This window comes from Streptomyces sp. NPDC050535 (assembly GCF_044457665.1).
Classification (GTDB): Bacteria; Actinomycetota; Actinomycetes; order Streptomycetales; family Streptomycetaceae; genus Streptomyces.
In genome coordinates, this window is record NZ_JBITHE010000009.1 from 285869 (window position 1) to 337586 (window position 51718).

A 51718-nucleotide genomic window follows, 5' to 3' on the forward strand; every position below is an offset into this window, starting at 1 on the left:
GCGCTCGCCCTGGTCGGCGCGGCTCGCAGGCTCCAGATCGCGAGCAAGGCCCGCGAGGTCCGCGGCGTGGACCGGGTGGTCGTACGGGACGGCGACGCGATCGGGGCGCTGCTCACCCGCCTCGGTGCCCACGAGTCGGTGCTGGCCTGGGAGGAGCGGCGGATGCGCCGCGAGGTCCGCGCCACGGCCAACCGGCTCGCCAACTTCGACGACGCCAACCTGCGCCGCTCGGCCCGCGCCGCGGTCGCCGCGGGGGCCCGGGTGCAGCGAGCGCTGGAGATCCTCGCCGACGAGGTGCCGGAGCATCTCGCGGCAGCCGGCCGGCTGCGGATGGACCACAAGCAGGCCTCCCTGGAGGAGCTGGGCGCGCTCGCCGACCCGCCGCTGACCAAGGACGCCGTGGCGGGCCGTATCCGCCGACTGCTGGCGATGGCCGACAAGCGGGCCCAGGACCTCGGCATCCCCGGGACGGAGTCGAACCTCACCGAGGAGATGGCCGACAACATGGCCGTCTGAGCCGCGCGGACAACGTGGCTGGTCGGAGCCGCGTGGACGGTACGGGTGCTCCGAGTCCCCTCGGAGTCGGCGGGACGTCCGAGCACGCGAGGACAACTCGTCGGCTCGGGCGCGTAGTTCATGCAGGGAGCCGCTGGTGCCGAATTCGGCGCCGGCGGCTTTTTGCCCGCACTTGATGCCGTCTTGACATGATCATGGAGCGTGACCAGCCTGGCGTCTGCGCACAGATGTGCCGGACAAACGCAAGGGGGGCTCATGAGACGAAGAGCGAGATCGATCCTCGCTGTAGCCGCACTCATGCTGGGCGGGGCGAGCCTGGCGCCCGTCGCTCAGGCGGAGGGCGGCCGAACGGCCGACCCGGGTGCGGACGCCGTCAAGGTGTTCCACGCCGACGTCACCCAGCAGCAGGTACCCCTGCTGCTGGCGGCCGGTCAGGACGCCCACGAACTCGGCGAGCGGGTGCCGGCGAAGGGCACCGCCGAGGTCGAGGTCTACCTCACCGACAAGCAGGCGGAACAGCTGGAGGACAAGGGCGTCGACCTCACCGAGTACAAGACCTCGGCGAAGGCGCGGGCGCGGGTGGCGGCCGCTGGGGACGGTGTGTACCGCCCGTACAGCGGAGCGGGCAATCTCCAGGAGGAGATCGTCAGGACCGGCCAGGCCCACCCCGGTCTCACCAAGGTCGTCTCCATCGGGAAGACCCTCAAGGGGCAGGACATCCTGGCGCTCAAGCTCACCAAGGGCGCCAGGAAGACCAAGGACGGCGCCAAGCCGTCCGTGCTGTACATGTCCAACCAGCACGCCCGTGAGTGGATCACGCCCGAGATGACGCGGCGTCTGATGCACTATTACCTGGACAACTATTCGACGGACAAGCGTGTCAAGAAGATCGTCGACTCGACCGAGCTGTGGTTCGTCATCTCGGCGAACCCCGACGGCTACGACTGGACGTTCGACCCCGCCGGTGACCGCCAGTGGCGCAAGAACATGCGTGACGTGAACGGCGACGGCGCCATCACCACCGGCGACGGCGTCGACCTCAACCGCAACTTCGCCTACAAGTGGGGCTACGACAACGAGGGTTCGTCCCCCAACCCCACCAGCGAGACCTATCGCGGCGCGAGCCCCGGCTCCGAGCCCGAGACCAAGGCGATCGACGCCTTCGAGAAGCGCATCGGCTTCACGTACGGCATCAACTACCACTCCGCGGCCGAGCTGATCCTCTACGGAGTCGGCTGGCAGGTGGCGACCCCGAGCCCGGACGACGTGCTGTACGAGGCTCTCGCCGGTACGCCCGAGAACCCCGCGATCCCCGGTTACCGCCCGCAGGTCTCCTCCGAGCTGTACACGACGAACGGTGAGGCCGACGGCCACGCCTCCAACGTCAACGGCCTGGCGATGTACACCCCCGAGATGTCGACCTGCCAGACCGCGTCGAACCTCGACCCGAACGACGCCTGGAACGCGGCGGACTGCGCGTCCGTCTTCACCTTCCCGGACGACGAGAAGCTGATCCAGCAGGAGTTCGCGAAGAACGTCCCGTTCGCGCTCTCCGTCGCCGAGACCGCCGTCCACCCCGACAAGCCCTCCTCCTCGCTCGGTCTCGAAGCCGCCGACTTCACCCCGGCCGCCTTCGCCACCTCGTACTCCCGCGGCGCCGACCAGGAGATCTCCGTGGTCGTACGGAGGTCCGTCCGCGACAAGGAGCTCAAGTACCGCGTCAACGGCGGCCGTACGTGGGACCAGGCGCTCAAGCCGTGGAAGGGCGGCGAGACCTTCGGAGGCGAGGACAACCTCTACTTCGACGAGTACCGCGCCCCCGTCCAGGACGGCGTCCCGGGCGACAAGGTCGAGGTCTGGTTCACCGGAGAGACGAAGAGCGGAAAGCCCACCTCCAGCGAGCACTTCACGTACACCATCGCCGAACGGCCCCGCGCCGACACCCTCGTGGTCGCCGAGGAGACCACCACGGCCGCCCAGACGCAGACGTACGTCGACGCGCTCAAGGCCAACGGCCGCAAGCCCCTCGTCTGGGACGTCGCGACGCAGGGCGCGCCCGACGCGCTCGGTGTGCTCGGCCACTTCGGGACGGTCGTCCACTACACCGGCGCCGACCGCCCCGGCTACACCACCCAGCTCCAGTTGCGCGCCTACCTCAACGAGGGCGGCAAGCTGATCGAGGCGGGCGAGCAGGCCGGCGGCAGCGTCGCCCTGCCCGGTGCCGTGACGAACGACTTCAGCCAGTACTACCTGGGCGCCTACTCCCGTACGACCACTCCCGCCGCCACCGCCTTCACCGGCTCGGGCAAGCTCGCCGGCGCCGGCGGAGCGCTCAGCGGCGCGCCCGGCAACCCGCTCAACGCGGCGGGGGCGTACAGCGTCACCTCGGACAACCTGCCGGCCACCACGTTCCCGCAGTTCGCGAGCGCGGGCGCGGGACAGTACCCGGGCACCGTCAATCCGTACGGTCCCTACGAAGGCACGTCCATGGCGGCCGTCACGCACTCCGACTACGCCTGGAACCGGCTCACCCGCACCATCGACCTCACCGGGGTGAGCGCGGCCGACGCGCCCACCCTGCGCACGCAGCTGCTGTGGGACACCGAGGAGGCCTACGACCACGCCGTGCTCGAGGCCCACACGGCCGGGGCCGACGACTGGACGACGCTCCCCGACAAGGGCGGCGCCACCAGCACCGCCGTACCCGTCGAATGCGAAGCGGGGTACTTCATCAAGGCGCACCCCGCCCTCACCCGGTACCTCACCCGTGGCGACGACGCCTGCACGCCCACCGGCACCAGCGGGTCCTGGAACAGCTTCACCGGAGCCTCCGACGGATGGCAGGAGGTCAACTTCGACCTCTCCGCCTACGCCGGAAAGACGGTGGAGGTGTCGCTGAGCTACATCACCGACCCGGGCTCGGGCGGCCACGGTGTCCTCGCCGACAACGCCTCCGTCGTCATCGGCGGCACGGCGGGCGCGGTCGAGGGCTTCGAGACCTCGCTCGGCGCCTGGAGCGTCCCCGGACCGCCCGCGGGCAGCCCCGCGGTCACCAAGGACTGGGGGCTCTCGGGTGAGCTCTTCAAGACGTACGGAGCGGTCACCACGGACGACACCGTGCTGCTGGGCTTCGGCCTGGAGCACGTCACCGCGGCGGCCGACCGAACGGCCCTCATCGGGAAGGCGCTGGCCGCACTGCGCGGCTGAATCGACGTGACGATCACGTGAACACGGCGGGCGGTCCGTACCCCTACTGGCGGGTACGGACCGCCCTGCCGTGTATGGGGCATCTCGATGTCACCCCGGGAGCCTCAGGGAGGTAGGGTCGTAACCGGTCGGGGACATCCCATACAACTCGCCGGCATCTGAGCCGGCGTACCAACGAGGAGATCGGTTCGTGACGATCCGCGTAGGCATCAACGGCTTTGGCCGCATCGGTCGTAACTACTTCCGCGCGCTGCTGGAGCAGGGTGCTGACATCGAGATCGTGGCTGTCAACGACCTGGGTGACACCGCGACCACTGCTCATCTTCTGAAGTACGACACCATCCTGGGCCGACTCAAGGCCGAGGTGTCGCACACCGCCGACACGATCACCGTCGACGGCCGCACCATCAAGGTGCTCTCCGAGCGCAACCCCGCCGACATCCCGTGGGGCGACCTCGGCGTCGACATCGTCATCGAGTCGACCGGCATCTTCACCAAGAAGGCCGACGCCGAGAAGCACATCGCGGGCGGCGCCAAGAAGGTCCTCATCTCGGCTCCGGCCAAGGACGAGGACATCACCATCGTGATGGGCGTCAACCAGGACAAGTACGACGCGGCCAACCACCACATCATCTCCAACGCCTCCTGCACCACCAACTGTGTGGCGCCGATGGCGAAGGTTCTCGACGAGAACTTCGGCATCGTCAAGGGCCTGATGACGACGGTCCACGCGTACACGAACGACCAGCGCATCCTGGACTTCCCGCACTCGGACCTGCGCCGCGCCCGTGCCGCCGCCGAGAACATCATCCCGACCACGACGGGTGCCGCCAAGGCCACCGCCCTGGTCCTCCCGCAGCTCAAGGGCAAGCTCGACGGCATCGCGATGCGCGTCCCGGTCCCGACCGGTTCCGCCACCGACCTCGTCGTGACGCTCCAGCGCGAGGTCACCAAGGACGAGGTCAACGCGGCGTTCAAGAAGGCCTCCGAGGACGGCGACCTCAAGGGCTACCTGACGTACACCGAGGACCCGATCGTCTCCTCGGACATCGTCGGCGACCCGGCCTCCTGCACCTTCGACTCCTCCCTGACCATGGTCCAGGAGGGCACCTCGGTGAAGATCCTCGGCTGGTACGACAACGAGTGGGGCTACTCCAACCGCCTCGTCGACCTCACGGTCTTCGTCGGCGGCCAGCTCTGATTCCCAGAGCAGGCACCTCGATGTGAGGACAGGGCCCGGGCAGCGCACAGCATCGCTGCCCGGGCCCTGTCCCACGTCGTGATCGATCAGCCCTCTCCGGATTGAAAGAGCCTCCCTAGGAGTCCAGTTATGAAGACGATCGACGAACTTCTCGCCGAAGGCGTGGACGGCAAGCGGGTCTTCGTCCGCGCCGACCTGAACGTGCCGCTGGCCGACGGCCTCATCACCGACGACGGCCGCATCCGGGCCGTCCTGCCGACCGTCAAGGCGCTGGCCGAGGCGGGCGCCAAGGTGATCGTCGCCTCGCACCTCGGCCGCCCCAAGGGCGCCCCGGACCCGGCGTTCTCGCTGCTGCAGCCCGCCGAACGGCTCGCCGAACTCCTCGGCACCCCGGTCGCGTTCGCCCAGGACACCGTCGGCCCCGCCGCCCACGACGCGGTGAACGGCCTCCAGCCCGGCCAGGTCGCGGTCATCGAGAACCTGCGCTTCAACGCCGGCGAGACGGCCAAGGACGACACCGAGCGCGGCGAGTTCGCGGACCAGCTGGCCGCCCTGGCCGACGTCTACGTGGGCGACGGTTTCGGCGCGGTGCACCGCAAGCACGCCTCCGTGTACGACCTCCCGGCGCGCCTTCCGCACTACGCGGGCTACCTCATCGCCACCGAGGTCGGTGTCCTGAAGAAGCTCACCGACGACGTCGAGCGCCCCTACGTGGTCGCGCTCGGCGGCTCCAAGGTCTCCGACAAGCTGGCGGTCATCGACCAGCTGCTCGGCAAGGCCGACAAGCTGCTCGTCGGCGGCGGCATGGTGTTCACCTTCCTGAAGGCCAAGGGGTACGAGGTCGGCACCTCCCTTCTCCAGGAGGACCAGATCCCGGTCGTCAAGGAGTACATCGAGCGCGCCGAGAAGAACGGCGTCGAGCTGATCCTCCCGGTCGACGTGGTGGTGGCTCCGCAGTTCCCGGACCTGAAGACGAAGGCCCCCTCCAACCCCACCACCGTCGCCGCGGACGCCATCCCGGCAGACCAGCTCGGTCTCGACATCGGTCCCGAGTCCCGCAAGCTCTACGCCTCGAAGCTCGCCGACGCGGCCACCGTCTTCTGGAACGGTCCGATGGGCGTCTTCGAGCACCCCGACTACGCCGAGGGCACCAAGGCGGTCGCCCAGGCCCTTCTCGACTCCCCGGCCTTCACGGTCGTCGGCGGTGGCGACTCCGCCGCGGCCGTCCGCATCCTGGGCTTCGACGAGACGGCATTCGGCCACATTTCGACCGGCGGCGGCGCCTCCCTCGAATACCTCGAGGGCAAGACGCTCCCCGGCCTTGCCGCACTGGAGGACTGACCTACATGAGTACGCGCACGCCGCTGATGGCGGGCAACTGGAAGATGAACCTCAACCACCTCGAGGCCATCGCGCACGTCCAGAAGCTCGCTTTCGCCCTGGCCGACAAGGACTACGAGGCCTGTGAGGTCGCCGTCCTGCCGCCCTTCACCGATCTGCGCTCCGTACAGACCCTGGTCGACGGCGACAAGCTCAAGATCAAGTACGGCGCACAGGACGTCTCGGCGCAGGACTCCGGTGCCTACACCGGCGAGATCTCCGGTCCGATGCTGGCCAAGCTCAAGTGCACGTACGTGGCGATCGGCCACTCCGAGCGCCGCCAGTACCACTACGAGACCGACGAGATCGTCAACGCCAAGGTGAAGGCCGCCCACAAGTACGGCCTGACCCCGATCCTGTGCGTCGGCGAGGAGCTCGACGTCCGCGAGGCGGGCAACCACGTCACGCACACGCTCAGCCAGGTCGAGGGCGGTCTCAAGGACGTCCCCGCCGAGCAGGCCGAGTCGATCGTGATCGCGTACGAGCCCGTCTGGGCCATCGGCACCGGCAAGGTCTGTGGCGCCGACGACGCGCAGGAGGTCTGCGCGGCGATCCGCGGCAAGCTCGCCGAGCTGTACTCGCAGGAAGTGGCCGACGCCGTCCGCATCCAGTACGGCGGCTCGGTGAAGTCCGGGAACGTCGCGGAGATCATGGCGAAGCCCGACATCGACGGCGCGCTGGTCGGCGGTGCCTCCCTGGACGCCGACGAGTTCGTCAAGATCGTCCGCTTCCGCGACCAGTGAGCCGAAGGCTCGCGGCCGCGAGTATGCGGTAGCGACGATCCGTCGTACCCTAGCGGGGGCCAGGTGGGCGACCACCCGGCCCCCGTCGTCCGTCCAGTTCCGAGGAAGTTGGTCCAGCCGTGGTTATGGGGTTCTCGATCGCCCTGATCGTCTTCAGCGGCCTGTTGATGCTGCTGGTGCTGATGCACAAGGGCAAGGGCGGCGGCCTCTCCGACATGTTCGGTGGCGGCATGCAGTCGTCCGTCGGTGGCTCCTCGGTCGCCGAGCGCAACCTCGACCGCATCACTGTCGTGGTCGGTCTGCTCTGGTTCGCGTGCATCGTCACGCTCGGCATCCTGATGAAGGTCAACAACTGACCGCTGGCCCACATCGGCCGGTACACATCGGCACAACTGCATACTACGCACGCACTTTGCGCACGTAAGGCCCCATGTTCGGTACGCGACGGAAATCGCGGCCTATCATGGGGCTTGCGTCTAGGGGCGGGGGTGTAACTCCAATCACTGGACGCGCGTTGGGCCTTACGTAGACTGAGGCGCTCGCGGCGAAGCGTCACGCCGACTCGTTTCGCGGCACCATCACGCAGGGAGTTACGACCGTGGCAAGTGGCAACGCGATCCGAGGAAGCCGGGTCGGGGCGGGGCCGATGGGCGAGGCCGAGCGTGGCGAGTCCGCGCCGCGGCTGCGCATCTCCTTCTGGTGCTCCAACGGGCACGAGACGGTGCCCAGCTTCGCCAGCGACGCGCAGGTTCCCGAGACCTGGGACTGCCCGCGCTGCGGCTTTCCCGCCGGACAGGACCAGGAGAACCCGCCGGACCCACCACGCACCGAGCCGTACAAGACGCACCTCGCGTACGTACGGGAGCGGCGCAGCGACGCGGACGGCGAGGCGATCCTCGCCGAGGCCCTCGCCAAACTGCGGGGCGAGATCTAGGAGTTGAGACCGGCCGGGTGCCTTCGGGCGTCCGGCCGGAGCTGTATCGCACGCGGGCCCGACGCGACTGACGCGCGGCTCGCTCCTCCTTCGCGGCTGCTGTGACGCGCCCGGCTGCCGCGAGCGGGTCGGCATCTCCGCGGCCGCGTTGTCCGCACTCGCCGTCGCCTCGCTGATACCTGGGTGTCTGCCGGACGTATCTGTTGTTGAGCCGGATGACGGTGCTACGGCAGCTCACGTCAGGCCCTGATCAATTAGGTTGGGACCGGCAGCGGGGCAAGGTACGCAGCAGCACAGGCAGGAAGAAGGCGGAAGTCCGAGATGAACGCAGAAAGCCGTACCAGGCTCAATCAGACGCCTGAGTGGACCGCACTGGGCACGCACCGCGAGGAGCTCGCGGAGACCCGTCTGCGTGACCTGTTCACGGCGGATCCCGGGCGCGGAAGCGGATACACGCTGGAGGTCGGCGATCTGCATGTCGACTACTCCAAGCACCTGGTCAACGACGAGACACTGAGGCTGCTGCGCGAGTTGGCCGCGGCGACCGACGTCTTCGGGCTGCGGGACGCCATGTTCCGCGGCGACAGGATCAACACCACCGAGGACCGCGCGGTGCTGCACACCGCGCTGCGCGCCCCGCGCGAGGCGGTCGTCGAGGTCGACGGGGAGAACGTCGTCCCCGCCGTGCACGCGGTCCTCGACAGGATGACCGACTTCGCCGGGCAGGTCCGCTCGGGCAAGTGGACCGGGCACACCGGCGAGCGCATCAGGAATGTCGTCAACATCGGCATCGGCGGTTCCGACCTCGGTCCGGCGATGGCGTACGAGGTGCTGCGTTCCTTCACCGACCGCGGTCTCACGGTCCGCTTCGTGTCGAACGTGGACGGTGCCGACCTCCACGAGGCCGTGCGGGACCTGGACGCCGCGGAGACGCTGTTCGTCATCGCCTCGAAGACGTTCACCACGATCGAGACGATCACCAACGCGACCTCGGCCAGGAACTGGCTGCTGACCGAGCTGAAGGCCGATCAGGAAGCCGTCGCCAAGCACTTCGTGGCGCTGTCGACCAACGCGGAGAAGGTGTCGGACTTCGGTATCGACACGGCGAACATGTTCGGGTTCTGGGACTGGGTCGGCGGGCGGTACTCGTTCGACTCGGCGATCGGTCTGTCGCTGATGATCGCGATCGGTCCGGACCGGTTCCGCGAGCTGCTCGACGGTTTCCATCTGGTCGACGAGCACTTCCGTACCGCGCCCGCCGAGTCCAACGCACCTCTGCTGCTGGGCCTGTTGGGCGTCTGGTACGGCAACTTCTTCGACGCCCAGTCGCACGCGGTGCTGCCGTACTCGCACTACCTGTCCAGGTTCACCGCCTACCTGCAGCAGCTGGACATGGAGTCCAACGGCAAGTCCGTGGACCGGGACGGTCATCCCGTGGAGTGGCAGACCGGTCCGGTGGTGTGGGGCACGCCCGGCACCAACGGGCAGCACGCCTACTACCAGCTCATCCACCAGGGCACGAAGCTGATCCCGGCCGACTTCATCGGCTTCGCGGAGCCTGTCGGCGAGCTGAGCGACGAACTCAAGGCCCAGCACGACCTGTTGATGGCGAACTTCTTCGCGCAGACGCAGGCACTGGCCTTCGGCAAGACGCCGGAGGAGGTGCGGGCGGAGGGTGTGCCCGAGGAACTGGTGCCGCACAAGACGTTCAAGGGTGACCACCCGACGACGACGATCCTCGCGCGTGAGCTGACGCCGTCGGTTCTGGGTCAGCTGATCGCCCTCTACGAGCACAAGGTGTTCGTCCAGGGCGCGATCTGGAACATCGACTCCTTCGACCAGTGGGGGGTCGAGCTCGGCAAGGTGCTGGCCAAGCGGATCGAGCCGGCGTTGGCCGACGGGGCGGATGTGCCGGGGCTGGACGCGTCGACCACGGCGCTCGTGGCCAAGTACCGGGAGCTGCGGGGGCGGTAGCGGGGGTGTTATTTCGCCCCCTCCGCCCCTGCCCGTCCCGTCCCTGGAGGCTGCGTCCCCAGACCCCCCTGTCGCGCTTCGCGCTCGTCCTCAAACGCCGGACGGGCTAGAGATCTCTAGCCCGTCCGGCGTTTCTCGCTGAGTCGGATCCCTACGCCGAAGCCGGCGGGTACAGCTCTCGCGGCAGCTGTGACGCCGCTGCCGCGTCCAGGAGCCACAGGGTGCGGGAGCGGCCCTGGGCGCCTGCGGCCGGGGCCTGTACCTCGCCCGCGCCCGACAGGGCGATCGCGGCGGCCTCGGCCTTGTCCTCGCCCGCCGCGAGCAGCCACACCTCACGTGCGGAGCGGATCGCGGGGAGGGTGAGGGAGATGCGGGTCGGCGGAGGCTTGGGGGCGCCGTGGACGCCGACCACCGTGCGTTCGGTCTCCCGTACCGCGGGCAGCTCGGGGAAGAGCGAGGCCACGTGGGTGTCGGGGCCGACGCCCAGCATCAGGACGTCGAAAGCCGGGACGGGGCTGTGGTTCTCCGGGAGGGCGGCCTTCGCGAGTTCCGCCGCGTACGCCTCCGCGGCGGCGTCCACGTCGGAGCCGTACGGGCCGTCCGAGGCGGGCATCGCGTGCACGCGGGCGGGATCCAGCGGCACGGAGTCCAGGAGTGCCGCACGGGCCTGCGTGTCGTTGCGGTCCGGGTCGCCCTCGGGCAGGAACCGCTCGTCGCCCCACCACAGGTCCAGCCGCGCCCAGTCGACGGCGTCCCGGGCGGGAGCCGAACTCAGCGCCGCCAGGAGGCCGTTGCCGTTGCGGCCGCCCGTGAGCACGATCGAGGCGTGGCCGCGCGAGGCCTGCGCGTCCACGATCTTCGTGATCAGCCGGGCCGCGGCGGCCTGGGCCATCAGCTCCTTGTCGCGGTGGACGACCAGTTGCGGAGTGTTCACTTGGCCGCCGTCCCCTTCGCCGGGGGCATCTGCGCCGGAGTCGGACGGTTGCCGGCCGCCGCCGCGGACGGCGTCCTCGAAGCCGAGTCCGCCACGGCGGACGCCGGAGTCCGGGTGGGCAGTGGAGACCTGTCCCCGGTCGAATGGGCGCCGCCCAGCCGGTCCACCCCGAACCGCAGCGCCGACGCGTACGTGTCGTCCGGGTCGAGCCGCCGCAGTTCCTCGGCCATCAGCTCGGACGTCTCGCGGCGCTTGAGCGCCACCGCGCGGTCCGGCTGGCCGTCCAGCGTCAGGGTGGCCATCGTGCCGTCCGGCCGCTGAAGCGCCACGGGACCGCCGGTCGTCTCCATGCGCACCTGGGTCAGCCCGGGACCGGCGGAGACCCCGCGCCGTACGTGCACATGCAGCCGGTCGGCGAGCCACATGGCCAGCAGTTCGACGCTCGGGTTGAACTCCTCGCCCGTCACCTCCGCGGAGATGACCTCGCAGTCCACCTGGTCGAGGGCGGCGGCCAGCATGGAGCGCCAGGGGGTGATCCGGGCCCACGCCAGGTCGGTGTCGCCCGGCTCGTAGTTCTCGGCGCGGGAGCGCAGCTCCTCGACGGGCCTGACCGCGGAGTAGCTGTCGGTGACCCGGCGCTGGCCGAGCGCCCCCAGCGGGTCCTTGGCCGGGTCGCGCGGGGAGCCCACCGGCCACCAGACCACGACCGGGGCGTCCGGCAGCAGCAGGGGGAGCGCGACGGACTGGGAGTGGTCCGCGACCTCGCCGTAGAGCCGCAGTACGACCGTCTCGCCGGTGCCCGCGTCCGCACCGACCCGTACCTCGGCGTCGAGGCGGGACTTCGTGCGGTCGCGGGGCGAGCGGGAGACGCGCTTGACGACCACGAGTTTGCGCGAGGGGTGCTCGCGCGAGGCGTCGTTTGCGGCCCTCAGGGCGTCGTAGGCGTTCTCCTCGTCCGTGACGATGACGAGGGTGAGCACCATGCCGACGGCTGGGGTGCCGATGGCACGGCGGGCCTGCACGAGCGCCTTGTTGATCTTGCTGGCCGTGGTGTCCGTGAGGTCTATTTTCATGGGCGCCGCCAGCTCCGTCCGTCTCGCTCGAGCATTTCGTCCGCCTCGACGGGGCCCCAGGTGCCCGAGGGGTACTGGGCGGGCTTGCCGTGCTTGTCCCAGTACTGCTCGATCGGGTCGAGGATCTTCCAGGAGAGCTCGACCTCCTCCGTGCGCGGGAAGAGGTTGGAGTCGCCCAGCAGGACGTCCAGGATCAGGCGCTCGTACGCCTCGGGGCTCGACTCCGTGAAGGACTCGCCGTACGCGAAGTCCATCGAGACGTCCCGGATCTCCATGGAGGTGCCGGGGACCTTGGAGCCGAAGCGGACCGTGATGCCCTCGTCGGGCTGGACGCGGATGACGATCGCGTTCTGGCCCAGCTCCTCCGTCGCCGTGTGGTCGAAGGGGGAGTGCGGGGCGCGCTGGAACACGACGGCGATCTCGGTGACACGCCGGCCGAGACGCTTGCCGGTGCGGAGGTAGAAGGGGACCCCGGCCCAGCGGCGGTTGTCCACCTCGACCTTGACCGCTGCGTAGGTGTCGGTCTTCGACTTGGGGTCGATACCGTCTTCCTGGAGGTAGCCGACGGCCTTCTCGCCGCCCTGCCAGCCTTCCGCGTACTGACCGCGGACCGTGTCCCTGCCCAGGTCCTTCGGCAGTTTCACGGCGCCGAGCACCTTGGTCTTCTCGGCGGCGAGCGCGTCCGCGTCGAAGGCGGCGGGCTCCTCCATCGCGGTCAGCGCCAGCAGCTGGAGCAGGTGGTTCTGGATGACGTCACGGGCGGCGCCGATACCGTCGTAGTACCCGGCCCGGCCGCCGATCCCGATGTCCTCGGCCATCGTGATCTGCACGTGGTCGACGTACGACCGGTTCCAGATCGGCTCGAACATCTGGTTGGCGAAGCGGAGCGCCAGGATGTTCTGGACGGTCTCCTTGCCGAGGTAGTGGTCGATACGGAAGACCTGGTCCGGGGCGAAGACGTCCTCGACGGTCGAGTTGAGCTCCTCGGCCGACTTGAGGTCGTGCCCGAAGGGCTTCTCGATGACCGCGCGGCGCCAGGAGCCCTTGGGCTGGTCGGCGAGGTGGTGCTTCTTCAGCTGCTTGATGACCACCGGGAAGGCGGACGGCGGCACGGACAGGTAGAAGGCGAAGTTGCCGCCCGTGCCCTGCGCCTTGTCCAGCTCGTCGATGGTGGTACGCAGCCGCTCGAAGGAGTCGTCGTCGTCGAAGGTGCCCTGCACGAAGCGCATGCCCTGGACGAGCTGCTGCCAGACCTCCTCGCGGAAGGGCGTACGGGCGTGTTCCTTGACCGCGTCGTGGACCTCCTGTGCGAAGTCCTCGTCGGCCCATTCGCGCCGGGCGAAGCCGACGAGCGAGAAGCCCGGTGGCAGCAGACCCCGATTGGCGAGGTCGTACACGGCGGGCATCAGCTTTTTACGTGACAAATCGCCCGTGACGCCGAAGATGACCAGGCCCGACGGCCCCGCGATACGCGGGAGCCGTCGGTCTGCGGGGTCACGCAGCGGGTTGCTGCTTGACAAGATTTCAGCCCTCCGAGGGGGCGAGGCGCTTGAGCTCCGCCTCTGTCGACTTGAGCAGGTCGTTCCAGGCCGCCGCGAACTTCTCGACGCCCTCGTCCTCCAGGAGCTGGACCACGTCGTCGTAGGCGATCCCGAGCTTCTCGACGGCGTCGAGTTCGGCGCGGGACTGCTCGTACGTACCGGCGATGGTGTTGCCGGTGATCCGGCCGTGGTCCTCGGTGGCCTCGAGAGTGGCCTCCGGCATGGTGTTCACCGTGTTCGGCGCGACCAGGTCGTCGACGTACAGGGTGTCCTTGTAGGCCTTGTCCTTGACGCCGGTCGAGGCCCACAGCGGGCGCTGCTTGTTGGCCTGCGCCTTGTCGAGGGCGTTCCAGCGGTCGGAGGAGAAGACCTCCTCGTACGCCTCGTAGGCGAGCCGCGCGTTGGCGAGACCGGCCTTGCCGCGGGCGGCCTTGGCCTCGTCCGTGCCCAGGGCGTCGATCCGCTTGTCGATCTCGGTGTCCACGCGCGACACGAAGAAGGACGCGACCGAGTGGATCTTGGAGAGGTCGAGGCCGGCGGCCTTGGCCTTCTCCAGGCCCGCGAGGTAGGCGTCCATGACCTCGCGGTAGCGGGCCAGCGAGAAGATCAGCGTCACGTTCACGCTGATGCCCTTGCCGATGACCTCGGTGATCGCGGGCAGGCCCGCCGGGGTCGCCGGGATCTTGATGAGGGTGTTGGGGCGGTCCACCAGCCAGGCGAGCTGCTTGGCCTCGGCGACGGTCGCCAGCGTGTTGTTGGCCAGCCGCGGGTCGACCTCGATCGAGACCCGGCCGTCCTGGCCCTGCGTCGCGTCGAAGACCGGGCGCAGGATGTCGGCGGCGTCACGGACGTCCGCCGTCGTGATCATGCGGATGGCCTCTTCGACGGTGACCCTGCGGGCGGCGAGCTCGGTGAGCTGCTGGTCGTAACCGTCGCCCTGCGAGATGGCCTTCTGGAAGATCGACGGGTTGGTGGTGACGCCCACGACGTGCTGCTGGTCGATCAGTTCGGCGAGATTGCCGGACGTGATCCGCTTGCGCGACAGGTCGTCCAGCCAGATCGCGACGCCTTCTTCGGAGAGGCGCTTGAGTGCGTCTGTCATGGAAATTGCATCTCCTACGTGTCGTGTTTCAGCGTCAGCGCTGGGCTGCGGCGATCGATTCCCGGGCGGCGGAGGCGACGTTCTCGGCAGTGAAACCGAATTCGCGGAAGAGGACCTTGCCATCGGCGGAAGCACCGAAGTGCTCCAGCGAAACAATGCGTCCCGCGTCCCCGACGAACCGGTGCCAGGTGAGACCGATACCGGCCTCCACCGAGACCCGCGCCCTCACCGAGGGCGGCAGGACGCTGTCCCGGTACCCCTGGTCCTGCTCGTCGAACCACTCCACGGACGGCATCGACACGACCCGCGTCGGGACACCGTCGGCCTGGAGCCGCTCACGCGCCTCGACGGCGACGTGCACCTCGGAGCCGGTGCCGATGAGGATGACCTCGGGTGAACCGCCCTCGGCCTCGAACAGCACGTAACCGCCCTTGGCGGCGTCCTCGTTGGCCTCGTACGTCGGTACGCCCTGGCGGGTCAGCGCGAGGCCGTGCGGGGCGCCCTCGCCGAACACCTTGGTGTAGCGCCTGAGGATCTCACGCCAGGCGATCACGGTCTCGTTGGCGTCCGCGGGGCGGACGACGTTCAGGCCGGGGATCGCGCGCAGCGAGGCCAGGTGCTCGACCGGCTGGTGGGTCGGTCCGTCCTCGCCGAGGCCGATGGAGTCGTGCGTCCAGACGTACGTGACCGGCGCGTGCATCAGAGCGGACAGGCGGACGGCGTTGCGCATGTAGTCGGAGAACACCAGGAAGGTGCCGCCGTAGACGCGGGTGTTGCCGTGCAGCGCGATGCCGTTCATCTCGGCGGCCATCGAGTGCTCGCGGATACCGAAGTGGACCGTTCGGCCGTACGGGTCCGCCTCCGGCAGCGGGTTGTCCGCAGGCAGGAAGGAGCTCGTCTTGTCGATGGTCGTGTTGTTCGAGCCGGCCAGGTCGGCGGAACCGCCCCACAGCTCGGGGATGACGGGGCCGAGGGCCTGGAGCACCTTGCCGGAGGCGGCACGGGTGGCGACAGCCTTGCCGGTCTCGAAGGCCGGAAGCTTCGACTCCCAGCCCTTGGGCAGCTCGCCCGCGGCGATGCGGTCGAACTCGGCGGCGCGCTCGGGGTTCGAGGTGCGCCAGGCGGCGAAGCCCTTCTCCCACTCGGCCTTGGCCTCGCGGCCGCGGTCATGGGCCTGCCGGGTGTGCGCGAGGACCTCGTCGGCGACCTCGAAGGTCTTCTCCGGGTCGAAGCCCAGGACGCGCTTGGTGGCCGCGACCTCGTCGTCGCCGAGCGCCGAGCCGTGCGCGGCCTCGGTGTTCTGCGCGTTCGGGGCGGGCCAGGCGATGATCGAGCGCATCGCGATGAACGACGGCTTGTCCGTGACCGCCTTGGCGGCCTCGATCGCGTCGTAGATGGCGTGCGGGTCGAGGTCGCCGTCCGGCTTCGGAGCGATCCGCTGCACGTGCCAGCCGTACGCCTCGTACCTCTTGACGGTGTCCTCGGAGACCGCGGTCTCCGTGTCGCCCTCGATCGAGATGTGGTTGTCGTCCCACAGCAGGATCAGGTTGCCGAGCTGCTGGTGACCCGCCATCGAGGACGCCTCGGCGGAGATGCCCTCCTGGAGGCAGCCGTCACCGGCGATCGCGAAGATGAAGTGGTCGAACGGGGACTCGCCCTGCGGGGCGTCCGGGTCGAACAGGCCGCGCTCGTAGCGGGTGGCCATCGCCATGCCCACCGCGTTGGCGACGCCCTGGCCCAGCGGGCCGGTCGTCGTCTCCACGCCGGGGGTGTGCCCGTACTCGGGGTGTCCGGGCGTCCTGCTGCCCCACGTCCTGAAGGCCTTCAGATCGTCCAGCTCCAGGCCGAAACCGGCGAGGTAGAGCTGGGTGTAGAGGGTCAGGGACGAGTGGCCCGCGGACAGCACGAAGCGGTCGCGTCCGGTCCAGTCGGGGTCCGCCGGGTCGTGCCGCATCACCTTCTGGAAGAGGGTGTACGCGGCAGGCGCCAGGCTCATGGCCGTACCGGGATGGCCGTTACCGACCTTCTGTACGGCATCGGCGGCCAGGACGCGGGCGGTGTCAACGGCCCGCTGGTCCAACTCGGTCCACTCGAGGTCTGCGGTGGTCGGCTTGGTGCTCACCCTGGGTCAGGGCTCCTCTCCACATGGTCCACATGTTGCATTGCCGGCGCGCGTGCGCCCGCCGGCCGTTGTCGAGCCTACCCCCGGGAGTACGTGCGTTTTTTCGAGTCATTCCAGACTGCCGGGAGTCTCAGGGATCCGCCTCCCGGCCGGTCCGTTCCGTATTCGGCAAGTGAATACGGAGCCGCTCGTCCGAGTGCTCAATCGAGCTCTGTCACGTCCGTCACGAGCGCGTCGGTACGCCCCGGGTGCGATGCCTTCCAACACGACCCACCCCCGCGAATGTCGGGGTATGGGCAACGTCTACAGTGGCGTGGTACGCGCGAGCCTTTACGGGGAGTTCACACCCCGGGGCTTGCTGGGATGTCTCTGTCAGGGGTGTGCGTGACGGCCGTCGAATCCCGTCCAGCGGGTGGGGGCACCGCCCGTGCCCGCAAGGCCATCGGGGAGCTCGGGACGAGCAGCGGCCCGAGCCACCGACCGTTCGGGGCCCGTGTCATGGCGTTCGTGGCGCTGACCAAGCCACGAATTATCGAACTACTGCTGATCACCACCGTCCCGGTGATGTTCCTGGCCCAGCAGGGGGTGCCCGACCTCAAGCTGGTGCTTCTCACCTGCCTCGGTGGTTACCTCTCGGCGGGCGGCGCGAACGCGCTCAACATGTACATCGACCGGGACATCGACGCGCTGATGGACCGGACCTCCCAGCGGCCCCTGGTCACCGGCATGGTCAGCCCGGGCGAGTGCCTGGCCTTCGGGCTCTCGCTCGCCGCGGCCTCCACGCTGCTCTTCGGCCTGACGGTCAACTGGCTCTCGGCCTGGCTCTCCCTGGGCGCGCTCCTCTTCTACGTCGTCGTCTACACGATGATCCTCAAGCGCCGTACCTCGCAGAACATCGTGTGGGGAGGCATCGCGGGCTGCATGCCCGTCCTCATCGGCTGGTCGGCGGTGACCAACTCGATGTCCCTGGCCCCGGTCGTCCTCTTCCTCGTGATGTTCTTCTGGACGCCGCCGCACTACTGGCCGCTGTCGATGAAGGTGCGGGACGACTACGCGCGCGTGGGCGTGCCGATGCTGCCGGTCGTCGCCTCCAACAAGGTGGTCGCCCGCCAGATCGTCCTCTACAGCTGGGTGATGGTCGCCGTCTCGCTGATGCTCACCCCGCTCGGCTACACCGGCTGGTTCTACACGTCGGTCGCCCTGCTGGCCGGCGGCTGGTGGCTGTGGGAGGCGCACGGGCTGCAGAACCGCGCCAAGGACGAGGCCGCGGGCGGCAAGCTCAAGGAGATGCGGCTGTTCCACTGGTCCATCACCTATGTGTCGCTGCTGTTCGTGGCGGTCGCGGTGGATCCCTTCCTCCGCTGAGCCTTTCGAGGGCCCCGACGGGCGGGGTGCGTGGTCAACGCCACGCACCCCGCCCGTCGCCGTTCGATCTACCCGTCGGTAGCATCCTGGTCATGGCAGACACCCAGCAGGTTGACGAGGTTGACGAGTCCCCCGGCGCCGTCAAGGACGCCAAGGCCGAGCGCAGGACCGCCAAGTTCGCCAAGCAGATCTCCGCGTTCGCCAAGGAGCACGGCGGGGCCGAGGGCCATCTGGAGTACATCGGGCAGCGCGGCGCCCGGATCGTGCTGGTCGGCGAGGACGGCGGCTGGGGCGACCTGGTGGTGCCCACGTACGCGATCGCCGAGCAGGCGGTGAAGCAGGCCGGGATCACTGTTCATGAGGAGTTCGACGGGGAGTTCGCCGCGAAGGTGAGGACTGGGCCGTACGAGTGGAAGCGGATGGCCGGCATCCAGCTGGGAGCTCCGAGCAACGGTTGAACCAGGCCTCAGGTGCAGTGCCCCGCCAGGGGCGCGGGGAACTGCGCGGCCGGCCACGGGCGGTCCGCGGCTTCGAAAACCACAGGCACTCCCCAACGGCAGAAACAGCGGAGCGTCTTCGCACGGGGTGTGTGCAAGCAACACCTGACACCCGGTTCACCCGTTAGGACCTGAGAAGGCACGGTCCAGTCACGGGGAGTCCGGATGATCGAAACGCCGTCCCTGGTGGACCAGTACTGCCACGGCGTCCTGAGAACGGAGCTGGGCCTCGGCACCTTCGAGGCCCACCTCGCCAGGACCGAGGGGCCGCCAGCCCCGGGCACCACCTTCTTCGACACCCAGACCGGGTTCGCCGTACGCCGCTGGTGTCCGCCCCTGCTCGGTCTGGAGCCGCACTGCCCGCCGGCCCGCTATCTCGCCCGGCGCCGTGAACTGGGCGTACTGGAATCGGGGCGCAGGCTGCTGCGCGGGAGCGGCATCACGACGTATCTGGTGGACACCGGGCTGCCGGGCGATCTGACCGGCCCCGGCGAAATGGCCTCCACCGGCGGCGCCGACGCGCATGAGATCGTCCGCCTCGAACTGCTGGCCGAACAGGTCGCGGACACCTCCGGAACGGTCGAGTCCTTTCTCGCCAATCTCGCCGAGTCCATCCACGGCGCCGCGGCGAACGCCGTGGCCTTCACCTCCGTGGCGGGTGTACGGAGCGGCCTGGCGCTCGCTCCGGAGCCGCCCGGCCCCGGAGAGGTGCGGGGCGCGGCGGGGCGCTGGCTCGCACGTCGCCCGGTGGGCGGCGCGCTGAGCGACCCGGTGCTGCTCCGGCATCTGCTGTGGATCGCGGTCGCCTCAGGACTGCCGCTCCAGCTCCATGCCGGGCTCGGCGAACCGGGCCTGCGCATCGACCGCACCGACCCCGTCCTGCTCACCGACTTCGCCCGCGCCACGGCCGGACTCGGCACCGACCTGGTCCTGCTGCACGGCTACCCCTACCACCGGCACGCGGCGCACCTCGCCGGCGTCTTCCCGCATGTGTACGCCGATCTGGGCGCCGCGCTGGTGCGCACCGGCGCGCGGGCCGCGGCCGTGTTCTCGGAGATCCTCGAACTGGCGCCCTTCGGCAAGCTCCTCTTCTCCAGCGGGGCACACGGGCTGCCCGAACTCCACGTGGTCGGGGCCCGGCTGTTCCGGGAGGCGCTCGCCCGGGTGCTGGGCACCTGGGTCGCCGAGGGAGCCTGGTCGCTGGCCGACGCGCAACGGGTGGCGGCGCTCATCGCGGCGGGGAACGCACGCCGGGTGTACGGGGTGGAGTGAGCGCACCACACTCTGATCCCATGACTGACGCCGACGACGCCACGGCCCGCCTGCTGAACCGTTTCCTCACCGACCTGCGCGCCTTCGCCCCTGTCGCCCTGTGGGCGCACGGCTCGCTCGCCGGCGGCGACTACCAGGAGGGGCGCAGCGACCTGGACCTGATCGCCGTCCTGGACGCTCCGCCTTCGCTCGCCACGGTGCGCGGGCTGGTCCGGCTGCACCGGCGACTACGCGTCGACGAGCCGCTCGCCGTGAAACTGCACTGCGGTTACCTGCCGCCCGGCGGGCAGGCCGACGCCGAGCGGTCGTACGTCACCTGGGCACAGAACGTCCTGATGAAGCGCCCGGTCACCCCGGTCACCCGGCGCGAACTGCACGCCTTCGGGCTGGTCCTGCACGGCGAACCGCCCGAGGACCTGCTGCCGCCCGTCCGGGACCGGGAGCTCAACGCCTTCGTCGTACGGGACCAGAAGGAGTTCTGGCGGCCCGCGGTGGACAAGGCCCGGCTCTGGAAGCAGGACGTCTGGGTGGACCTCGGGCCGGTCACCTTCGCCCGGGCGACCGTCACCCTGCGCGAGGGGCGGCTGATCTCCAAGAGGGAGGCACTGGACCTGCTGACGGAACTCGGCGCGCCCCGCGAGGTGGTCGAGGACATCAGGCTGCGGCGGTACGGCGATCCGGTGCCGCCGACCGACGCGTGGCTCTCGCGCCGGGCGGAGCTGACCAGGGACTACCTCGGCCCCGCGATCGACGGCCTGGTCGCGACGTACGAGGGCTTCATGCGCGCGTGAGGGTCGATTCCGTGGCGGGACCCGGCACTTCCGCCAGGATCTCCGGCCGCTCGCGCAACGACAGCAGGACCCGCAGGACCCCGATCCACACCAGGCAGGAGCCGAACATGTGGAGGCCGACGAGGACTTCGGGGAGGTCCGTGAAGTACTGGACGTAACCGATGACGCCCTGCCCGAGGAGGACGAGGAACAGGTCACGGGTGCGGTCGAGAGGGCCCCTGGGAGCGTCGACGGCCTTGAGGACGAACCACAGCGCGAAGGCCAGCGTCACGACGATCCAGGCCAGCACGGCGTGCACCTTGGTGACGTTCTCCCAGTCCAGCGGGATGCGCTCGACCTCGCTCGAGTCACCCGCGTGCGGGCCCGCGCCGGTGACGACCGTGCCGACCGCGATCAGCAGGACGGTCGCGGCGACCAGGACCCACACCATCTGTTGCACCGGCTTGCCGACGAGCGGGCGCGGCGGGCCGTCGCCCTCGCCGGTGCGCCGCCACATCAGGGTGGCGACGGCGATGAGCGCGGTGGAGAGGAGGAAGTGGGCCGCGACCGTATACGGGTTGAGGCCGACCAGCACCACGACACCGCCGAGCACCGCGTTGCTCATGACGATCCAGAACTGCGCCCAGCCCAGCCGGGTCAGGCTCCGCCGGAACGGCTTCCGCGAGCGGGCCGCGACGATCGCCCAGCCGACCGCGGCGCACAGCACGTACGTCAGCATGCGGTTGCCGAACTCGATGACGCCGTGGACGCCCATCGCGCTCGTCGTGGTGAGCGAGTCGTCGGTGCACTTGGGCCAGGTCGGGCAGCCGAGCCCGGAGCCGGTGAGCCGTACGGCACCGCCGGTGACCACGATCGCCACCGCCATCACGAGCGCGGCGAGAGCCGCCCGGCGCACCGTCCGGGAGGTCGGGGTCCAGCGCTCGGCGATGAAGGCGAGCGGGTTGCGCACGGCGGCTACGGCGTCGGCTCGGGTCACGTTTGGCACGCGCACCATCGTAGGGGGCCGCTTGTGCATGTCTTCACGAGGGCCCCATACCTACTCCCAGCGGAAGAATTTCCCCGCGGCCGCCAGCGCCGCGACCGCCCACACGGCCAGGATCCCGAGGTTCACCCACGGCATCCCCGCCCCGTCCCGCAGCACGTCACGCAGGCCGTCCGACAGCGCGGAGATCGGCAGCAGGGCGAGGACGTCCTGGGCGCCCGGGGGGAACTTGTCGAGCGGGACGATCACGCCGCCGCCGACCAGCAGCAGCAGGAAGACCAGGTTCGCGGCGGCCAGGGTCGCCTCCGCCTTCAGGGTGCCGGCCATCAGCAGGCCCAGGCCGGAGAAGGCGGCGGTGCCCAGGACCAGCAGGAGCAGTACGGCGAACGGGTTGCCGTGCGGTGACCAGCCGAGCGCCAGGGCGATCACCGTCACCAGGAGCACCTGGAGGATCTCGGTGACCAGCACCGACGCCGTCTTCGCCGTCATCAGGCCCCAGCGGGGGAGCGGGGAGGCGGCGAGCCGCTTCAGGACGCCGTAGCGGCGCTCGAAGCCCGTCGCGATCGCCTGGCCCGTGAACGCCGTCGACATCACGGCGAGCGCCAGGATGCCGGGGGTGAGGAAGTCGACCGACCTGCCGGAACCCGTGTCGACGATGTCGACCGTGCTGAACAGCACCAGCAGCAGCGTGGGGATGACGACGGTGAGCAGGAGCTGCTCGCCGTTGCGGAGCAGCATCCGCGTCTCCAGGACGGCCTGCGCGGCGATCATCCGGGGGAGCGGGGCCGCCCCGGGCCTCGGGGTGTACGTACCCGCGGTGGTCACGAACGCAGCTCCTTGCCGGTCAGTTCCAGGAAGACGTCTTCGAGGGTGTGGCGTTCGACGGCGATCTTCTCCGGCATCACCCCGTGCTGTGCGCACCAGGACGTGACCGTGGCGAGCAATTGCGGGTCGACCTTGCCGCCGACCCGGTAGGCGCCGGGGGTCAGTTCCACCGCTGTGCTGTCCGCCGGGAGGGCCTTGAGGAGGGACGCCACGTCCAGTCCGGGACGGCCGCTGAAGCGCAGGGTGTTCTCGGCGCCGCCGCGGCACAGCTCGTCGGGCGAGCCCTTGGCGATGACCCGGCCCGCGTCGATGATCGCGACGTCGTCCGCGAGCTGCTCGGCCTCGTCCATGTGGTGCGTGGTGAGGATGACCGAGACACCGTCGGCGCGCAGGTCGCGCACGAGGCCCCAGGTGGCCAGGCGGGCCTGCGGGTCGAGGCCCGCCGTCGGCTCGTCGAGGAAGACCAGCTCGGGGCGGCCGACCACGGCCATCGCCAGCGCGAGCCGCTGCTGCTGGCCGCCCGAGAGACGCCGGTAGGTGGTACGGCCGCAGCTTTCGAGGCCGAGCCGTTCGACGAGCGCGTCCACGTCCAGCGGGTGCGCGTGGAGTCTCGCCACGTGGCGGAGCATCTCGTCGGCCCGCGCGCCCGAGTAGACGCCGCCGGACTGGAGCATGACGCCGATCCGCGGGCGCAGCTCCCCGGCCTGCCGGACCGGGTCGAGGCCCAGGACGCGCACCGTGCCGGAGTCCGGCTTCCGGTAGCCCTCGCAGGTCTCGACCGTGGTCGTCTTTCCCGCTCCGTTGGGCCCGAGCACGGCGGTGATGCCCGCCCCGGCCACCAGATCGAGGCCGTCCACCGCGGTCTTCCTGCCGTACCTCTTCACCAAGGCCTGGACCTGGACCACGGGCTCGCTTCGCATGGGGACCAAGTCTAGGTAGGCGGCCGGGGCTCCCGGCCGCGGGGGGCCGCATCCGGGTACGGCTCCGGCGGCCGGTGCAGCGCGAGCCACCGCTCCGCGTACGCCACGGCGTCGGCCACCGGGAACAGCCGGGTGTCGGCGGCGCCCACCCTGCCTCGTACGACGGGACGGTCGCGCTCGAAGTCGGAGCCGAGCTCGTCGAAGCGCTCGGAGGTGATCGACACCTCCGTCACCTCCTCCCAGCCGCCGGGGGTGGGCCGCCCCAACTGGACGAGGGACGACGGTATCCGGTATTCGGCCAGATGGAAGGTGGTGCATGTGTCGTATCCCGTGCCCAGCAGCAGCACCCGTGCGTCCAGCTGCTCCAGACGGGCCAGCGGGCTCCGCTCGCCGAGGCGGCAGTCGGTCGCGTGGCCCTCGGTGATCTCCGCCGCGCGCGGGCCGATCGCCGCGAACGAGGTCTGCGGGTGCGCGCTGCGCAGGGCGCCGGGCCAGGTACGGACGGTCTCCGGGATGACGCCGACCCCGCCTGAGGGGGTGACGAGGGGGTCGTAGCAGGGCATCGTCGCGCGGATGACCGACCACCACTCCTCGGGCACCGGCGGGTTGCGCCACAGCGCGGGGTCGGAGAGGTCGCCGGACTGGGTGGGGACCACCAGGGTTCCGTCGGGTCCGAGTGCGTCGAGCAGGCCCAGGACCGCGCCGATCGCGCCGCCGCAGACCCACCCGAGGGAGCTGAGGGAGGAGTGCGTGAGGAGGGTCTCGCCGGGGCGGACGCCCAGCGCCAGAAGCTGTGCGCGGACTGTGTCGCGGGTGACGAGTGGCCCGGTGGGAGGGGGTGTCGACATGCTTCGGCAGTGTCCCCGAGTGGCAGGCCCGTGGCTACCGAATTGATCGATCAAAGATCGTTTCCGCAGGTCAGCTTAGGTATACCTAAGTGATGCACGGCACCATCCGCCCCGTGGGCTCGGCTTGTCAGGCTCAGGGGAATTACGCAACAATGGCGTTGTGAAAAACGTTGGCGAGGCTCCGCAGGAGGAACTCGCGGCCGGACTGCGTGCGGACCGTTCCACACGCAACCGGGTCGCGCGCTCCATCCTGGACCACGGCCCGTCGACCGTGACCGACCTGGCCGGACGGCTGGGACTCACCTCCGCCGCCGTCCGCCGCCATCTCGACGCACTGGTCTCCGACGATGTCGTGGAAGCACGTGAGCAGCGGGTCTACGGCGCGCGTACGCGCGGCCGTCCCGCCAAGGTCTTCGCCCTGACCGAGTGCGGCCGGGACGCCTTCGACCAGTCCTACGACAAACTCGCCGCCGACGCCCTGCGCTGGATCGCCGAGCGCGAGGGCGGGGGCGAGGCGGTCGTCGCCTTCGCCCGGGCCAGGATCGCCGCCCAGGCGGACGCGTACCGCACGGCCATGGAGGCCGCCGCGCCCGAGGAGCGCACCGAAGCGCTGGCCAAGGCCCTGAGCGCGGACGGGTACGCTGCTACGGCGCGTAGCGCACCGGTCGGCGAGCAGCTCTGCCAGCACCACTGCCCGGTCGCCCATGTCGCCGAGCAGTTCCCGCAGCTGTGCGAGGCGGAGACCGAGATCTTCTCGCAGCTGCTCGGCACCCATGTGCAGCGGCTGGCGACCATCGCCCACGGCGACGGCGTATGCACGACGTTCATCCCCAAGATTTCCAAGTCCGCACCTGACGCATCTGCAAGCACCGCCGGGAGGAACCCCGCATGACGCTCCCCATCGAGGAGACCGCCCACCCCGAGCTCGAGGGTCTGGGCACTTACGAATACGGCTGGGCCGACTCCGACGTGGCCGGTGCCTCTGCCAAGCGAGGCATCAACGAAGACGTCGTCCGCGACATCTCCCAAAAGAAGAACGAGCCGGCGTGGATGACCAAGCTCCGTCTCAAGGGCCTGCGCCTGTTCGAGAAGAAGCCCATGCCGAACTGGGGCTCGGACCTGTCGGGCATCGACTTCGACAACATCAAGTACTTCGTGCGTTCCACGGAGAAGCAGGCGGAGTCCTGGGAGGACCTGCCCGAGGACATCAAGAACACGTACGACAAGCTCGGCATCCCGGAGGCGGAGAAGCAGCGCCTCGTCGCCGGTGTCGCCGCCCAGTACGAGTCCGAGGTGGTCTACCACCAGATCAACGAGGAGCTCGAGGCGCAGGGTGTCATCTTCATGGACACCGACACGGCGCTGAAGGAGCACCCGGAGCTCTTCAAGGAGTACTTCGGGACCGTCATCCCGGTAGGTGACAACAAGTTCGCGTCGCTGAACAGCGCCGTGTGGTCCGGCGGCTCCTTCATCTACGTCCCCAAGGGCGTGCACGTCGAGATCCCGCTCCAGGCCTACTTCCGTATCAACACGGAGAACATGGGCCAGTTCGAGCGGACGCTGATCATCGTCGACGAGGACGCCTACGTCCACTACGTCGAGGGTTGTACGGCGCCGATCTACTCCTCGGACTCCCTGCACTCCGCGGTGGTCGAGATCATCGTGAAGAAGGGCGGCCGCTGCCGCTACACGACCATCCAGAACTGGTCGAACAACGTCTACAACCTGGTCACCAAGCGCGCCGTGGCGTACGAGGGCGCGACCATGGAGTGGGTCGACGGCAACATCGGGTCCAAGGTCACCATGAAGTACCCGGCCGTCTACCTGATGGGCGAGCACGCCAAGGGCGAGACCCTGTCCATCGCCTTCGCGGGCGAGGGCCAGCACCAGGACGCCGGCTCCAAGATGGTCCACATGGCGCCGAACACCTCCTCCAACATCGTGTCGAAGTCCGTGGCACGCGGTGGCGGCCGTACGTCGTACCGAGGTCTCGTCGAGATCGCCGAGGGCGCCCACGGCTCCAAGTCGAACGTGCTGTGCGACGCGCTGCTCGTCGACACGATCTCCCGCTCCGACACGTACCCGTACGTCGACGTCCGCGAGGACGACGTGTCGATGGGCCACGAGGCGACCGTCTCCAAGGTCAGCGACGACCAGCTCTTCTACCTGATGAGCCGGGGCATGACGGAGTTCGAGGCGATGGCGATGATCGTGCGCGGCTTCGTCGAGCCGATCGCCAAGGAGCTGCCCATGGAGTACGCCCTCGAGCTCAACCGGCTGATCGAGCTCCAGATGGAGGGGGCGGTCGGCTAAACGCCGACCGTCGTATCCGTCAAGCCACTCACGCAAGAAAGCGAGCAGACCGACAGCCATGGCTGAGGCTCAGAACTCCCCCACTCTCGACTCCGCTCGAGCGGGGGGACCCCCATCGGTGGGCTCCACCACCGCCGGCCAGATCGCGGTGGCCGCCGAGTCGACCGTCGCCACCCGCATGAGCGCGCCCCCGTCCTTCGACGTGGCGGACTTCCCCGTCCCCCACGGCCGTGAGGAGGAGTGGCGGTTCACGCCGCTGGAGCGGCTGCGCGGGCTGCACGACGGCACCGCGGTCGCCACCGGCGACGGCCTGAAGGTCGACATCGAGGCGCCCGAGGGCGTCACGGTCGAGACCGTCGGCCGCGAGGACGCCCGGCTCGGCAGGGGTGGTACCCCGGTGGACCGCGTCGCCGCCCAGGCGTACTCGGCGTTCGAGAAGGCCGGTGTCGTCACCGTCCCCAAGGAGACGGTGCTCACCGAGCCGATCCGCATCGCCGTGCACGGCGAGGGCGGGGTCGCCTACGGGCACCAGGTCATCGAGCTGGGAGCCTTCGCCGAGGCCGTCGTCGTCATCGACCACACCGGTGACACGGTCCTCGCCGCCAACGTCGACTACCTCCTGGGAGACGGCGCCAAGCTCACCGTCGTCTCCGTCCAGGACTGGGACGACAAGGCCGTGCACGTCGGCCAGCACAACGCGCTGATCGGCCGCGACGCCACCTTCAAGTCGTTCGTGGTCACCTTCGGCGGCGACCTCGTACGCCTCCACCCGCGCGTCACCTACGCCGGCCCCGGCGGCGAGGCCGAGCTCTTCGGCCTGTACTTCACGGACGCCGGCCAGCACCAGGAGCACCGTCTCCTGGTCGACCACAACACCCCGCACTGCAAGTCGAACGTCGCCTACAAGGGCGCGCTCCAGGGCGAGGGTGCCCACGCGGTGTGGATCGGCGACGTCCTCATCGAGGCCTCGGCCGAGGGCACGGACACCTACGAGCTGAACCGCAACCTGGTTCTGACCGACGGCGCCCGGGTCGACTCCGTGCCGAACCTGGAGATCGAGACCGGCGAGATCGTCGGCGCGGGCCACGCGAGTGCCACCGGCCGCTTCGACGACGAGCAGCTCTTCTACCTCATGGCCCGCGGCATCCCGGCCGACGAGGCCCGCCGGCTGGTGGTCCGCGGCTTCTTCGCCGAGCTGGTCCAGCAGATCGGTGTCGACGACATCCAGGAGCGGCTTCTCGTGAAGATCGACGAGGAGCTGGAGGCATCGGTCTGATGGCCGGCATCTACCTACGCGCCTGTGGGCTGAGCGAGCTGGAGGAGAACACCCCCAAGCGGGTGGAACTCGACGGCACGCCGGTCTCGGTCGTACAGACCGAGGGGGAGGTGTTCGCGGTCAACGACATCTGCTCGCACGCGAACGTCTCGCTCTCCGAGGGCGAGGTGGAGGACTGTCAGATCGAGTGCTGGCTGCACGGCTCCAGCTTCGACCTCCGCACCGGCAAGCCGTCCGGCCTTCCCGCGACGCGCCCCGTCCCCGTATATCCCGTAAAGATCGAAGGGGACGACGTGCTCGTCTCCCTCACCCAGGAGTCCTGAGGTACCCATGGCAACGCTTGAAATCCACGACCTGCACGTCACCGTCGAGGCCGACAACGCCACGAAGGAGATCCTCAAGGGCGTCGACCTGACCGTGAAGCAGGGCGAGACCCACGCCATCATGGGCCCGAACGGCTCCGGCAAGTCGACCCTCGCCTACTCGCTCGCGGGCCACCCCAAGTACACGATCACCGGCGGCACCGTCACCCTCGACGGCGAGGACGTCCTGGAGATGTCCGTCGACGAGCGCGCCCGCGCGGGTCTGTTCCTGGCGATGCAGTACCCGGTCGAGATCCCCGGCGTCTCCGTCTCCAACTTCCTGCGTACGTCGGCCACCGCCGTGCGCGGTGAGGCGCCCAAGCTGCGTACCTGGGTGAAGGAGGTCCGGGAGGCCATGCAGCGCCTCAACATGGACCCGGCCTTCGCCGAGCGCAACGTGAACGAGGGCTTCTCCGGCGGTGAGAAGAAGCGCCACGAGATCCTTCAGCTGGAGCTCCTCAAGCCGAAGATCGCGATCCTCGACGAGACCGACTCCGGCCTGGACGTCGACGCCCTGCGTGTCGTGTCCGAGGGCGTCAACCGGGTACGCGAGAGCGGCGAGGTGGGCACCCTGCTCATCACCCACTACACGCGCATCCTGCGCTACATCAAGCCCGACTTCGTCCACGTCTTCTCCGCGGGCCGCATCGTCGAGTCCGGCGGCGCCGAGCTCGCCGACAAGCTGGAGAACGAGGGCTACGAGGCTTACGCGATCCACGACACGGCCGACACGAAGGGTGGCGTATCAGCGTGACGCAGCTGTCGGGCCTCCTCGACACCGAGGCGATCCGCAAGGACTTCCCCATCCTGGACCGCCAGGTCCACGACGGTAAGAAGCTCGTGTACCTGGACAACGCGGCGACCTCGCAGAAGCCGCGCCAGGTGCTGGACGCCCTCAGTGGTTACTACGAGCAGTACAACGCCAACGTCCACCGCGGTGTGCATGTGCTCGCCGAGGAGGCCACGGCGCTGTACGAGGGCGCGCGCGACAAGGTCGCCGCCTTCATCAACGCGCCGAGCCGCGACGAGGTGATCTTCACCAAGAACGCCTCCGAGTCGCTCAACCTCGTGGCCAACATGCTCGGCTGGGCCGACGAGCCCTACCGGGTCGACCACGAGACCGAGATCGTCATCACGGAGATGGAGCACCACTCCAACATCGTGCCGTGGCAGCTGCTGTCGCAGCGCACGGGCGCGAAGCTGAAGTGGTTCGGCCTCACCGACGACGGCCGCCTCGACCTGTCGAACATGAACGAGATCATCACCGAGAAGACGAAGATCGTCTCCTTCGTGCTGGTGTCGAACATCCTGGGCACCGTGAACCCGGTCGAGGCGATAGTGCGCCGGGCGCAGGAGGTCGGGGCCCTTGTCCTGATCGACGCCTCGCAGGCCGCACCGCACATGCCGCTGGACGTGCAGGCCCTCCAGGCCGACTTCGTGGCCTTCACCGGTCACAAGATGTGCGGTCCGACGGGCATCGGCGTGCTGTGGGGCCGCCAGGAGCTCCTGGAGGACCTGCCGCCGTTCCTCGGCGGTGGCGAGATGATCGAGACGGTGTCGATGCACTCGTCGACCTACGCCCCGGCGCCGCACAAGTTCGAGGCGGGCACCCCGCCGATCGCGCAGGCGGTCGGTCTCGGCGCGGCGATCGACTACCTCTCCGCGATCGGCATGGACAAGATCCTTGCCCACGAGCACGCGCTCACCGAGTACGCGGTGAAGCGGCTCCTGGAGGTCCCGGACCTGCGGATCATCGGCCCGACCACGGCGGAGGACCGTGGCGCGGCGATCTCGTTCACGCTCGGTGACATCCACCCGCACGACGTGGGCCAGGTTCTCGACGAACAGGGCATCGCGGTCCGGGTCGGCCACCACTGCGCACGGCCGGTCTGCCTGCGGTACGGAATTCCCGCGACCACGCGAGCGTCGTTCTATCTGTACTCCACGCCGGCCGAGGTCGACGCCCTGGTCGACGGTCTGGAGCACGTACGGAACTTCTTCGGCTGAGGAGCTGGCTGAGTCGTGAAGCTTGATTCGATGTACCAGGAAGTCATCCTGGACCACTACAAGCACCCGCACGGGCGGGGCTTGCGGGACGGCGATGCCGAGGTGCACCACGTCAACCCGACGTGCGGCGACGAGATCACCATGCGTGTGAAGTATGACGGCGAGCGGATCACGGACATCTCGTACGAGGGCCAGGGCTGTTCCATCAGCCAGGCCTCCGCCTCCGTGCTGAACGAACTGCTCGTCGGCAAGGACCTGCCCGCCGCGCAGAAGATCCAGGAGACCTTCCTGGAACTGATGCAGTCCAAGGGCCGCATCGAGCCCGACGACGCGATGGAGGAGGTACTGGAGGACGCGGTGGCGTTCGCCGGTGTCTCCAAGTACCCGGCCCGGGTGAAGTGCGCGCTGCTCAGCTGGATGGCGTGGAAGGACGCGACGGCCCAGGCACTGGGCCCGGACGCCGCTGAAAGGAAGACGGCATGAGCGAGACCATCGAGATGAAGCCCGCCTCTGAGGAGGAGGTCCGCGAGGCGCTGTACGACGTCGTAGACCCCGAGCTGGGCATCGATGTCGTCAACCTCGGCCTCATCTACGGCATTCACGTCGACGACGCGAACATCGCGACCATCGACATGACCCTGACGTCGGCGGCCTGCCCGCTCACCGACGTCATCGAGGACCAGGCCAAGTCCGCCACGGACGGCATTGTCAACGAGCTGCGCATCAACTGGGTCTGGATGCCGCCGTGGGGCCCGGACAAGATCACGGACGACGGACGCGAGCAGCTGCGGGCGCTCGGCTTCAACGTCTGAGTTCCCGAGGTTCTCTCGGTCCGGCGTGTACGTCGTGTACGACGTCCGAGCCGCGCGTGTGCGTGTGTGGCCCCCGGCAGTGCGCCGGGGGCCACAGCTGTCGAGGGCGCGGGTCCGTCTCCGCCGCTCAGCTCAAGCCCTTCACCAGGCGGAACGCCCAGTCCCCGTCCTCGTGGCCGCGGCGGTTGTTGTTGTCGTACCGCTCCAGGCGGAGCTCGAAGTTGCGGTGGCGCAGGTAGCGGCCGGGGTAGTTGACCGACTCCAGCACGACCGTGCCGGAGTCCGACACCGTTCTCGCGCAGAAGGTCGCGTCCTTCTCGAAGAGGGCGGAGCCGTCGTCGCGTTCGGCGCGCAGGACGAAGTCGCGGTGGCGGAGGTAGCCGCCGTCGGTGGTGGCGAAGGAGTAGCAGGAGGAGTCCGCGAGTCCCTTGACCTTCTTGAAGCTCGCGTCCCGCCGGGTCGAGGCCGGACTCTGCCTGCTCACCTGGTCGAGCCGGACGGAACCGCCGCTCACGCGCCAGTAGCGGTCGGGGTAGTTGACCGACTGGACCGAGGTCCGCGCGGCGGCGGTCGCGGACGCCGAGGGCTTGCTCGACGCGGTGGGCTTCGACGGCGCGGGGACGGGTTTGCCGTCGGAGCCCTGTCCCGAGGCGTTCGCCGAGGCGGCTCCCTGCGACGCGGTCGGGGACGGCGAGAGCGAGGGTGAGGCGGAGGAGGCGGCCCTGCCGGTGGGTGCCACGACCCCGCCGGTGGCCGGGTCGGAGACGCCGGGGATGAACGGGACGCCCGTGTCGGAGGCGGGCCGGTTCGCCCGGTCCTGTGACTGGGCGTCAGTTCCCTTGTCCAGTACGGCGATCGCGGTGGCGGTGGCGATGAGAACCGCCACGGCGAGACCGGCGGCCAGCCACAGCCGCCGGGTGCCGGGCAGCCGGGTCTCCGTCACGGTCTCGTAGGACCCCCACGGGATCGGGAGCTCGGCGAAGGGCGGCATCTCCGCCGGGTAGGGAGCGCCATGCGTGGTGGGACGCCAGGCGGCGATCTCCGTCGATGGGACCGGGCTCTCCGCGGAGCCGGCGGGCTGTTCGGGCCCGGGCTCCGGATTCGTTGGTGGCATGCAAGCTCCTCCAGCGTCGCCCGTGGCGTACGCGGATTCGTCTTCTGGGTCGAGCCGAGAGCGGTTGTCGGCCCGAGAAAGGGGGAGGCGCGGGCACACGGATTGGCGGTGGCCATGGGGACCATGTGTGCGACTGGTGAAACAGTAGTGGACCGGGTGACTCCGGAGCAGTCGTTTCCCTCAGTGATCCAACGGATTTCACGGCCCGGCGTCCGCCTGTCGAGGCCCCGCGACGCGCCGGGGTTCACAGGGCGTTCTCAGCGTGGTCCCCCGTACCGCGTCGCCGAGGCTGCCGTGCCCGTCCGCAAGACCTGGCGCCGCCGTACCCACGGCGCCCTCGACAGCTCGCGGGCCGGCAGCTGGACCACTCGACTGACGCCACATCAGATCACCCTGTGCGAAGAGGTGTTGGGCGACCGGCTCGCCTCGCGCGGCTACGAGCTCGCCGGGGCCGTGCGCCCCGACCCCGCCGAACTGCTGCGCTACCGGAAGGTGGAGACGCTGCGCCGGGCCGCCCACGCCAAGCGGCGGATGTCCGACCGCCTGGCGCGGGTGCGTGAAGCTGGGCCCGCGGCCTGCCAGTTGACGACCTCCTCGGAGTTCAGGGCCTGGCGGATCCGGACCTGGGGGTTCCAGATCTGGCGGGTCCAGGACTTGGCGGGTCCGGGTTCAGGGTGTGGCGGCGAAGTCCGACAGGAGGACCGAGATCTGCTCCCGGCCCCCGCCGTTCTGTGTCGGGGCCGCGGTCAGGACGTCCAGGTGCTGGTAGCCGGGGAGCACCACCGGGTTCTTGTCGGCGGGGATGCGGTCCGCCAGGATGCCGTCGCCCGCGACGAAGGTGATCGTGGGGTTCGCGGTGAGGCCGTCCGGGTGGAGCATGTGGCGGGAGATCTGCGGGTCGGAGGAGAGCTGGATGTCCGTCACCAGCTTGGTCGGGAAGTAGTCCTCGGTGAAGTCCAGGGGCTGTTCGGAGAGACTGCGGGCCAGTTCCCCGATGTCCGTGACCTCCTTGGCGGCCGTGGTGAACGGCGTGCCGTCGGCCGAGCGGTACACCGGGTCGTCGGAGGCTCCGACGCGGTCGTAGTTCCGCCAGGTGTAGAGCGGTCCGGCCGGCTCGTCCGGGATGGCCTTCAGTTCCGTACCGGAGGCGGCCGGTGAGCCCTCGGCGTCGTTCGCGACGGGAAAGTTCTTGTCGGTGATGCCGCCGCCGTCGGCACTGTCGTAGAAGCCCACGCTGGCCTGGATGAAGGCCAGGGGCGCCGAGTTGTCGTCCATGAAGGTGCCCAGGACGGCCGCGTTGGTGAGGCGGAAGTCGCGGAGCGTGGGCTTGCCGGCCAGGAAGACCTCCGTGTTCTCGGAGAACATGGTCTGGGCCGTGGTGTCGATGTTGAAGGTGGAGGGGAGGGACCTGGGGACCGTGGACTCCGCGTCGGGAGCGTTGCGGGCGGCGAGGCCGTTGACCGCCAGGAGGTTCATGGTCTCGGGGTTGATCACCGCGGGGAGCGCGAGGAAGCGGGGAAGGACGCCGGTGCGCAGACCTGCCTGTACGGCGGCGTAGCCGATGCCCGTGTCCGGGACGAGGCCGTCCAGGGGGCCTTCGGCGTCGGACGAGCCGCCGTTCAGGTCGTCGAGCGAGGTGCTGATGGTGGTGTCCAGCGCGAAGTAGCCGGCGCACTGGTTGTAGCCCGCGTCCGCCGTGGTCGTGCGGTCGCCGTCGAAGTCCCAGGTGGCGAAGGTGCCGGTGAGGACACCGCCCAGGGAGTGGCCGCCGCACAGGACCTTCTGCTTGCGCACCCTCTGGTCGGGCAACTCGGCGGCCAGCAGGTCGTACTGGTCGCGGAGTGTCTGCTCCAGGCCGACTTCGGCGAGCCAGCCGACCTGATCACTCGTCAGGAAGCCCTCGAAGGCGTGCCCCGCGACCCGCTTGCCGTTGTAGTAGTAGTCGACGGCCGCGCCGGCGTCGCCCGTGGTGATTCCGGCGTTGTCCTCAAGGCAGTTGGAGCGTCGGTCGAGCGCCCAGAACTCGATGTGCCGGCCCTGCTCGGCCGCGGCCCGCACGGTGTTGCGGGCCACGCTGTCGAAGGCGCCCGCGCCTTCCAGGACGCCCGGCTGGGCGACGAGGATCCGGTCGGCGCCGGCCGAGGCGGCCGGGCCGGACGACGAGCGGTAGCGCAGGTACGACAGACGGTCGCACGCCGCCGGGCGACGGCCTGCCGAGGCGGGCAGCGGGATGCGCACGGAGACCTTCGTCTCGGTGACGCCGGTGACCGGAGACGTGGAGGTCACCGGGGTCTCGGTGCGGGTGTTCGTCGCGCCGTCGGCCGACGGCGCCGCGGTCAGCGCTCCGAAGGCGAGGGATCCGGCGGCCAGGGCGCGGATCCAGGACCACTTGCGATGTGCGGCTCCTCTTTTCATATCGGCACGGTAGGGAGCGGTAACTCCCTTGTTCTACAAGGACATCTGAGCAAGCGGTGGCGTCGGTTGCGCAGATCCGCACAGGGGCCGACACCCGGATTCCGGGCCTGGCGGCGTGATCCGGACGGCCTGCCCGCGGCGGCCCGCTTCCGCTGGAGGAATCCCGCGTCGCTCCTGGTGCACACATCCTGCGTACAGGCGTACACATCGATGCGTACGCTGGTACACATGGGATATGTGATGCTCGTCGGCGCCATCGCCGCGGAGGTGGCCGCCACCACGGCCATGAAGTACAGCGACGGTTTCAGCAAGCTGTGGCCCTCACTGGTGACCCTGCTCGGATACGTCATCGCCTTCGCACTGCTCGCGCAGACCCTCAAGACCGTCTCGGTCGGCACGGCCTACGCGATCTGGGCCGGCGTCGGGACCGCCGCCATCGCCGCGATCGGCATGGTGTTCCTCGGCGAGGGGCTGAGCGCCGCGAAGGTCGCCGGGATCGCGTTGATCATCGGCGGGGTCGTACTGCTGAACCTCGGCGGGGCGCACTGATGGCCCGCCGGTACGACCCCGAGCGGCGCCAGCGGATCATCGACGCGGCGATCCGGGTCGTCGGCGCCAAGGGCATCGCCGGGCTGAGCCACCGCTCCGTCGCCGCCGAGGCCGATGTGCCGCTCGGCTCCACCACGTACCACTTCAGGACCCTCGACGAACTGATGGTCGCCGCCCTGCGGCAGGCCAACGAGGGCTTCGCCAAGGTGGTCGCCGCGCGCGGCGGTCTGGAGGACCCGCGCACCGACCTGGCCGGGGAGCTCGCGGGCTGGATGGGCGAATGGCTGGCCGGTGACCGTACCGGCGTTGAGCTGGAGTACGAGCTGTATCTCGCCGCGCTCCGCCGCCCGGCCCTGCGCCCCGTCGCCGCCGAGTGGGCCGAGGATCTCGCCGAGCGGCTGACCCGCCGCACGGACCCGGTGACCGCGCGGGCGCTGGTCGCGGTGCTGGACGGGATCTGCCTACAGGTGCTGCTGACGGGCGCGGAGTACGACGAGGCCTATGCGCGGGAGGTGTTGGGGCGGCTGGTTCCCTGACCGGGCCGGCCTGTGACTCCTCGTCTGCCCGAGCCTTCCGCCTCTGCCCGGTCCCCGCCTGTCTGGCCCCGACGCCCTGTCCGGCCGAGCCATCCGAACCGTCCGTCCGAGCCCTCCGGCCCTGTCCCGCCGAAGCCCTGCCCCTTTCCGGCTGAGTCCGCCGCCTGACCGGCCGAGCCGTCCTCCCTGTCCCGCCGGGTACTCCGCGGCGTCTTGAACCCTTCGGCGGTCGTCGGGGAGCAGTAGGGAAAGGCGGGTGACCGGGGCCGGCGCGGCTCTCCGGGCGCGGGCGGCCCGCACCTCGAGGGGAGTGCGGGCCGCCGGGACCGACTTCGAGGCAGGCACCGGCACGGCATCGCTCAGGTGTCCGCCCGGCACCTGAGACGCCCCGGACGCTGGTTCGCATCCCCGGCCCCCGGCCGGTTAGGTTTCCCCTATGACCGACACGACTGCACCCCGCACCACCGGCGCCGTTGCCGCCGGGCTTGCCACCGTCGCCGCCGACGGCACCGTCCTCGACACCTGGTTCCCCGCCCCCGAGCTCTCCGCCGAGCCCGGTCCGGCCGGCACCGAGCGGCTCTCCGCAGAGCGTGCCGTGGAGCTGCTCGGCGAGGGCGCCGCGAAGGCCGTCGGGCCCGACGCCCGCCGTGGCGTCGAGGTGGTCGCGGTCCGTACGGTCATCGCCTCGCTGGACGAGAAGCCGATCGACGCGCACGACACCTACCTGCGCCTGCACCTGCTCTCGCACCGTCTCGTGCGGCCGCACGGCCAGAGCCTGGACGGCATCTTCGGCCACCTCGCCAACGTCGCCTGGACCTCGCTCGGCCCGGTCGCCGTGGACGACGTGGAGAAGGTGCGGCTGAACGCCCGCGCCGAGGGCCTCCACCTGGCCGTGACGTCCATCGACAAGTTCCCGCGCATGACGGACTACGTGGCGCCGAAGGGCGTCCGGATCGCCGACGCCGACCGGGTCCGGCTCGGCGCGCACCTCGCCGAGGGCACGACCGTCATGCACGAGGGCTTCGTGAACTTCAACGCCGGCACGCTCGGCACCTCGATGGTCGAGGGCCGTATCTCGGCCGGTGTCGTCGTCGGCGACGGCTCGGACATCGGCGGCGGCGCCTCGACCATGGGCACCCTGTCCGGTGGCGGCAACGTCCGCATCACCATCGGCGAGCGCTGCCTGGTCGGCGCGGAGGCGGGTGTCGGGATCGCCCTCGGCGACGAGTGCGTGGTCGAGGCCGGCCTCTACGTCACCGCCGGCACCCGGGTGACCATGCCCGACGGCCAGATCGTCAAGGCCCGCGAACTCTCCGGAGCGTCGAACATCCTCTTCCGCCGCAACTCGGTCACCGGAACGGTCGAGGCGCGGCCGAACAACGCGGTGTGGGGCGGACTCAACGAAGTACTCCACAGCCACAACTGAGGCTCGTCCCGATCAGGCGCCCCGCAAGTGCCCTTCCGCCATGCGCGGGAGGGCACTTCGCTATTCGCGCACGGCGGTCGCGAACTCCTCCAGCACCGCGAAGTCCTCCTCGCGCAGGCCGAGTCGGGGACTGACGTGGAGCAGCAGCGCGGGCCCGGTGTGGTGTTCGGTGACGTACGTGTCGTCTGCCGTGCTCTGTTCGTCGTCCACCCAGGCGAAGGGGCGGCCGTCCGCGTACGCCACGATCCGCTCGGTCTTCCAGTGCACCCCGTCGGGCCGCTTCGCGAAGAGCGCGCCGGTGAAGTCGACGTACGGGAGTTCGGGCAGGCCGATGACCGGTGCGATCCAGCGGTTCGCCGAGTCCATCCAGGTCGTGGCCCAGCACAGTTCGTAGCCGAGCCCGAGGAGCACACGGCCGTGGTCGGGGTGCAGCCAGACCCGCAGGGGCCTGCCGGGATTCAGGGCCACCCGGATCGTCGTATACCCCTCCGGCCGCCGCTCCGGCTGCGCCGCGTACGGGTTGAGGGGACCGTCGACATCGAGAAACAGCAGAGGTCGGCTCACGGGGTCACGGTATGGGAGGGCTGGGCGGATTGGGCCGGTTGTTTCTGGCCAGGGACGTTGCGGCGGGTAGTTGGATGGGTGGTGAGTGAGGGGTGGGTGAGTGGCGGCGGGCGCGGGGGCGGCCACTCGAGCGCCGGTGGGCCGGTGGCCGACGCGGGCGTCGGCGGCAGCCGCTGGCCGCACCGGTGCGCGGGAGCGCTTGTGTTCGGCGGCGGCTCCGGGGCAGTGATGATCCGCGTTCAGTGGTGGCTCCGGCCGAGCCGATGGCTCGTGCTCGGCGTGGGTCCCCGGGTGCTGACGGCGTGTGTTCAGCCACCGGTCAGGTCCGGCACACCGTCGCCTTCCACCGGGCCGTGGCTACGGGGTGCCGACGGTCGGTGTCCTGGTGTCCAGCGCGGGCCCGGGGCCCCGACTGTCCGTGCTCGGCGCGGGTTCCCGCGTACTGACTGCCCGTGTTCGGAGCGGCTCCTGGGCTCCGACAGCTCGTGTCTGGCGTTGGCTCCCGCGTGCCGACGGAGAGCGCCCGGCGGGCCCCAGGTGAAGGCGGCTCGTGTTCCGCACGGGCTCCCCGGCCCCGACCGGAATGCGCGCGGCGCGGGCCCGCGTCCCCGTGGCCCGTGTTCAGCCCGCGTGGACCAACTCCTCGAACGCGGTCAGGAGGCCGTCGAGCGTCTCGCGGGAGGCGGGCCGCAGGGGTGGGCGGACCGGGCCCGCGGGGAGACCGAGTGCGCCGAGGAGTGCCTTCGTCGTGACCGTGCCGGGGAGGCCGGCGGACATCATCAACTCGATGAGCGGGACGGCCTGTTGCTGGAGGCGGGCCGCCTCGGCCGTGTCTCCCGTGTCGAACGCGTCCAGGATGGCCCGGAACTGACGGGGCGCCACGTTCGCGACGGTGCTGATGTAGCCGCTGCCGCCGATCGCGCGCATGGCGAGGACGTACTCGTCGCAGCCCGTGTAGTACGCCAACTCGGTGCGGGCCAGCACCTTCTGGGTGCCCAGGAGGTCGTAGGCGCAGTCCTTGACCGCGACGATCCCGGGGTGCCCGGCGAGCCGGATCATGGTGTCCGGCTCGATGCGGGTGCCGGTGCGACCAGGGATGTCGTACAGGGCGAGCGGCAGCCCGGTGGCGTCCGCGATCTCCCGGAAGTGCGCCTCGACCGCGTCCTGCGGGGGCCTGCTGTAGTACGGCGTGACCACCAACAGGGCGTCCGCGCCCGCCTTTTCGGCCTCCCGGGCCAGTTCCACGGTGTGCCGGGTGTCGGCGGTGCCGATGCCCGCGACGACACGGGCCCGGTCACCGACCGCCTCGCGGACCGCCCGCACCAGCGCGGACTTCTCCGCGTCCGTCGTGGTCGGCGACTCGCCCGTCGTCCCGGACAGGACCAGCCCGTCGCATCCCTCGGAGACCAGCCGGCCGGCGAGCAGCCGCGCCCCGTCGAGGTCCAGCGCACCTTCCTGGGTGAAGGGCGTGACCATGGCGCAGAGGGCGCGGCCGAAAGGCGGCGTGCGGTGGGCTGAGGAAGTCATGGCAGTAGTGTCGGCAACCAGATCGTGAAGCTCCACTTAATTTTTCTACGAGGTATTGATGAGGGATGCTACGTAATCGGCGATGGGTCCGTCGCGAGGCCCTGGTGCCAACTCGGGTAGGTATGGGTCACCATGTCGAGGACGGGAAGTCGACGGCACATCGCGGGAGGCGTCATGAGGCTCGGCAAGGCACTCGCCACCGGAGTCGCGGAGGAGAAGGCCCAAGCGCACGACGAGGATCTTCAACTTCCTGAGGAAGTCCAGGAGTTGGAGGCGTCCGCGCCCGAAGAGGTGCCGGTCGCCCGATGAGGCTGCGGCTCCCCGAGGAACGACCGACGGAGCCGCCGACCGGATACAAGATCGCCCACCCGGTGCTGTCCCAGGACGGCACCCGGGCCGGGTTCACCGGCGTCTCCCTGGGCGGCGCGCTGCCGTACGGAGTGCTGGACGAGGCGGGCTGCGTCTACGGGCGGCGGCACCGGGCACCGCACCGCCGCTGCGACTGCGGTTTCCACTGCGTGCACGAACGGGCCGCGGCCGAGGCGCTGTTGTGCACCGCCGAACACCGGGCGGCCGTCCTCCTCGAAGTGTCCGTCCTGGGCGCCTACATCCGTTTCGAACGCGGCTTCCGTTACGCCCGCCAGCGGGTGCGCACCGCGACCGTCGGCCCGTGCGCGTGCGGTGCGGGGGCCGGTGCCCTGGCCGACGCGGGCTGGGGGCGGCCGGGGTGGCGCGCCCTCACGGCTGCCTGCGCGGGATGCGTGCGCGGTCGTACGGCACTGTCGCTCGCCTCCTTCGCGCGGCTGGCCGGGGAAGGTCTGCGGGTCCGGGCCGCCGGTGGTGCGGCGGGCCTCGCCGACGGGCTTGGCTCGGCCGACGGGTTCGACGTGCCCGGGTCCGGGCTCGGGGTGTCAGAGCTGGTTGCCGAAGCCGCGCTGTTGCAGGCCCGACTCGACTGGTTCCAGAGCCAGTTGGCCCGACTCGACGGGCACGGGACGCAGCCCGGCTGATCGCTCGCCCCGGGTGACTCCTGGCGGGCGCGCCGTGCCCATCGTATCGAACTGGTGTTCACAAGTGACGCATCCTGTCGCGCGCCCACCCTCCCGTGCCGCCACATCCACCCGACAACTCGAACCGCCTGGACAAAAAAAGTGTTCGGTGAGACGGTGGAGTCATGTTGGACGTGACCGTGATCGAGGACGCAGAGGCCGCCGCCGTCTCGCTGGACCCGACGAGGGCCAGGCTGCTGGCCGAGCTGGCCGCCGGGCCCGCTTCGGCCGCCATGCTGGCAGGCAGGGTCGGGCTGCCCCGGCAGAAGGTGAACTACCACCTCAAGGCGCTGGAGCGGCACGGACTGGTCGAGCTGGCGGGCGAGCGCCGCAAGGGCAATGTCACCGAGCGGCTGATGCGGGCGACCGCCGCGTCGTACGTCATCTCGCCGCTCGCTCTGGCCGCCGTGCAGCCCGACCCGGACCGCTTCCGCGACCAGCTCTCCGCCCGCTGGCTGCTCGCGCTCGGCGCCCGGCTCGTCCGGGACGTCGGTTCGCTGATCACCGGCGCGGCGAAGGCGCGCAAGCGGCTCGCCACCTATGCGCTCGACGGCCAGGTGACCTTCGGTTCGGCCGCCGACCGGGCCGCGTTCATCGAGGAGCTGACGGCGGGTGTCAGTGGGCTGATCCGCAAGTACGACGCCCCCGACGCCGTGGGGGGCCGGGACCACCGGATCGTCGTCGCGCTCCATCCCACGGTCAAACCCCAGACCCCGGCGGCCGAACTGCCCATCAGTACCGAGGAGTGACCACCATGTCCAAGGAATTCGAGAGCGCCCACGAGATCGAGATCGACGCCACGCCCGAGCAGGTGTGGGAGGCGATCACGGAGGGCACCGGCGGCTGGCTGTGGCCGATGGAGGCGCCGGAGCCGCGCGAGGGAGGGACGGGTCCCTTCGGGTCCACGATCACGGCCTGGGACCCGCCGCACCGCTACACGAACCGCGTCCAGGACGTCGAGGGCATCTCCCAACAGACCCTCAACCAGCTCGACTACACCATCGAACCGCGCGAGGGCGGCCGCAGCGCCTGGGTGCGGTATGTGCACAGCGGCATCTTCGTCGACGACTGGGACAACCAGTACGACGGCGCGAACAAGCACAACGCCTTCTACCTGCGCACCCTGCGCGAGTACGTGACGCACTTCAACGGCCGCCCGCTCGCGTTCGCCATGTTCGACGGACCCGAGGCGTCCAAGGCGTCCGACGCCTTCACCGCCGTAGGACACGCGCTCGGCCTCACGGACGACACCGCCGAGGGCGCGCGCGTGCGGGCCCACGGGCCCGAGGGGGAGCTCATCGACGCCGTACTCGACTACCGCGACCCGTACTTCATCGGGCTGCGCACCGACAGCGCCCTCATCCGCTTCTTCGGACGCAACCACTGGGGCGCGCCGGTGGGCGTCAGCATCCACGACTTCGCGCCCGACGCCGACGGCAAGCGCAACGAGGCCGCCTGGCAGGGCTGGCTGAACGGCGTCTTCACCGGCTGATCCGGTGTGACCCCGGGCATGGGACGAGCCCGGCCCCCCGGACGACGGGGCCGGGCTCGTCCGCACACAGGGTTACGGCTTGAACCGCAGCACCTGCGGGTCGTGGTCGCTGATCTGGTCGTGGAACTCCGAGTTGATGTGCACGCTGTCGTACTCGAAGTCGCAGTCCCTGCGGATCGACGGACTCACCAGGATCTGGTCGAGGACCTGGCTGTTGCCCTGGTAGTCGTACGTGTAACGCTCGCTCTTCGGCAGCGACTTGATCGCCGACCAGAGCGCGCCGTCGTCCTCGAGCAGCTTCGTCGTGCCGGAGAACTCGAAGTCGTTGATGTCACCGAGGGTGACGACGTCCGCGTTCTTCTGGGCCGCGAGGATCTCCTTGACGAAGGTGTTCACCGCGGTCGCCTGGAGATGACGCTGAGTCTCCGAACTGCGCGCCGGCGGCTGGTACTGCGAGGTCAGACCCTGGTCGCCGCCCTTCGACGCGAAGTGGTTGGCGATCACGAAGACCGTCCTGCCGCGGAACACGAACTCGCCCGCGAGCGGCTTGCGGCTGCTCGTCCAGGCCGAGTTGGCCGGGTCGACACGGCCGGGAGAGACCGTGAGCGCCGCCTTGCCGTGCTCCTTGGTGACCCCGACGGCGGTCGTCGCGTCGCCGCCCGCGCGATCCGTGAAGGAGACGCGCTCGGGGTTGAAGAGGAAGACCTGGCGGATGTTGCCGCCAGGCTCGCCGCCGTCCGTGCCGTCCTGCGGGTCTATGGAGCGCCAGTCGTACGCCGGGCCGCCCGCCGCGACGATCGCGTCGATCAGCTTCCGTACGGTCTGGTCGGCGGCGACCGTGCCGTCGTTCGTCGCGCCGTTGTTGTCCTGGATCTCCTCCAGGGACAGGATGTCCGGCGACCGCAGGTTGTTCACGATCGCGGACGCGTGGGCGGCGAACGAGGCATCGCCCGGGTCCAGGTTCTCCACGTTGTACGTCGCCACGGCCAGCTCGCTCCGGGACTGCTTCCGCGTCGTCTCGCGCTCCAGGCCGCCCGCGTCCAGGGTGCCGAGTTGGTTGGCGACGAGGGTGTAACCGCCGAAGGAGTTGTAGTCCAGCGGGCCCGCGGTGGTGCCGGTGAGCTCGTCGCCCACGTCGGCGGCCGGGAAGTCGGCGCCGGCGCCGAGCGACTGGATCTGGAGCCGGCCGGTGTTCTGCGAGGTGTACGAGCCGTACACCGTGCCGCCGCGCCGGTTGTCGTTCTCGTTCGGCTTCACCGTGACCCACAGCTCGGTGTACGGGTCGGTCGCGGTGACCACGCGGGCGTCGGAGACCTTGACGTTCATGCCCTCGAGGGACTCGTAGTAGTCCAGGGCGTACTTCTTCGGCCGCAGGGTGAGGCCGTTGACCGAGCCGCCCGCGGCGGTGTCGCCTGCGGGGGTGTAGAGGGCCGGGACCGACCTGGCGTTCACGGCCGTCGCGGCGGGGACGGTGTTGCCGCTGGAGAGCACGGTCACGACCGGCCTGGTGATCTCCGTGATCGACTGGTTGCCGGACGTGGCACCGCCCGGGACGAACTCCGAGACCGTGCCCGACACCGTGACCGAGTCGCCGACCGCGACCTTCGGGACGGAGCTGGTGAAGACGAAGACGCCCTCACTGGTGGCCGGGTCGTCGTCCGCGTTCGGGTCCTGGATCCAGAAACCCCGCGACGAACCGTAGGTGCGCACACCCGTGACGATGCCCGCCACGTCCGTGACGGCCTGGCCCGCGTACGGGGAGGTCCGCGTGGTGCCCTGGATATCGCGGATGTGCGGCGTGTCCGCGTGGGCGGGTGTGGTGAGCACCACGGCGGAGACGGTGGAACAGACCGCGGCGACGGTCAGCGCGCCTGTGCGCGCGGTTCTCCTGCTCGGCAAGGGAATCCTCCGGGGACTTACGTGGGCGCCGGGACGAGGGTGGAACCGTGGGGGAGCGCGGCCCGCGTGGGGCGGGTGACGCGCGTAGACACAGGCGGGCCGACGGTCTCCCTGCTTCTACGCGCGTCAATCTCGTGCGTGTGCGGGGGAGTTGTCAAGGTTTCAGCGGTGTACGACGCCTGTCAGGGACATGAACCGGGCGGCATGGGGCGAAATCCGTCTAGGCTGAGAGGTCGGTGCGGCGCTTGTACCGTCGGCGTCGGCGTCCCTCGTAGCGTGGGCGCTGTCCGCGTCGCCGGCTCGCACCGCCTGCCCGCACCGCTTGTCCTGCATGTCCGGAGGAGAACCCAGCCGATGTCAGACAGCTCTCCCTTGCCGCCGGTGCGGCTGCACTCCGAAGCCGAGCTGGCTCGGGACGCGCTCGCCGCGCCGCTGCTCTCCCGCGCCGCACGACTGGCTCGCTGGGCCGGTCCTGACACCCGGGTCGGTGCGGGTGGCGAACTCACCGCGGAACAGCTCCCGGAAGCCGCCGCCGAACTCGGACTCACGGGTGACGACGCGGCCGCGTTCGCCAGTGAGGCCTGGCGGGTGGCCGCGGACACCGGGCTCGTCGAGATCGTGGACGAGGAGGAGGGCACGGTCACCGCGGGCGAGGACCTCGCGCTCCTCACCTCCGGGGCGCCGCAGGACGTCCTCGGGGTGTGGCTGGCCGCGCTGGACACGGTGCTGGCCGACGCGACGGTGCCCGACCTCGACGATCTCGTCGGCGCCATGGACGAGAGCGGGGAGATCGACCTCTCCTCCCTGGACTGGGATCCGGAGGCGGAGGCCGACTTCCTCGACGGGGTGCTCGGCAACCTGTACCTGCTCACCGTGGGGGAGGAGGGTCCCGGCGACGGTCCGGTGCCGCTGCCCGCGCTCGCCGCGTCGATGATCGTTCCCGACGACATGGGGGAACCGACCAACGACGTCCTGGAGCAGGTGTCGGACGCGATGATGCGGCTCGACGACCAGTTCCGGCTGCTCGAACCCATCGGGATCGTCGACTTCCAGCCGGTCGACGAGGCGCTGATGGCGGAGCCCGACGACGAGCGGGCGGAGCCCGCGGCGTCCTTCGACGACACGGACGTCACGCGGTACGGGATGGTACGGCTGACACCGCTCGGCCTCTACGGCATCCGGGCCCGGCTCCTCGAAGCGGGGCTCTCCGCTCCCGCGGTCGGGGATCTGGCCGACAAGGGTGCCGACGCGCTGCTCGACGGCACCTCCGCCTTCCCGCCCGCCGCGGCGCAGGCCGAGACCGAGCAGTGGCTCGCCCGGCGCGAAACCTTGCCCGCAGCAAGGGAGTTGCTCGCCGCGGCCCGTGGGGCCGACTCCGGAGCGCCCCTTCGGCGGCTGCGCTGTCAGCAGGCGCTCTCCCTCGTGGGTACGGACGCGGAGCCCGCCCTTCGCGAAGTCCTCGACGACGCCGAGCTGGGCGGACTCGCGCGGGTCTGGCTGAGCGAGCACGGGGCGGCCGACGTGCCCGTTCCGTCCGAGGCGATGGTCTTCTGGCTCACCGTCGACACCCTGGCCGCGCAGCTCGCCGCCGAAGGCAACTCGGCCGAACTGCAAGCCCTGGTGGAGGGTCTCGCCCAGCAGCACAGCGGCTTCTTCGCCGCTGCGTGGCGGGTCGAACACCCGGCCACGCCGGACGTGCTGGAGGCGATGGGGCGGCTGCACCCGGACAAGAAGGTGGCCAAGGAGGCTCGCAAGGCGGCGTTCAAGGCGCGGTCGCAGCAAGGGAGTTAGGGCTTGTTCTGAGTTTCTGAGTTCCCCCGTGGAGCAAGGAACGGCGCCGCGGGCGTGCGTGCCCGGCGCCGCGACGCCGCGACGCCGCGGGGGAACTCGGAACAGGCTCTCGGGGAGCGGGGCGCCTTGGATGCGCCTCGGGGTGGTGGGGGGGATGCGCCTCGGGGTGGTGGGGGGTTTGGCCGGGTGTCCTGAGCGCGGGTCGGTGCGGGTCGCTGCGGGTCGGTGCGCGCCGCTCGGCCGGGCGGATTCACGGAAGCGGGTGCCCCGAAGTCGACGTCCGTTCAACCGCCGTTCAGGCGCGGGCGGGACGGTGTGGCCGATACGGAGGTCCGTCACCCCGCCCCCCACGACAGTCCTATCCGACCGTCACAGGAGACACCATGTCGCTCACCCGCAGGGACTTCGCCACACGATCCGCGATCACCGGCGCCGGTGTCGCACTGGCCGGCAGCGTCGGCGCCCTCGCCACCGCGCCGAACGCCCTCGCGTCCACGGAGACCGAGACCGAGAGTGAGGGCGTGGAGTCGGCGGGCCACCAGCACGGCGTGGGCTACGGACCGCTGATTCCCGACCCGAAGGGCCTGCTCGCGCTGCCCGCCGGGTTCTCCTACCGCGTCATCACCTACAGCGGCAGGACGAAGCTGGAGTCGGGCGAGTTCACGCCGTCCAACCACGACGGCACGTCCACCTTCGACGGGCCGCGCGGCACCACTCTCCTGGTCAACAACCACGAGCTGGCCGGCCCCCGCGCCCAGTGGCCCCACCCGGTACCGCTCACCGAAGGTCTGGTCTACGACCCGGCCGCGGCCGGCGGCTGCACGGTCGTCGAGATCCGCCCCGGCGGCCACGTCGCCGAATGGGTCGGCATCGCGGGTACCGTCACCAACTGCGCCGGCGGCAACACCCCCTGGGACACCTGGCTGACCTGCGAGGAGACCGAGGACAAGTCCGGCACCAACGGCTTCACCAAGGACCACGGCTACGTCTTCGAGGTCGACCCGAAGGACCGCCGCCGCAACAAGAACCCCAAGCCCATCAAGGCACTCGGCCGCTACGCCCACGAGGCCGTCGTCGTCGACCCCAGGCGCGGCCGCCTCTACCTCACCGAGGACGCCTCAGGACCCAACGGGCTGCTGTACCGCTGGACTCCGCCGCAGGGCTTCGAACACGGCCACGGCCGGCTGGCCACCCTCGCCGACGACGCCGGCGCCTACCAGGCCTTCAAGTGCTTCGACTCCGGCGGCAAGTTCGTCGACGACCTCTCCCGCGCCACCAGGATCGGCACGGTGTACGGCGTCGACTGGATCGACGTTCCCGACCGTGACGCCAGGACCGTCTCCGTCCGCAAGCAGTTCACCGACGGCCAGGTCACCCGCGCCCGCAAGCTCGAGGGCATGTGGTGGGGCGACGGCGGCGTCTACATCGTCTCCTCGTACGCCCGCACCGAGAGCCCCGGTCAGGCGCACGACGGCGCCGTCTGGTTCTACGACCCCAAGCGCCGCACCCTGACGCTGAAGGTCCTGATCGGCGTGAACCCCGACCCGTCCGTCGACGGCGCCCTCGACGGCCCCGACAACATCACCGTCTCCCCGTACGGCGGCCTGGTCATCGCCGAGGACGGCTCGGGCATCCAGCACCTGTTCGGCGCCACCGACAGCGGCCGTACATATCCGATCGCCCGCAACGAACTCAATATCGGCACCGAAGCGGCCCCGGAATACAGCGAGTTCACCGGCGTCACGTTCTCGCCCGACGGCAGGACACTCTTCGCCAACATCCAGGTGCCCGGCATCATGCTGGCCATCAAGGGACCCTGGAAGCGCCAGAAGCGCGGGTAGTTAATTCGCTCGCCCGCCCCGCGGTACGCCTCTTAGAGTGATGGATGTCCAGGTGCGAAGGCAGGACCTACTTCCACTCATAATGGGGCGGCCGCGGGTTCGAGTCCCGCCACCGGTACAACTCACCGGTGTAGCTCAGGGGTTAGAGCACCTACGTCGGTTCCGCCGGCCTTGAACTCTGGACACACAACTTCATGCACCTCCCGGTGCGAAGGCTGCGGCTACTTCTTTCGACAGGAATCCAGGCCGCCGCCGACTTTGATCTCGGGAGGCGCGGCTCATGGTGTGTGCCCGGTGCGCAGGCAGCGGTTACTTCTGGGAACGGCGGGTCGCGGGTTCGAATCCCGCTTTCGCCCCTGGGGCGTTGTAGCTCAGTGGCAGAGCAGCCGTTTTGTTCCGTCGCCGACCTCTGAACTCGGGCACACTCCATTTGTCGCGCCTTCCTCCGGTACACCAATGAATTCGGGGGGAATTCACCATGGCGCGATTCAACTCCAAGTCCGCGAAGGCACAGCCCACTTCGCGCGTGACCTCCACGGGGCGGGTGCTCCGTACCTTCCAGGGCGGCCGGGGACGCGAGCGTGACCGGCGCTCCGAGCTCTTCCTGCTCTCCGTGGCCAACCTCGTCTCGCAGAACACCTTCTACGAGACCGGCGCGGACCGTGACGACCGGTTCGCCGCGCTGGTGCGCGAGCTCGCCGTCGCCGACCCGTCGTGGACGGCGGCCCTGCTCGGCTGGCTGCGCGGCGAGGGCAACCTGCGCACGGCCTCGATCGTGGGCGCCGCCGAGTACGTGAAGGCGCGTCTCGACGCGGGCGCGACGGACGGACCGGCCAACCGCCAGGTCGTCGCCTCCGTGCTGCGCCGCCCGGACGAGCCCGGCGAGCTGCTCGCGTACTGGACCTCCCGGTACGGCCGCAACGTGCCCAAGCCCGTCAAGCGGGGTATCGCCGACGCCGTACGACGTCTCTACAACGGCAGGTCGCTGCTCAAGTACGACACCGCGTCCAAGGGTTACCGCTTCGGGGACATCCTCAACCTGGTGCACGCGGCGCCGGACCCCGACAAGGCGTGGCAGGGCGAGCTGTTCCAGTACGCGCTGGACCGGCGGCACAACCCGGACACCGCCGTGCCGCCCGCGTCCAGCCGTGTGCTCGTCGCACACCGCGAGCTGATGGCACTGCCGGTCGCCGAGCGGCGCGCTGCGGTGACCGCGCCCGACGGTGCCGAGCGGCTCGCGGCGGCCGGCCTCACCTGGGAGGCGCTGGCCGGCTGGCTCCAGGGACCGATGGACAGGGCTGCCTGGGAGGCGGTCATCCCGTCCATGGGAGCGATGGCGCTGGTCCGTAACCTGCGGAACTTCGACGAGGCGGGTGTGTCCGACGAGGTGGCGGCCCAGGTCGCCGCCAGGATCAGCGACCCGGCGGAGGTGGCGCGTTCGCGGCAGTTCCCGTTCCGCTACCTCGCCGCCTACCAGCACGCGCCCTCGCTGCGCTGGTCGTACCCGCTGGAGCGGGCGCTCGCCCACTCGCTGGCCGGCGTGCCCGCGCTGCCCGGACGGACGCTCGTCCTCGTCGACCGGTCCGGCTCGATGTTCTTCTCGCGTCTTTCGGACCGCTCGGAACTCACCCGGGCCGACGCCGCCGCGATCTTCGGCACGGCGCTCGCGCTGCGGGCGGCGGACGCGGACCTCGTCGAGTTCGGTACGAGCAGCAAGCGCGTGAAGTTCCGCGGGGGCGAGTCGGTGCTCAAGGTGCTGGAGCGGTTCGGTGACCTCGGCGGAACCAACACGACCGAGGCGGTCCGCCAGCACTACAAGAAGCACGACCGGGTGCTGATCGTCACCGACGAGCAGGCGGCGCAGAGCTACCACGGCGACCCGACCGAGCAGGTCCCGGCGGGGGTACCCGTCTACACCTGGAACCTGGCCGGGTACCGGGCGGGGCACGGTCCGTCCGGGCAGGGGAACCGGCACACGTTCGGAGGGCTCTCGGACGCGGCGTTCCGGATGGTGCCGCTGTTGGAGAGGGCTCGGGACGCCGACTGGCCGTGGGTCGCCGCCTGAGGCGGACGGGGCCGGGAGCCGTCTCCGGTCGGTGAGTGCGGCCCGTACCTCGGTACGGGCCGCACGCCGGTGCCTGTTCCGACCTGACATCGACGCGCGCTGTTCTGAGACCGCGCCCGGGGCCGGCGGCAATGCTGAGTAAAGTACGGAGAGGGTCCCCGGTTGGCGAGGAGTGGCTGAATGGCGCAGGTCAAGCCGATGCGGGCGGATGCGCGGCGGAACTACGAGCGGCTGCTCAAGGTGGCGGCGGTCGCCTTCGCCGAGTACGGGGAGGGCGCGTCGCTCGACGACGTCGCCAAGAAGGCGGGGGTCGGGTCCGGCACGCTGTACCGGCATTTCCCGACGCGGCGGGCGCTGTTGGAGGCCGTCTACGTCGACAGCATCGAGGCGATCGCCGCTCGCGCGGACGCGCTCGCGGCGGAGTTGCCGGCCGGTGAGGCGCTGGTGGAGTGGCTGAACGAGCTGAGCGTGTCCATGATCCGGCTTCGTGGGCTGAAGGCGGTGCTGGGGGACGCGGTGCTGGGGGACGCCGCCGCCGAGTCGAGCGCCGCGGTGCGCACGGTGTGCGGTACGTCGGTGACGGCGGCGGCCACTCGGCTGGTCGGGGCGGCTCAGCGGGCGGGGGCGCTGCGGGGGGATGTGCTGCCGGTCGAGGTGTTGCGGCTGGCGCATGGGATGGCTGCCGCGTCGGAGCTGGCGGATGGCGAGGGTAAGCACATCCGGCGGTATCTGATGCTGCTCACGGAGGGGCTTCGGCCGTAGCGGGGAGGGGTCCTGGTCTCGCCTGCGGGGGGTCGAGTCTCGCCCGAGGGTGGGTGGGGGGTCGGGGGCGTGCCGGTACGTCCCGCCCGTCGCCGCCGGATCAGACGTCGGGCAGGAGGGGACGGGTCCGGTGACGCGAACGTACGCGACGGGCATCTGGACGTACCGGCACGCCCCCTTCCGCCGTCCTGTGGCTGCGGGTTCGGAAGGGGGCGGCGCGGCTGTGCGGGGGCGGTTCGTTCCCGGCCCGCTGCTGTCAGAGGGACTGGGCCGCCGGCTTCACCATTCCGCGGACCGTGCGGGACTTGACGAAGTCGCCCAGGGCGGTCATTTCCCATTCGCCGGAGAACTGCTTGATCAGCTTGGCCATGATGACGCCGGTCTGGGCTTCGGCGCTGGTGAGGTCGAAGCGGACCAGTTCCTCGCCGGAGGCGGCGTCGATGAGGCGGCAGTAGGCCTTGGCCACCTCGGTGAACTTCTGGCCGGAGAAGGAGTTGACCGTGAAGACCAGGCCCGTGACCTCCTGCGGGAGACGGCCCAGGTCCACGACGATCACCTCGTCGTCGCCGCCGCCCTCACCCGTGAGGTTGTCGCCCGAGTGCTTGATCGCGCCGTTCACGATGGAGAGCTTGCCGAAGTAGCAGCTGTCGATGTGGTTGCGCTGCGGGCCGTACGCGATGACCGAGGCGTCCAGGTCGATGTCCTTGCCGCGGAACGCGGGCTCCCAGCCGAGGCCCATCTTGACCTGGGAGAGGAGCGGGCGGCCGCCCTTGACCAGGGAGACGGTCTGGTTCTTCTGGAGGCTGACCCGGCCCTTGTCCAGGTTGATCTTGCCGGAGGAGGGAGGGGCAGCGGCTGCGGTGGGGGGAGCGGCCGGGGGCGGCGGGGTCGTCACCTGGGTTCGCGCGGCCGGGGCGGGCGTGGGGGCCGCCGGCTGGGCCGCGGCGGGGGCCGGTTCCTCCACCGAGACGCCGAAGTCCGTGGCGATGCCCGCCAGGCCGTTGGAGTAGCCCTGGCCTACCGCGCGGGCTTTCCACACGCCGTTGCGGAGGTAGACCTCCACGATCACCAGGGCCGTCTCCGAGCCCAGCTGGGGCGGGGTGAACGACGCCAGTACGGAGTTGTCGTCCGCGTTGCGGATGGTGGCCGTGGGTTCGATGCCCTGGAAGGTCTGGCCCGCGGCGTCCGGGCTCGCGGTGACGACGATCTTCTCGATGCCCGGGGGGACCGCGGCCGTGTCGACCGTGATCGTGTCGGGGGACGTACCGCCGCCCGAGCGGTACGTCACTCCCGGGCCCGTGGGCTGGTTGAAGAAGATGAAGTCCTCGTCGGAGCGCACCTTGCCGTCGGCGGTGAGCAGCAGGCTCGACACGTCGAGCCGCACCGGGGCGGTGACGTCCACCGTCACGCGGGCGACGGGGAGAGGGATGTTCGAGCCTGGCGTCATAGCTGTCATGACTGGGGTAACGAGCGAGTGCGCTTTGCCGTTCCCTTACCTAGCGGGCCGTTTGGGGGATGGGGGGTGGGTGAGGGAGCGGGAGGGGGTGGGAGGGGTTTTCGCCCCCACCGCCCCTTCCCGTCCCGTGTCCGGGGGGGGGGGGCCCCCCCCCCCCCCGCGCGCGGGGGGGGGGGGGGGGGGGCCGCAAAAAACGCCCCGCGGGGGAGCCCCCCCCCCACCACACCCAACACCA

46 protein-coding genes (1 of these 46 only partly in view) are annotated in these 51718 nt (G+C 70.1%); 31 read left to right on the forward strand and 15 right to left on the reverse strand.

Annotated elements, in window-relative coordinates; genetic code table 11:
* From whiA to pgi, 8 genes are all read left to right on the forward strand, one after another.
* Positions 1-516, forward strand: the 3' portion of a protein-coding gene (gene whiA, locus ACIBLC_RS22135; protein WP_365428073.1) for a DNA-binding protein WhiA. The gene continues 474 nt to the left of window position 1, outside the view; only the last 516 of its 990 coding nucleotides appear in the window; the start codon falls outside the window, past its left edge; the stop codon is at positions 514-516.
* 255 nt (positions 517-771) lie between these two features.
* Entirely contained in the window at positions 772-3723 is a 2952-nt protein-coding gene (locus ACIBLC_RS22140; protein WP_399212794.1) for a M14 family zinc carboxypeptidase, read from the forward strand.
* Between the two features lie 190 nt (positions 3724-3913).
* The gene (gene gap / locus ACIBLC_RS22145; RefSeq protein WP_399212795.1) at positions 3914-4924 is read left to right on the forward strand and encodes a type I glyceraldehyde-3-phosphate dehydrogenase; all 1011 of its coding nucleotides are present in this window, start codon (positions 3914-3916) and stop codon (positions 4922-4924) included.
* A gap of 129 nt (positions 4925-5053) precedes the next feature.
* Positions 5054-6265 carry a phosphoglycerate kinase gene (locus ACIBLC_RS22150; protein ID WP_399212796.1) on the forward strand — a complete coding sequence of 404 codons (1212 nt, stop codon included), beginning with the start codon at positions 5054-5056 and terminating at the stop codon, positions 6263-6265.
* Between the two features lie 5 nt (positions 6266-6270).
* Complete coding sequence (tpiA, locus tag ACIBLC_RS22155) at positions 6271-7047, forward strand: triose-phosphate isomerase (RefSeq protein ID WP_399212797.1); 777 nt, start codon at positions 6271-6273, stop codon at positions 7045-7047.
* 125 nt (positions 7048-7172) lie between these two features.
* Positions 7173-7403 (forward strand): preprotein translocase subunit SecG, encoded by a 231-nt coding sequence (gene secG / locus ACIBLC_RS22160; RefSeq protein WP_383682287.1) that lies wholly within the window; start codon positions 7173-7175, stop codon positions 7401-7403.
* Between the two features lie 242 nt (positions 7404-7645).
* Entirely contained in the window at positions 7646-7981 is a 336-nt protein-coding gene (locus ACIBLC_RS22165; protein ID WP_399212799.1) for an RNA polymerase-binding protein RbpA, read from the forward strand.
* Positions 7982-8302: 321 nt separating this feature from the next.
* Complete coding sequence (gene pgi, locus ACIBLC_RS22170; protein ID WP_399212800.1) at positions 8303-9955, forward strand: glucose-6-phosphate isomerase; 1653 nt, start codon at positions 8303-8305, stop codon at positions 9953-9955.
* A 151-nt stretch (positions 9956-10106) separates the two neighbouring features.
* Here the strand turns inward: pgi and pgl are convergent, their stop codons facing one another.
* The 5 genes from pgl to tkt are packed head-to-tail and all read right to left on the reverse strand — an operon-like array spanning position 10107 to position 16727.
* Positions 10107-10889, reverse strand: a complete 783-nt coding sequence (gene pgl, locus ACIBLC_RS22175; RefSeq protein ID WP_399212801.1) for a 6-phosphogluconolactonase — start codon at positions 10887-10889, stop codon at positions 10107-10109.
* The gene (gene opcA / locus ACIBLC_RS22180) at positions 10886-11962 is read right to left on the reverse strand and encodes a glucose-6-phosphate dehydrogenase assembly protein OpcA (RefSeq protein ID WP_399212802.1); all 1077 of its coding nucleotides are present in this window, start codon (positions 11960-11962) and stop codon (positions 10886-10888) included. Before opcA ends, pgl begins: the two co-directional genes overlap by 4 nt.
* On the reverse strand, positions 11959-13485 hold the full coding sequence (zwf, locus tag ACIBLC_RS22185; RefSeq protein WP_399212857.1) for a glucose-6-phosphate dehydrogenase: 1527 nt from the start codon (positions 13483-13485) through the stop codon (positions 11959-11961). Before zwf ends, opcA begins: the two co-directional genes overlap by 4 nt.
* 1 nt (position 13486) lies before the next feature.
* Positions 13487-14605, reverse strand: coding sequence for a transaldolase (gene tal, locus ACIBLC_RS22190; protein WP_399212803.1), 1119 nt, complete (start codon positions 14603-14605; stop codon positions 13487-13489).
* Between the two features lie 34 nt (positions 14606-14639).
* A complete protein-coding gene (tkt, locus tag ACIBLC_RS22195; RefSeq protein ID WP_399212804.1) occupies positions 14640-16727 on the reverse strand; it encodes a transketolase in 2088 nt (695 codons plus the stop codon).
* Positions 16728-17105: 378 nt separating this feature from the next.
* On the opposite strand from tkt, the gene ACIBLC_RS22200 reads away from it, so the two are divergent.
* The 4 genes from ACIBLC_RS22200 to ACIBLC_RS22215 all read left to right on the forward strand — a co-directional run bounded on the left by ACIBLC_RS22200 (position 17106) and on the right by ACIBLC_RS22215 (position 20652).
* Entirely contained in the window at positions 17106-18092 is a 987-nt protein-coding gene (locus tag ACIBLC_RS22200) for a heme o synthase (protein WP_399212858.1), read from the forward strand.
* Positions 18093-18184: 92 nt separating this feature from the next.
* A complete protein-coding gene (locus ACIBLC_RS22205) occupies positions 18185-18550 on the forward strand; it encodes a hypothetical protein (protein ID WP_399212806.1) in 366 nt (121 codons plus the stop codon).
* 204 nt (positions 18551-18754) lie between these two features.
* Positions 18755-19861: an amidohydrolase family protein gene (locus ACIBLC_RS22210; protein ID WP_399212807.1), complete on the forward strand. Its 1107-nt coding sequence runs from the start codon at positions 18755-18757 to the stop codon at positions 19859-19861.
* Between the two features lie 20 nt (positions 19862-19881).
* Positions 19882-20652 carry a nucleotidyltransferase gene (locus ACIBLC_RS22215; RefSeq protein ID WP_399212808.1) on the forward strand — a complete coding sequence of 257 codons (771 nt, stop codon included), beginning with the start codon at positions 19882-19884 and terminating at the stop codon, positions 20650-20652.
* On the opposite strand, the gene ACIBLC_RS22220 is transcribed toward ACIBLC_RS22215, so the two are convergent.
* Genes ACIBLC_RS22220 through ACIBLC_RS22235 form a run of 4 tightly spaced genes read right to left on the reverse strand, consistent with a single transcriptional unit; the run spans position 20639 to position 24227 of the window.
* A complete protein-coding gene (locus ACIBLC_RS22220; RefSeq protein WP_399212809.1) occupies positions 20639-21646 on the reverse strand; it encodes a heme A synthase in 1008 nt (335 codons plus the stop codon). The two genes, ACIBLC_RS22215 and ACIBLC_RS22220, sit on opposite strands and share 14 nt — an antisense overlap.
* A 42-nt stretch (positions 21647-21688) precedes the next feature.
* Positions 21689-22405 (reverse strand): ABC transporter permease, encoded by a 717-nt coding sequence (locus ACIBLC_RS22225; protein WP_399212859.1) that lies wholly within the window; start codon positions 22403-22405, stop codon positions 21689-21691.
* Between the two features lie 50 nt (positions 22406-22455).
* A complete protein-coding gene (locus tag ACIBLC_RS22230) occupies positions 22456-23379 on the reverse strand; it encodes an ABC transporter ATP-binding protein (protein WP_399212810.1) in 924 nt (307 codons plus the stop codon).
* Between the two features lie 11 nt (positions 23380-23390).
* A complete protein-coding gene (locus ACIBLC_RS22235) occupies positions 23391-24227 on the reverse strand; it encodes an aminoglycoside N(3)-acetyltransferase (RefSeq protein ID WP_399212811.1) in 837 nt (278 codons plus the stop codon).
* Positions 24228-24387: 160 nt separating this feature from the next.
* On the opposite strand from ACIBLC_RS22235, the gene ACIBLC_RS22240 reads away from it, so the two are divergent.
* From ACIBLC_RS22240 to ACIBLC_RS22275, 8 genes are read left to right on the forward strand one after another with little or no spacing between them, the layout of a single operon-like run.
* Positions 24388-25119: a helix-turn-helix transcriptional regulator gene (locus ACIBLC_RS22240; protein WP_399212812.1), complete on the forward strand. Its 732-nt coding sequence runs from the start codon at positions 24388-24390 to the stop codon at positions 25117-25119.
* A complete protein-coding gene (sufB, locus tag ACIBLC_RS22245) occupies positions 25116-26540 on the forward strand; it encodes a Fe-S cluster assembly protein SufB (protein ID WP_399212813.1) in 1425 nt (474 codons plus the stop codon). The genes ACIBLC_RS22240 and sufB overlap by 4 nt, the downstream gene beginning before the upstream one ends.
* 58 nt (positions 26541-26598) lie before the next feature.
* Positions 26599-27816 carry a Fe-S cluster assembly protein SufD gene (gene sufD, locus ACIBLC_RS22250; protein WP_399212814.1) on the forward strand — a complete coding sequence of 406 codons (1218 nt, stop codon included), beginning with the start codon at positions 26599-26601 and terminating at the stop codon, positions 27814-27816.
* Positions 27816-28139 carry a bifunctional 3-phenylpropionate/cinnamic acid dioxygenase ferredoxin subunit gene (locus tag ACIBLC_RS22255; protein WP_399212815.1) on the forward strand — a complete coding sequence of 108 codons (324 nt, stop codon included), beginning with the start codon at positions 27816-27818 and terminating at the stop codon, positions 28137-28139. Before sufD ends, ACIBLC_RS22255 begins: the two co-directional genes overlap by 1 nt.
* Before the next feature lie 7 nt (positions 28140-28146).
* Positions 28147-28932 carry a Fe-S cluster assembly ATPase SufC gene (gene sufC / locus ACIBLC_RS22260; protein WP_399212816.1) on the forward strand — a complete coding sequence of 262 codons (786 nt, stop codon included), beginning with the start codon at positions 28147-28149 and terminating at the stop codon, positions 28930-28932.
* Positions 28929-30185 (forward strand): cysteine desulfurase, encoded by a 1257-nt coding sequence (locus ACIBLC_RS22265; protein WP_399212817.1) that lies wholly within the window; start codon positions 28929-28931, stop codon positions 30183-30185. The genes sufC and ACIBLC_RS22265 overlap by 4 nt, the downstream gene beginning before the upstream one ends.
* A 15-nt stretch (positions 30186-30200) precedes the next feature.
* On the forward strand, positions 30201-30668 hold the full coding sequence (gene sufU, locus ACIBLC_RS22270) for a Fe-S cluster assembly sulfur transfer protein SufU (RefSeq protein WP_399212818.1): 468 nt from the start codon (positions 30201-30203) through the stop codon (positions 30666-30668).
* Positions 30665-30997: a metal-sulfur cluster assembly factor gene (locus ACIBLC_RS22275; protein WP_399212819.1), complete on the forward strand. Its 333-nt coding sequence runs from the start codon at positions 30665-30667 to the stop codon at positions 30995-30997. The genes sufU and ACIBLC_RS22275 overlap by 4 nt, the downstream gene beginning before the upstream one ends.
* Before the next feature lie 127 nt (positions 30998-31124).
* Here ACIBLC_RS22275 and ACIBLC_RS22280 read toward each other — a convergent pair whose 3' ends face one another.
* Complete coding sequence (locus ACIBLC_RS22280; RefSeq protein WP_399212820.1) at positions 31125-32111, reverse strand: AbfB domain-containing protein; 987 nt, start codon at positions 32109-32111, stop codon at positions 31125-31127.
* Positions 32112-32780: 669 nt separating this feature from the next.
* Positions 32781-34526, reverse strand: a complete 1746-nt coding sequence (locus tag ACIBLC_RS22285; RefSeq protein ID WP_399212821.1) for a hypothetical protein — start codon at positions 34524-34526, stop codon at positions 32781-32783.
* Positions 34527-34754: 228 nt separating this feature from the next.
* On the opposite strand from ACIBLC_RS22285, the gene ACIBLC_RS22290 reads away from it, so the two are divergent.
* The 3 genes from ACIBLC_RS22290 to dapD all read left to right on the forward strand — a co-directional run bounded on the left by ACIBLC_RS22290 (position 34755) and on the right by dapD (position 37037).
* The gene (locus ACIBLC_RS22290; RefSeq protein ID WP_399212822.1) at positions 34755-35075 is read left to right on the forward strand and encodes a DMT family transporter; all 321 of its coding nucleotides are present in this window, start codon (positions 34755-34757) and stop codon (positions 35073-35075) included.
* Positions 35075-35611, forward strand: coding sequence for a TetR/AcrR family transcriptional regulator (locus ACIBLC_RS22295; RefSeq protein ID WP_399212823.1), 537 nt, complete (start codon positions 35075-35077; stop codon positions 35609-35611). The genes ACIBLC_RS22290 and ACIBLC_RS22295 overlap by 1 nt, the downstream gene beginning before the upstream one ends.
* 436 nt (positions 35612-36047) lie before the next feature.
* Entirely contained in the window at positions 36048-37037 is a 990-nt protein-coding gene (dapD, locus tag ACIBLC_RS22300) for a 2,3,4,5-tetrahydropyridine-2,6-dicarboxylate N-succinyltransferase (protein WP_399212824.1), read from the forward strand.
* 60 nt (positions 37038-37097) lie between these two features.
* Here dapD and ACIBLC_RS22305 read toward each other — a convergent pair whose 3' ends face one another.
* Entirely contained in the window at positions 37098-37601 is a 504-nt protein-coding gene (locus ACIBLC_RS22305; protein ID WP_399212825.1) for an HAD domain-containing protein, read from the reverse strand.
* A 621-nt stretch (positions 37602-38222) separates the two neighbouring features.
* A complete protein-coding gene (gene dapA, locus ACIBLC_RS22310; protein ID WP_399212826.1) occupies positions 38223-39128 on the reverse strand; it encodes a 4-hydroxy-tetrahydrodipicolinate synthase in 906 nt (301 codons plus the stop codon).
* Positions 39129-39302: 174 nt separating this feature from the next.
* Here dapA and ACIBLC_RS22315 point away from each other — a divergent pair, with 174 nt between their 5' ends.
* The 4 genes from ACIBLC_RS22315 (at position 39303) to ACIBLC_RS22330 (ending at position 41669) form a co-directional block, all read left to right on the forward strand.
* On the forward strand, positions 39303-39437 hold the full coding sequence (locus ACIBLC_RS22315; RefSeq protein WP_399212828.1) for a hypothetical protein: 135 nt from the start codon (positions 39303-39305) through the stop codon (positions 39435-39437).
* Positions 39434-40138 carry a hypothetical protein gene (locus ACIBLC_RS22320; RefSeq protein ID WP_399212829.1) on the forward strand — a complete coding sequence of 235 codons (705 nt, stop codon included), beginning with the start codon at positions 39434-39436 and terminating at the stop codon, positions 40136-40138. Before ACIBLC_RS22315 ends, ACIBLC_RS22320 begins: the two co-directional genes overlap by 4 nt.
* Before the next feature lie 164 nt (positions 40139-40302).
* Positions 40303-40926, forward strand: a complete 624-nt coding sequence (locus ACIBLC_RS22325; RefSeq protein WP_399212830.1) for an ArsR/SmtB family transcription factor — start codon at positions 40303-40305, stop codon at positions 40924-40926.
* A gap of 5 nt (positions 40927-40931) precedes the next feature.
* Entirely contained in the window at positions 40932-41669 is a 738-nt protein-coding gene (locus tag ACIBLC_RS22330) for an SRPBCC domain-containing protein (protein WP_399212831.1), read from the forward strand.
* Positions 41670-41741: 72 nt separating this feature from the next.
* Here ACIBLC_RS22330 and ACIBLC_RS22335 read toward each other — a convergent pair whose 3' ends face one another.
* Positions 41742-43568, reverse strand: a complete 1827-nt coding sequence (locus ACIBLC_RS22335; RefSeq protein ID WP_399212832.1) for an endonuclease/exonuclease/phosphatase family protein — start codon at positions 43566-43568, stop codon at positions 41742-41744.
* A 354-nt stretch (positions 43569-43922) separates the two neighbouring features.
* On the opposite strand from ACIBLC_RS22335, the gene ACIBLC_RS22340 reads away from it, so the two are divergent.
* From ACIBLC_RS22340 to ACIBLC_RS22355, 4 genes are all read left to right on the forward strand, one after another.
* Positions 43923-45359 (forward strand): hypothetical protein, encoded by a 1437-nt coding sequence (locus ACIBLC_RS22340; RefSeq protein WP_399212833.1) that lies wholly within the window; start codon positions 43923-43925, stop codon positions 45357-45359.
* A gap of 383 nt (positions 45360-45742) precedes the next feature.
* Positions 45743-47200 (forward strand): alkaline phosphatase PhoX, encoded by a 1458-nt coding sequence (locus tag ACIBLC_RS22345; RefSeq protein WP_399212834.1) that lies wholly within the window; start codon positions 45743-45745, stop codon positions 47198-47200.
* 478 nt (positions 47201-47678) lie between these two features.
* A complete protein-coding gene (locus ACIBLC_RS22350; protein WP_399212835.1) occupies positions 47679-49265 on the forward strand; it encodes a TROVE domain-containing protein in 1587 nt (528 codons plus the stop codon).
* A 180-nt stretch (positions 49266-49445) separates the two neighbouring features.
* Complete coding sequence (locus tag ACIBLC_RS22355) at positions 49446-50027, forward strand: TetR/AcrR family transcriptional regulator (RefSeq protein ID WP_399212836.1); 582 nt, start codon at positions 49446-49448, stop codon at positions 50025-50027.
* A gap of 256 nt (positions 50028-50283) precedes the next feature.
* On the opposite strand, the gene ACIBLC_RS22360 is transcribed toward ACIBLC_RS22355, so the two are convergent.
* A complete protein-coding gene (locus tag ACIBLC_RS22360) occupies positions 50284-51474 on the reverse strand; it encodes a TerD family protein (RefSeq protein WP_399212837.1) in 1191 nt (396 codons plus the stop codon).
* Between the last annotated feature and the right edge of the window lie 244 nt (positions 51475-51718).

Excerpts from the sequence above, each read along its gene's own strand:
- ACIBLC_RS22220 (WP_399212809.1), bottom strand. The coding sequence starts at position 21,646 with ATGGTGCGCGTGCCAAACGTGACCCGAGCCGACGCCGTAGCCGCCGTG.
- ACIBLC_RS22295 (WP_399212823.1), top strand. The coding sequence starts at position 35,075 with ATGGCCCGCCGGTACGACCCCGAGCGGCGCCAGCGGATCATCGACGCG.
- ACIBLC_RS22360 (WP_399212837.1), bottom strand. The coding sequence starts at position 51,474 with ATGACGCCAGGCTCGAACATCCCTCTCCCCGTCGCCCGCGTGACGGTG.
- dapD (WP_399212824.1), top strand. The coding sequence starts at position 36,048 with ATGACCGACACGACTGCACCCCGCACCACCGGCGCCGTTGCCGCCGGG.
- ACIBLC_RS22285 (WP_399212821.1), bottom strand. The coding sequence starts at position 34,526 with ATGAAAAGAGGAGCCGCACATCGCAAGTGGTCCTGGATCCGCGCCCTG.
- ACIBLC_RS22280 (WP_399212820.1), bottom strand. The coding sequence starts at position 32,111 with ATGCCACCAACGAATCCGGAGCCCGGGCCCGAACAGCCCGCCGGCTCC.
- ACIBLC_RS22355 (WP_399212836.1), top strand. The coding sequence starts at position 49,446 with ATGGCGCAGGTCAAGCCGATGCGGGCGGATGCGCGGCGGAACTACGAG.
- ACIBLC_RS22320 (WP_399212829.1), top strand. The coding sequence starts at position 39,434 with ATGAGGCTGCGGCTCCCCGAGGAACGACCGACGGAGCCGCCGACCGGA.
- ACIBLC_RS22330 (WP_399212831.1), top strand. The coding sequence starts at position 40,932 with ATGTCCAAGGAATTCGAGAGCGCCCACGAGATCGAGATCGACGCCACG.
- dapA (WP_399212826.1), bottom strand. The coding sequence starts at position 39,128 with ATGACTTCCTCAGCCCACCGCACGCCGCCTTTCGGCCGCGCCCTCTGC.
- sufB (WP_399212813.1), top strand. The coding sequence starts at position 25,116 with ATGACGCTCCCCATCGAGGAGACCGCCCACCCCGAGCTCGAGGGTCTG.
- ACIBLC_RS22215 (WP_399212808.1), top strand. The coding sequence starts at position 19,882 with ATGACTGACGCCGACGACGCCACGGCCCGCCTGCTGAACCGTTTCCTC.
- ACIBLC_RS22275 (WP_399212819.1), top strand. The coding sequence starts at position 30,665 with ATGAGCGAGACCATCGAGATGAAGCCCGCCTCTGAGGAGGAGGTCCGC.
- pgi (WP_399212800.1), top strand. The coding sequence starts at position 8,303 with ATGAACGCAGAAAGCCGTACCAGGCTCAATCAGACGCCTGAGTGGACC.
- ACIBLC_RS22230 (WP_399212810.1), bottom strand. The coding sequence starts at position 23,379 with ATGCGAAGCGAGCCCGTGGTCCAGGTCCAGGCCTTGGTGAAGAGGTAC.
- tpiA (WP_399212797.1), top strand. The coding sequence starts at position 6,271 with ATGAGTACGCGCACGCCGCTGATGGCGGGCAACTGGAAGATGAACCTC.
- tal (WP_399212803.1), bottom strand. The coding sequence starts at position 14,605 with ATGACAGACGCACTCAAGCGCCTCTCCGAAGAAGGCGTCGCGATCTGG.
- ACIBLC_RS22290 (WP_399212822.1), top strand. The coding sequence starts at position 34,755 with ATGGGATATGTGATGCTCGTCGGCGCCATCGCCGCGGAGGTGGCCGCC.
- ACIBLC_RS22225 (WP_399212859.1), bottom strand. The coding sequence starts at position 22,405 with ATGATCGCCGCGCAGGCCGTCCTGGAGACGCGGATGCTGCTCCGCAAC.
- sufD (WP_399212814.1), top strand. The coding sequence starts at position 26,599 with ATGGCTGAGGCTCAGAACTCCCCCACTCTCGACTCCGCTCGAGCGGGG.
- ACIBLC_RS22315 (WP_399212828.1), top strand. The coding sequence starts at position 39,303 with ATGAGGCTCGGCAAGGCACTCGCCACCGGAGTCGCGGAGGAGAAGGCC.
- ACIBLC_RS22205 (WP_399212806.1), top strand. The coding sequence starts at position 18,185 with ATGGCAGACACCCAGCAGGTTGACGAGGTTGACGAGTCCCCCGGCGCC.
- ACIBLC_RS22235 (WP_399212811.1), bottom strand. The coding sequence starts at position 24,227 with ATGTCGACACCCCCTCCCACCGGGCCACTCGTCACCCGCGACACAGTC.
- ACIBLC_RS22340 (WP_399212833.1), top strand. The coding sequence starts at position 43,923 with ATGTCAGACAGCTCTCCCTTGCCGCCGGTGCGGCTGCACTCCGAAGCC.
- ACIBLC_RS22325 (WP_399212830.1), top strand. The coding sequence starts at position 40,303 with ATGTTGGACGTGACCGTGATCGAGGACGCAGAGGCCGCCGCCGTCTCG.
- secG (WP_383682287.1), top strand. The coding sequence starts at position 7,173 with ATGGGGTTCTCGATCGCCCTGATCGTCTTCAGCGGCCTGTTGATGCTG.
- ACIBLC_RS22150 (WP_399212796.1), top strand. The coding sequence starts at position 5,054 with ATGAAGACGATCGACGAACTTCTCGCCGAAGGCGTGGACGGCAAGCGG.
- ACIBLC_RS22255 (WP_399212815.1), top strand. The coding sequence starts at position 27,816 with ATGGCCGGCATCTACCTACGCGCCTGTGGGCTGAGCGAGCTGGAGGAG.
- ACIBLC_RS22210 (WP_399212807.1), top strand. The coding sequence starts at position 18,755 with ATGATCGAAACGCCGTCCCTGGTGGACCAGTACTGCCACGGCGTCCTG.
- sufC (WP_399212816.1), top strand. The coding sequence starts at position 28,147 with ATGGCAACGCTTGAAATCCACGACCTGCACGTCACCGTCGAGGCCGAC.
- ACIBLC_RS22140 (WP_399212794.1), top strand. The coding sequence starts at position 772 with ATGAGACGAAGAGCGAGATCGATCCTCGCTGTAGCCGCACTCATGCTG.
- ACIBLC_RS22345 (WP_399212834.1), top strand. The coding sequence starts at position 45,743 with ATGTCGCTCACCCGCAGGGACTTCGCCACACGATCCGCGATCACCGGC.
- ACIBLC_RS22350 (WP_399212835.1), top strand. The coding sequence starts at position 47,679 with ATGGCGCGATTCAACTCCAAGTCCGCGAAGGCACAGCCCACTTCGCGC.
- opcA (WP_399212802.1), bottom strand. The coding sequence starts at position 11,962 with ATGAAAATAGACCTCACGGACACCACGGCCAGCAAGATCAACAAGGCG.